The sequence below is a fragment of the Microbacterium schleiferi genome (genome assembly GCF_020781975.1).
Taxonomy (GTDB): Bacteria; Actinomycetota; Actinomycetes; order Actinomycetales; family Microbacteriaceae; genus Microbacterium.
The window spans coordinates 57,672-115,342 of record NZ_JAJGNI010000004.1 but is presented as its reverse complement, the minus strand read 5'-3'; the positions used below and the strand labels follow the sequence as shown (position 1 = coordinate 115,342).

Here is a 57,671-nt window from a genome sequence, read left to right as displayed (position 1 = left end):
AGCCTGCTGATCAACGGCCGGGATGCCGCGGCGCTGAAGCAACGCGGCAGCGACGTCGCCGACCCGTGCAACGATCAGCTGCGGCACCGGGTCGCCGCCGGCAACGGCGACCTGCGCCTCGAGCAGCAGCAGGTCGAACCTCTTCGCCGCTTCGTCGGTGTCGGTTTCGGAGGCCGTCGGTAGTCCCGCGAGGGCGGCGGCGCCATCCACGTCGGCGGGAGTGAAGTGCTGCCACGCCTGGGCGGGGGTGAAACGGTCGACGGCGCGCAGATGCTTGCGAACGAGGAAGTTCTGGCGGTTCATGCCTCCCACCGCGGCGTGAAGGCGCGTCGCGAGCTGGTCACGCAGCGGCGCAGCATCCGTGTCGTCGCGACCCGCGAGCAGTCCCAGCAGTCGCAGGCGTGCGAGGAACGCGCGCTCCGAGACGGATACCGTTCGATGACCGGAAGCCTCGGGAATGTCGGCGTTGAAGTACTCGATGTTGCCGCACACGTCGAAGATGATGAAGTCAGTCTTCGGCTTGCCGGGCCCGTACAGGTCGGGACGCAGTCGGGTGCCGCGTCCGACCATCTGCCAGTACTTCGTCTGCGAATGCACCGGCTTGAAGAACACGAGGTTGACGACATCCGGGATGTCGATGCCGGTGTCGAGCATGTCGACGGAGATGGCGATGTGGGGCTTCGCGCCCGGGGTCGAGAACCTGTCGATGAGGTCCTGAACGTAGGGCCCCGAGGCGTGCGTGATGATCGCCGCCGTCTGGCCGCGTTGCTCGGGGAAGTTCGCGTCGAAGCGTTCCTGGATGAACTCGGCGTGCTTCTGGTTCTTCGCGAAGATGATCGTCTTGCCGAGCACGTCGCCGCCCTGGACGTACTGTCCCTCATCGACGAGGATCTCGAGGACCTTGTCGACGGTGTCTTCGTTGAACAGCCAGCGGTTCAGGACTGCGGCATCCACCTCGTCGGGGATGTCGCCGTCCTGCCATTCGAGGGCGTCCCACTGCTCGCGTTCCTCGTCGCTGAGGTCGGCGTAGCGGATGCCGCGACTCATGAACCCGAGGTCGATGACGCGAGCTCTCGGCGGCACGAGGAAACCTCCCGCGATCGCGTCGTCGAGTTCGAAAGCGTCGGTGGGTACTCCATCGTCGAGCTCGAAGAGTCGATACGTGTTGTGGTCGATGTCGGCTCGGGGTGTTGCGGTGAGACCGACGACGAGCGCGTCGAAGTAGTCGAAGATCTCGCCGTACCGGTTGTAGATCGATCGGTGTGCCTCGTCGACCACGATGAGATCGAAGTAGCCGGGGCCGAAGCGGCGCAGGTTGTCGTCTCCCGCGTCGATGAGGTTCATCACCGTCGCGTACGTGGAGACGAAGACACGGCCCTCGCTGTCGCGGTCGGTGAGCAGGTTCACGGGTGCACTGTCGGGCAGGTGCGTCTTGAAGGCGCCGACCGCCTGGTTCACGAGCGCGGTGCGGTCGGCGAGGAACAGCACCCGCTTGACCCAGTTCGCGCGTTGCAACACGTCGACCAGCGCGATCACGGTGCGGGTCTTGCCGGTACCGGTGGCCATGACCAGCAGCGCTCGGCGCCGCTTGTGCTCGAACGCGTCGCTCACAGCGCGAATGGCGCGCAGCTGGTAGGACCGCTCGACGATTCCCCGATCGACCGCGACGGTCTCGAGGGGTCTGAGCATCGTGCGCCGCTGCACGGCCAGCAACAGTTCGTCTTTCGTGAGGAATCCTGCGACCTTGCGTGGAGGGTAGCGTCGGTCATCCCAGTACCAGGTGTCGTACCCGTTCGTGTAGAAGATGAGCGGGCGCTGGCCGGTGTCGCGTTCGAGGGCATCCGCGTAGATCGCGGCTTGCTCACGGCCCTCTTTCGCGCTCGTCGAGGTGCGCTTCGCTTCGACGACGGCGAGCGGCTTTCCGTCATCACCCCACAGCACGTAGTCGACCTTGCCGGTGCCCGACGGGCTCGGGATGCCGGTCACCGGCCACTCGCGGTCGCGGGCATCATCGAGCGGCCAGCCCGCTTCGTGGAGCAGCAGGTCGATGAGCTGTTCGCGGGTCTGGGCCTCGGTCGCGTCGGTCGGATCCGCGATTTTGTGCGTGGTGCTGCGTTGGGCGTTCTCGGCCTTGAGCCGCGCGATGTCTGCGCGTAACTCCTCAATTTCGGCCTGCGCTTTGGCGCCGAGCGCCGCCGCTTCGCTCAATTGCGCACGGGCGTTGTCGAACTCGGCTTGGATTTTGAGGAGTTCGCTACGTGCTTGTCGTACGACTGACTCGGGTGCCGGTGGCACGCGGTCGAACGCGAATGGTGCCGGCTGCGGTGCTGCCGGGTCGCCATAGCAATGGTGAAGCCAGAGGCACACGCGGTGCAGCTGCTCGAGGGAGCCGCGCGCCCGCGCGAGCGGCATCTCGTCATCCTTGTGGACGGCGTCGTTGCCGACGAGACGGATGATCTTGAGGCTGCCGCAGATCGAGTCGCCGACGGTGTCGCGGAACGCCCTCTGCGCGGTCAGGTTGGCGAAGGTGTCGTCGTAGGGGCGCTCGAGGTTCTCGGCGGAGTAGATCCAGGCGGTGAAGAGTTCGGCAGCGCGTCGAGCGTACGTGGCGGATGCCCGCGGGTCGGCGCGTAGATAGGCTTCGGCGCGCGCAGCGGCGTCACCGACCTGCGGCCACGCCTGCGCGACGAAGTCGAAGTTCCCCACCGAACGGCTCCTCTGTCAGGAGTCGCCGGCCGACCCCTTGAGCCGATGCTACTGGGACCGTCAAGCCGCGTTGGGGTAGAAGGTGGGGAGGTGTCGTTCGGGCTTCACGATGTATCGGCGCCCGTGTGGGGATACCCATTCCAGGGACCCGTCACCCAGGTGGGTGATCTGCCACCCGCCGTGATGCTTCACGGTGTGGTGGCCCTGGCAGAACGGTGCCGTGTTCGTCACCGATGTTTCCCCGCCGTCTGCCCACGCGACCGAATGGTCGATCTGGCACTGCGACGCCGGTTTCCCGCATCCCGGTCCCATGCACCGGTCAGCCCGCCACTTCACCAGTTTCGCGAGCTCCGGTGGTGGCCGGTACTTTGTGCGCCCGACACTGATGACGGCCCCGGTTTCGGGGTGGGTCAGCACCCGCATCCACCCTGACGCGTTACCGGCCAACTCCCGGGCGGTCTCGATCGGGATCGGGCCGACCCCCTCCACCTCCGCCGGGTCGGTCACCCCGTCGACGCCGAGGAGCGCGAGGGCGGGGACGGTGACGACAACGGTCGCGCGGATGCCGCGCGCCTGCTTCGGGTGTTGGGGAACGGTCCCGTCGATGAGGAGGTCGCAGAACACGTCAGCGCGGATCTCATCCAGACTCCGTTCCGACCCATCCCCCCGCTCCCCTCCCCGGGTCGCACCGCGGTCATGGTCACGGATCACCACAGCCTTCTGGGTGACCCGCCCGTAGATCGCGTGGGCTTCCACCGACGGGACCAACGCGTGAACCCACGACATCGAATCCCCCGCCGGCTCCACCAGGATCCGACGCCCCCGCACCGCGACCTGGTGACGTTCCGTCAACGTGGGGGCGGTTTCCCGGTCAATCAGGCGGCGCAACGCACGCCGAAACGACCCCACCGGCAGCGATTCCGCGAGCTCCAGCGCCCGCCCCACCAGGCCCGCGGCGACATCGGGGTGGAGTACATCGAGGTCATCGACGAGGATCTCCGCGTGACGGACCGTCACCCCCGCACGCGAGAGCGACTCCAACACGGCCGGGTAGGAGTGGACGAGTGATTCGGCGCGGGAAAGCATCATCCCCGCCGCGTTCTCCGTGATCCGCAGAGCAGACGCAAGCTCGAGCCGCAGGGAGCGCATCACCAGCTCCCGGGACCCACCCCCATACCGGGACACATCGTCCAGGGCTTCCAGGCGGAGGTCATCGACCCGCGCGAACCGTTGCGCAGCGAACACCGCCTCCAAATCGGCAGCCTCCAACACCAGGGCGACAGCGTCCGGACGCGGCGGAACCCACCCGACCTCACCATCCCACTCCCGCACATCACCCTCATACAGGAACACGTCAGCATCCGGACCCTCGGGCCGCTGACCCGCCTCGCCCATGCCAACCTCATCCATACCCCGACACTACGAGGGGGTTCCGACATTGATCCGGCCGGTGTCGCTGCACGCAATGTCGGAGGGGTGGTGTGTCCTGTTCGACTGGCCAACGGCCGGTGACGTGCGCTGGGGGCGCGCGCCTAACCCGTACCGAAAGGCAATCTCATGTCTGAGACCAGCAACACCCCACCATCGTCCACTCCGGCAGGCTGGTACCCGCATCCGGGCGCCGAGGGCGCGCCCGGCTCCGAAATGTACTGGGATGGAACCACCTGGCGCACCGACCTCGTGCGCCAGCCCGGCGCAACGGACGCCGCCGTCCCCGCGCACGCCACCGTCACCGCTCCCTCGAAGCGGCCGTGGTACACGCGCAAGGCGGTCATCATCCCAGCCGCAGTCGTCGTCGGACTGATCGTCATCGGCGGGATCGGCAGCGCGCTGGGAGGCGGCCGGTCGACTTCGGATGCCGCACCCGCCGCACCGGTGCGCACGACCGAGCAGGCGGCCGCCACCGCCGAGGCCGAGGCCGAGCCAGCGCTGATCATCGTACCGAACGTCGTCGGCATGGATGGCGCATCGGCTCGCGCGGCTCTCGAGGCTCTCGGCATCCGTGTTTCTGCCGACGGCGACGAGTCGATGCCGGTGATCGCGCAGGATGTCGCCGAGGGCGCTCAGATCGAGGAGGGTGCGACCGTCACCCTGACCCTGGAGGAGAAGCCGCAGCTGACGCTCGGTCAGCAGAACGCGATCAGATCTGCGCAGTCGTACCTGGACTTCACCGCCTTCTCACGCGCGGGCCTGTTCGAGCAGCTCACGAGTGAATACGGTGAGGGATTCGAGGCTGCGGATGCCGAGTTCGCCATCGCCCATCTCGAGCAGAACGGACTCGTGGATTGGAACGCCGAGGCTGCCGAGTCCGCGCAGTCATACCTGGACTTCACGTCGTTCTCACGGCAGGGCCTGTACGAGCAGCTGACGAGTGAGTACGGCGAGCAGTTCACTCCCGAGCAGGCCGAGTACGCCCTGACGGCCGTCGGCTACTGAGCAGGAGCTGACCAGGCGACGAACGGGGCTGTGGATGCTTGGTGACGGTATCCACAGCCCCCGAGGTCTGCGACCATGGCGCAATGGCGTTCTGGTTCAAGAGGAAGACCCGCGTCGGTGTGTATGTCGATGCCTTCAACGTGTACTACGGCGCGCGCGACCATTGCGGTCGCGGGAAACCAGGATGGCGGTGGCTAGACCTCGTCGGCCTCGGCGAAAGCATCGCGCGCGACCGGATGGGGCAGCGCACTCGGGTGGTGTCTCTCGACTACTGCACAGCCCTCAGAGTCAAAGAGGGCGACAGTTCGTCTGCGCGCGACCAGACGCTCTACATGAATGCGTTGCAGATCGATCCGAGGGTGAGAGTCGAACTCGGACAGTACAACGTCAAGAACGGCAAGGGTGTCCTCATCGGTCCCCCGGATCGGAAGCGCGCGCCCAAGCGCGTGGTCTCTCCCGGTGTCGATCACATCCCCAGCTGGCTTCCTGCCGATGAAGTCGTTGGGCCCGAGGGAGACATGAACCTTCTGGTGCGCTTCTCATCTTTCGAGGAGAAGGGGTCGGATGTGAATGTCGCGACCCGATTGCTCGTCGACGTTCTCTCTCGGCGTGTCGACTGCGCGCTCGTACTCTCCAATGACGGCGATCTGAGCCTGCCGCTAAGGATTGCTCGACAGCATGTTCCCGTCGGGCTCATCAACCCCACAAAGCGGCCGCTGTCTCAGATGCTCAAGGGCGAGGCGACGGAAGGTGTAGGCAGGCACTGGTGGCAACGGCTCACGGCCGATGACTACCGTCGGCACCAGCTGCCGCCTGTGACAGGTGGCTTCGCAAAACCTGAGGACTGGTGACCCACAGGGGGTGCTCCGTGTGTCATTATTGCTACACACCACCCAGTTCTCTCCCTCCGGGGAGGGGCTGGGTCTTTTCGTGCAGGACACCGTAACCGCTCCGACCTGGGTGTCGGTCAGCTGAGCACCTCGCGCCGAGGAGCGCCGTCACTGCGGGTCCGCGAGGGGCTCAGCGTCACGCTCAGCCGCGAGTTCATGACGCTCCTCATCGGTGTGCCTACCTGATCGACGATCGCATTGAGTGCGCGCAGCCGCTCGATGATGGGTGCTCGCGGCTCGTTCAGTTCGGAATGCAGCATCTCAGTACACCTTCTGCAGGAGAGAGCAGTTTTGCAAGCCTCGCTCACAGGGGTCAAGAGCCCAGGCGACCCTGATCGTCCCGGGGAGCAGATCAGAGCTCACCGCGGAACGCGCGGTGCTGGAGGGATGCGAAGAGTTCGTCGAGTTGAGCAGAGCTACGCTCAGCAGCGCGGATCGAATTGCTCACGCCGTCGACTTCCCGCACGACCTCGTCCTGGATGGCGGGTGGCGCGAGGCGCATTCTCAGCGAGCGGACGCTCGTGGCGTTGAGGGTGTTCAGACCTGACGTCGTGTTGGCGACGCGACGAAAGTACTCGCGGGAATCAGATGAGTTGAGGACCAGTTCCAGAAAACGACCGAGAACTCGCTCTGCGTTTGGCCGCAGGCGGAACAGGTGATTCTGATGCGTGAGATCCGCCGAGGGGAGCTCGGTGACCAACGCGGCTCTGCCGACTTCATCGAGGTTTCCGTGACCTTCAACCACTAACAAGTCACCGAGCCGGATGCGCGTGCGTTCGAGTTCGGCTTGCGTCACGCCGAGATCCTTGATTTCGGTCAGATCGATAGCGCCTCGGAACACGTTTGCAACTCGCAGGTATCCTGCCCTCCGCGGAAGCGTCGCTCGGCGGGCGCTCACTGTCAGACCGCCCTGAAGCGAGGCAACGTCTCCCAGCGAAACCGACTTCCACCCGCGTGAATCGCGTGCGGCGAGGACCTCGCCGGGAACGGCGCGTAGCAGCCGAAGCGACGCATGTCTCGCCGAGCGGAGGGCATCGGCCTCGTCGAGGATTGCGGCGATGCGGCGCTGCTCGGGGAGAGGCGGGAGCGGGATCGGCCACTTAATAAGGTCCGACTTACGCAGTGATGGGACTGACGTTGCGCTCGCAATCGAGCCTAAGTCGATGCTCTGCAAGAAGCGGAACACATAGCGCGGCTCTACCTGCTTGCCGGGGACCGCGGCCATGGCGTTGTTGTCGATGAGAACCGGCACGAGAGTGTAGGCCCGCGCATTCAGCCGTAGCGACTCCCCAATCTTGGCGAACAGCGTACTTCGGGCTGGCAATGGCTTCGCGCGAAGCGCTTGAAGATCAGCATCTTCAACGTAGTTCCGGGCGGCGACCATCTCGCCGCCGGTTCGTGATGCTTCGGCAATGTCTCCGACCTTCGCAAACGGGTACTGACCCGCAATCCGGCCCTGAAGAGCAGGAGGAAATGTGACTCCGGCACGAAGCTCAACAACGTCCCCCAGCGGCACGGTCTGCCACCTCACGCGAGCATCTCCCGCAGGCGCTTGAGGCCGTCCTGAATCTCGACTTCGAGGGCATCCAGTTCATCGAGGATCTCCGCCGGCGACCGGTGCTCGACCTCCTCGATCTCGATCTCCTTGTAGCGGTTGAGGCTCAGGTCGTAGCCGTTGTCGACGATCTCTTGCTTCGGCACGAAGAAGCTCTGGTCGGTGCGCGCCCGCGCAGTCTCGGCATCCAGGTTCTGCCACCTGGCAAGCACGTCGGGAAGGTCGTTCGCCTCGACGGGGGTGCGCTTGTCGTCGAGCGTCATGCCGTCGGCGCGCACGTCGTAGAACCACACGCGGTCGGTGCCGCCCGACGAGGTCTTCGTGAAGAGCAGGATGGCGGTCGAGACCCCGGTGTAGGGCTTGAACGTTCCCGAGGGGAGCTTGATGACGGCATCCAGTTTGTGGTCATCGATCAGCAGCTTGCGCACTGCCTTGTGGGCGTTGCTCGACCCGAACAGCACACCCTCGGGCACGATGACCGCGGCACGCCCGCCGTTGCGCAGCATCCGGATCATGAGCACGAGGAAGAGCAGCTCGGTCTTGCGGGTCTTGACGAGCTTCTGCAGATCCTTCGAGACGGTCTCTTGGTCGAGCGACCCGGCGAACGGCGGATTGGCGAGCACGAGCGTGTAGCGGTCATCGCCCGGATGCCCCTCCGACAGCGAGTCCGCGCGCTCGATCGTCGGGTTCTCAACGCCGTGAAGCAGCATGTTCATGCTGGCGATGCGGGCCATGGCGGCATCGGAGTCGTACCCCGTGAACATCGGGCCGTTGAAGTGGGCGCGGCTGGCGGCATCCGCCCACAGCTCGGGGTGATGCTTGCGCAGGTACTCCTCGGCGGCCACGAGGAACCCCGCGGTTCCGACGGCCGTTATGTGTACGTTCGGTCAGTGTCTCAACGACCCACCCGACTGCACCCCCGGAGCATGATGTATCTGCGTTTCGTCGACCACCAACTCGCCCCCTCAACCGACTTCGACGCGCGCGCCAGCGACATCTACTCGCGCACCCGTTCGCTCCCCGAGGGGATGCCGATCCTTCTTGACGATCGGTGGCGGCCGGTTGAGCCGTGGTTGACGTACTTCCGGATCGTCGCAGCGTCGACAGACCCGGCGACGCTGCGCGCGTACGCATACGACGCCAGGCGGTTTGCGTCGTTCCTCGCCACGCGACAGACCGACGTGATCCATGCGTCGAGCGACGACATCGTCGCGTTCCGCGAATGGCGGCTGAGCGGCTCCGAGCGCCCGGTGTCGCCGGCGACGTGGCGACGCGACGTGGTCGTGATACGCGGGATCTATCAGCTGCTCACTCAGACCGGGCAGATCCAGCGCGAACCGTGGATCACCATCGGAAGGTCGTCGCCGCTCCGGATGCGTTGGAGGAGCGAGCCCGACATTCGGCCGCTGACGCAGGCGCAGTGGCGCACGTTCCTCGACGTCGGTCTCGGCGGACGAACCGCCGCGGGCGATCTGGACGAGAGTTGGCGGGGCACAACGAGCCTGCGTTCAAAGGCGGGCGCGCAGCTGGCCGTGACGACGGGGATGCGCCTCGGTGAGTTCTCCACACTGCTCGACGCTGAAGTCCCGCCGCCGACGGGCACCGGCATCTCCGTCTTGCTCGAGGCGTGCGCGAAGTACCAGAAGCGTCGACGCGTCCACGTCCCCCTCACGACGCTTCGGGCGGTCGATCTCTACCGGCAGACGGAGCGCCGAGCGGTCGTCCGCGCGTCAGCTGCCTCCCTCTGGCGACGCCGCTCCGAGCTGTTCGTCGTCGACGAGATCGACGTGTCGGCAGGCATCCTGCGAGGCCGGGTGAATGGGCGGCGATCGAGATGGCGGCTGCACCAGCTGCCTCCGCACCTGCGACGAATTGCCGTCATCGAGCGGGACCACGGGATGGAGGCGCTGGGGCTGTTCGTCGGTCGAGGCGGTTTGCCGATCAGCCGCAGGCAATGGCACGCGACGTTCGAGGCTGCAAGCGGGCGTGCTCTGAGGCTCGCTCAGGACGAGATGGGCGGTCGCCGTGCACGGATCACTCCGCACGATCTGCGCCACACTTTCGCTGTCGTGCTCCTGAAATCGCTGACCGATGTGGCGCTGGCCCGCGAGGCGGAGCGACGGGCAGGCAACGTGGGACCAGCCACGATCTCCGAGCACATCGCCATCAACCCGCGACTTACAGTGCAGCGGCTGCTGGGGCACTCGAACCCGGCGACGACCATGGTCTACCTGCGCTACATCGAGGACACCGATGCGCTCATCCAGGACGTATTCGAGAGCTGGAGCGACGAGGGCATGACATACGCGGACGCAGTCCTCGCTGATCGGAACGTCGCGTGACGAACATCGACCTCACCCCGCGGCAGATGCTGTTCGTTCTTCCGACCGCGAACGTCGATGGAACACTCGCCCCGCTCGACTTCGCACACCCCGTCCTTGCGGCTGAGCTCGCGGACGCGCTGATCGACATGCGTCGAGCCATGGGTCACACCGACGGCACCGCGTATCAGTACCGCCGGGCGCTGATGAGCCTTCTGCGCGGTCTACCTGACGCTTGCCCGCGAACTGTGAGTCTCGCAACGCCGGGACTCGCCCTCATCGACGCGTTGCACGCGTGGGAATCCGCGTTGGCCGGCAACTACCCGCCAGAGAGCGCGATCCCGTACAAGTACGGCAGACAGATCCGCGCTCTCGTCCGCGTCCACGCAGCGAACGGTCGTGACGTCAGCGACGCCACGCTCCGTTGGGCGCAGGCGCACGTGCTGCACCAGGGCGGCGACTCCACGCCGCTCGATGAGTTCTCGAACGCGGAGCGACTCGCGATTCGCAACGCCTGCCGCGCCCGAATCCGCGAATTGGAGGCTCGTCTGGCAGTCGGACGTCGGCTGCTCGCCAGCGCAGACGATCCCCGAAGCACAGGGTGGGAACGAAGCGCCGATGTCCTGTGGGGCATTCGCCATCTCGGACGACGTCCCGGAGCATCGATCGAGGCTGATGTCCTCCGCGCGTGCGCATCGGGTGTGCTCGACGACCTCCACGACGACTTCGCGCTCGAACAGTCACCGGTCCGCGCCAATGCCGGCCGGATCACGCGACGACTACTGACCCACCTCTATCCGTCCAGCGAGGACCTCGTTGCGTTTCGCACACTCCTGCAGTTGGAGAGTGGTGCGGCGCCGGAAGAGTGGTCGGACGTTCGACTCACAGACATCGAGCACACGACAGACTCGGTCCGCGTACGGCTCCACAAGGCGCGAGCCCACCGAACTCGAACCGTGCGATGCGCGATCACCGGGTCTCGCGATGGCACCGGGTGGAGAGCAGGGGATCTCATACTTCGCCTGATCGCTGTCACCGAGGCAGCTCGGGAGGAGGCAAAGGAGGTGGGCGGCTCCGACGCGGACGCCTTGTTCATCACCGTGCAGCGCACCGCGTCCAGGCATCTCGTCGCGCGCCAGGAGTCATTCTCGCGCCGCCCCTTCACGTCGCTTCTGATGGCGATCTCGCCCGAGATATCAAAGCCATACGATTCCCGCCGGCTACGCAAGACAGTGAAGAGTGTTCGTGCAGCAGTGCTCCGCAGCGCTGACGCCGCGGCGGGAGACGACCACAGCATCGCTGTCTACCAACGCCATTACGCGCAGTCGACAACCGTGCATGTTCTGGCCGGCAACGCAGTCAACGCGGCGCAGAGTCAGGTGTTCGATCGAGTACGAGGGCCGGTCTTCGTTCGTGCTGCGGCCAGCACCGTCGACGACGCAGCAGGCGACCTGGGTGCTGCCGCAGCCGCCGAGTTGGCCTCGAGCGCCACTGACCAGGGAATCAACGTGACTCAGTGCACGTCACCGTACGAATCGCCCTTCACGCCGGCGGGGCGGCTCTGCGAGCATCGGCCATCGATGTGCTTCGCGTGCCCGAACGCGATCGTGTTCGCAGATCACCTGCCGCGAGTCCTCGCGTACCGAGAGATTCTCCGCGGTCACGAGAACGAGATGCCCCCGGCCCAGTTCGCGGCGGTACACGGTCAGCAGTTGGTCAACGTCGAACGCATCCTCCACGAGTTCTCCCCGACGGAGATCGAGAACGCGCGGACGGCGTGCGAGACCGCCTCTGTCCATGTGCCGCTCACCCAGAGAGGAGTCCACCTGTGAGCGTCGATCGCGAGTACTCTGCCGAGCCGGTGTCGCTGTTCGCGAGCGACTACTGGGCGAGCGACACGGCGGTCATCTCAGATCGACACCTCGAACATGACTTCCCCATCCCCTTCTTCGGAGATGAGGATCGCTGGGACCTCAGCGCCCTGGGGTGGAACCCTGCTGCGGGCCGCCATTCCGCGGTGCTGTTGTTCGACTCGTTCATCGGTGAGTGGAACCTTCGTGCTCGCGAACTCGCAATGGCACTTCTCAACCCTGTGCATCCCGTGCTGCGCGGGCAGATGATCTATCTGCGAGCAACGCCCGCCCATGTGAAGACGATCCGTTCCAAGCTCGAGGGCCTGAAGCGGTTCGCCGCGTGGTACGCCGACAACCTCCCTGACACTCCACTCCGTGATCTCCATCAGTCGCACCTCGACGGCTTCCTCACTGAGGTCAAGACGATGGGGATCCCCTCCAGAACGCGACAAGCAGTCGATGCTGTTCGCGAACTGCACACCTACGCGGCAGTCCTCTCTGGCGGAGGCATCCCATTCCGTCCATGGGGAGATCTCCACACGATCGCGCTCAGCGGGCAGAAGTCCAGCGCCGAGCTGAGCACGCCGGTGATTCCACCGCAGGTGTGGTGGCCGCTCCTGCGGGCGTGTTGGCAGTACATCAACGTGTTCTCGCACGACATCTTTGCGGCCGCCGCGGAATGGTCGGCGCTCGACCGCCCCAAAGCCGAGCGCGTGAAGGTACGACACCCCGAGGACACGCTCGCGCGATGGATCGTAACGCCCGGAAATCGGGTGCCCCTGCATCGGATGACGTACGGCAGATTCCGCGAGGGCGAGATCCACTGGACACTTCTTTCCTTGCTCGTCTCCGATGGGCACAGCAAGCAGATGTTCTCCGAGTTGGACCGTCCTGACGTCCTCCGCCGACGTCAGGACATCGTCGACGCGATCGGCTCCGGCACGCTCGCGACCGCGCGCGGTGGGCTCGCCACAAAAGCGACGGCGATCGAACGCGCCGATGGATCCGTCGGTCCGTGGATCGACGGATTCGACCCGGCGACGATCCGAGTCCAACTGAAGCTCCTCCGCAACGCGTGCTACGTCTTCTGCGCGGCTCTCACGATGATGCGCGACTCGGAACTGCTGAGCATCAAGAAGGGAGCGCTCACCACTTCGTACGGGGCGCCCGCCGTCACCTCCCAGCTCCGGAAGGGTCGGCGTGGGACCCAGCGACGCAACTGGTGGATCATCGAACCCGTTGCGCAAGCAATCGCCGTCGCGGAACGACTTGCTCTCGGCGACGACGTCTTCAGCTCTGTTCGACGTGAACATCGAGCGCACGACGGAGCAGGTCGGTTCGATCGTCACAGCGAGCTGAAGCAGTTCATCTCTCAGCTCAATGGTCAATCCGCGGATGCCGGTCTCGAACCGATCCCCGCGTTCCAGCTTGCACCGCACATGTTCCGGCGGACGATGGCCGTGATCACCGCGCAACAGCCAGACGGCGAGATCGCCCTCGGCATCCAGCTCAAGCACGCAGCGCGACGCGCCGTCGCGAACGGCACGACCTCCGGGTACGCGAGCGAGACGCCGGAGTGGGCCGCGGAGTTCGAGCATGAGCTTCAGGAAGCTGTCGCGTCACGGTTGGTCGGCGCCTGGTCTTCTCACCAAGACCACGAGATGAGGCTCGCAGGCGCAGGCGCACAGCGCTTCCGAGACGAGCTCGAGAAGGTCGAGGCCGTCGCAAGCAACGAGGTCAAAGTCGGCGACGAGCGCACACTGCGCGCACTCCTGCGCGATCGCTTCAGCACGCTCCGATGGGGAACCGTCAACCACTGCCTCGGCATCCCTGAGCAGGCGGCGTGCTTGAAGGGGCTGCCCGCCGAAGCGGCCGCAGGAGGCGTCATGCCTAATCGCTGCCAACCCACCGCCTGCGGCAATTCCGTCGTCACCGAGGAGCACGCGCCGATCTGGATCGCGGAGGAACGCGACCTCGTCGCGAAGCTGCGCGACCGAAAGATGGCACCACACAATCGCGAACAACTCGAGACAGAACTTGAAGACGTTCGCCGTATCACGAGGAAGTTCACGGATGCCTGAGATCTCTGCCGCGACCGAACGCCGACTGCGCGACGCGATGGAGCGCCTGCTCACCGGCGCGGCGATCCGCACCGACGGACGCCTCATCAAGGAGAACCTCTATCGCGAAGCTGGCGTCAGCCGCGCCACCATGAACCGTGCGACTGCGGTCATGGATGAGTGGGCACGTCGCGTCGACGGGTCCCAGCCGCGAGATCGTGAGATCGAGTCGTTGCGAAGCTCGCTGGCCGATCGTGCAGCCCAGATCAAACAGCTCCGCGAGCGAGTGAGCAGCCTCGAAGCACAGCTGACGATCGCCGCGACCGCCATCGCCGAGCTGCACGTCGAGAACCAGTTGCTGCGTGGCGATGACCCGAGCCACAACGTCACTCCGATGAAGCGCCCGAACGCGGACTCACGCCGGGGATGACGGGCGCTGCTGCTGCTCGTGTCATCGCCACTTCGGAGGTCGGGTGTACGTGGTCGCGCCGACGGTGAAGCTCTCGGGCAGAAGAGCCTGGCGGATCTTGTCGCGACCGATCTGCGACGACGCGGGCATCAGCTGCTTGAGTTCGCTCGAGAACCGCTTGGGTGGGAAGGCGGCGCCGATGAACATGTGCGGGCGGAATTGTTTGGCCGCCCTGACCGCGGGCGCAAGATCGCTGTCGGCGCTGATGATCAGTGCCGAGTCCATCGCGTTCGCAGCGGCGTCGCCCACAAGAGCAACGGCGATGTTGACGTCGGTCTCCTTCTCCTCGTGCACCGTACGCGTTGCGCGACAGTTGAAGCACGTCACGGTCTTCGCTTGATATCGGCCCTGCGTGACGCTGAAGACGTTGGTGTGACGCGCAGCGACGGCTGCCTGATGGTAGGCCTGACGACTGGCCGCGCCCGCATCGCCCAGCACAGGTGCGGTGAAGTACTTCACCGCGACGATGTGGCTGCGTGGGCGCAGGCTCTGCGCGAGTGCGACGAAGTCGATCCAGAGCGTCGAGCGTCCGAACTTGTCGTGCATGCCGTGATAGAAGTTGAAGCCGTCGATGTAGACGATGAGGCGCTCGTGCGGCGGTCCAGGAACGGGTGAGGCTGACAACAGACGACTCCAAATCGGTGCACGAGGTGATCACCTTCCTACCAGCGATCGTGTGTATAGTGTGGATACACCCCGCCCGGTTGTTCATCCCAACCGTGGCCCGACGCCCTCCCTCGTGGAGGGCGTCTTTGTGTCCGAGCCGGGTTGTCGAGCCATCGAGATTGCCATACAGATTAGGCCTTACTGCAGAGGCCTACTCGTGACGCTTGATGGGTGCCTTCCCCCGCGACCTCGCCTGATGCGTGGGACCACTACGCTCGCGAGCTCGGCCAGAACATCCAGCGGGAACGAGCGCGTGTCGGATACAGCCAGGACCGTGTGGCGTACGAGTCCAACCTGAGCCGCTACACGTACCAGAAGCTCGAGAAGGGTGAGTCGAAGCCCGGAACTCCCGCGAATCCGACCGTCAAGACTCTGCTGGCGGTAGCTCAGGTGCTCGACGTTCAGCTCACCGACCTCTTGCCCAGCGTGACGCCCGACCTCACGATCCGCTGAGGCACTTCGGCGTTGCGGGTGACAGCCCGCGACTACCAGGAGAGGCCTAATCTGTATGGCATTCTGCACTGTATGGGCGCTGCGGAACTCAACCAGGAGTCGTTCGTCATGGCGGTGGAAGATCCCTACCTCACCGCCCTGATCGGAACGATCGAGGAGCCCGCCGGATCCAGCACCGCAGCCCAAGCCGGCAGGCTGACGATCGCATGGTGGGACACACATGGCACTGGGCCGTCGTGCGCCGAACTCTTGAACGCGATGTTCACGAGCATCGCGTGGGACGACGTCATCGAAGACCCGGGACGGACACTCCTCGAACGCCGTGAACAGACCGAGCTCATCCAGCGCTGGCTGATCAGCTACTGGACCCGACTGGGCGCGATCGCCTTCATCCCCGGACACGACGACGTCGTACGGCCGGGACGAATCTATCCCGAGCCGGAGACTGACTGATCCATCACCGCCTGATAGGTTGGCCGGTTCTACGTCGAGGAGGAAGCATGCGCGAGATCTCAATCGCAGGCCGTACGGTCACGGTCTCGCTCGTCGCGACCACGCACGGCGAGGATGGCGATATCCAGCGCTACCTCGTCGAGGTGTCGGGCTCGGACGCCGCGACCCACCTCTCGATTCTCCGCATGACCAGCGCAGTCGATGCACGCGCAATGGCGTCGGCGATCGAGACCGAGCTCCTGCTCGACTATCCGGGCAGTCGTGACGACGGAGTCCTCCGCGATCCGAGCGTTCGCGCCTGGCGCGACGAGCATCGGACCGCAATCGAGGCCGCTCTCGGTCAGCTGCGTGACGAGATCGCTGGGATGCCGCCGGAGCCGGTCAGCGACCTCGAACGAACGCTGCTTCGCGCCTTCGAGATGGATCCCGACGCCCCGGATCCTGGCGATGCGTGAGTACCCCTGGTTCGACTTCGACCAAGTCGACTTCGTGACCTCTGACACCCACTTCAGTCATGCCCGCATCAGCGAGCTCGCCGACCGTCCCTTCTCAACCGTCGCGGAGATGGATGCCGCGCTGATTGGCCGGTGGAACGACGTTGTCGCTCCTGACTCCGTCGTGCTGCACCTGGGAGATCTCGCGCTCGGAGCGATCGCTGAATCCCTTCCGCTCACCGCACACCTGCACGGACGCCGACTCCTCGTCCCCGGCAACCACGATCGTGTCTCGCCCGCGACGCAGTCGAAACGGGCGATCGAGCGATTCCTGCCCATGTACGAAGCGGCGGGCTGGGAGATCCTCCCAGAGGTCGTCGAGGGCACCCGCCGCGGGTACCGGATCATCGCTTCGCACTACCCCTACGCCGGCGACAGCCAGGAACAGGATCGACACACTTCGCATCGCCCGCGCTGGGACGACGGCATCCCGCTCATCCACGGGCACACCCACGCACGGGACCATGGCCCGAATGGGCATCAGTTCCACGTCGGCGTCGACGCCCACGACTTCTCACCAGTCCCGTTCAGCGTGATCGACGGCTGGATCCTGAGCCTGCCGGGAATCGAGACTCGGCTGCAGACAGCGGTCCGCGAGGCTCGAGAGGTCCTCGCCGACCTGGACGATACGCCCCCACTCAACATGGACTTGATGTTCTTCATGCAGGCGTACGACGAAATTCACATGCACCTCGAAGAGCTGCTGGCGGCCGTTGACGAAGTCGGGCACCTTAATGGCGACGAGGGCAAGGGGTCCCGATAGGATCGGCCATACCCGGATAAATCCGGTTCAATCCGCATGGGGGCGTGAATGTCCGAGCCGTGGCTCTCTGCCGACGACATCGCTGAGCACTTGGGCGTGACCAAGGACACGATCTACGCCTGGATCTCCGACAAGGGGATGCCGGCGCACAAGGTCGGGCGTCTGTGGAAGTTCCAGGCGAGCGAGGTCGACGACTGGGTACGCAGAGGGGACGCAGGATCTCCGGACTGACCCAGTCGGCCGCGATGTCGGCGGCACGACGTATCCTGATCGACTTGCCATTTTCCAGGGGAGGAACCACGTGGACGCACCTGCGGTGACGCTGGCATCGCTGCGCGCCGGGCAACGCCTGCGCGGTGTCCTGCCCGGGCAGCCGGTGACACTCGTCGGCGTGACACCGCTGGACGACGCGCTCGTCGAGATCTTCTTCCGCGATGACTCGGGTCGGACCGGCGAACGCACCATCACCGAGCTCGATGCCGGCAAGCTCGAACTAGTCACGGAGCTGGGTAACGCGCCCGCGTTCGACGGCGACCCTGATGAGTTCCGCCTCGCGGCCGAGGCGCTCCGCATCAAGTACGCCGCGCTCTACGACCCGATGGCGGCGGTGAATAGCTCGGACGTCGATCCGTTGCCGCATCAGATCCGCGCAGTGTACGAGGAACTCCTCCCGCGAATCCCGCTGCGGTTCCTCCTCGCTGATGACCCCGGCGCGGGCAAGACGATCATGGCCGGCCTCTACCTCAAGGAGCTCATCCTCCGCGCCGACTGCGAACGAGCGCTCATCGTCGCGCCCGGCGGCCTCGTGGAGCAGTGGCGGGAAGAGCTGTCGCAGAAATTCGACCTCTCGTTCGAGATCTTCAACCGTCAGATGGTCGACGACGCGCAGGGCCGCAATGTGTTCGACGAGCACCCGTTCCTCATCGCACGGATGGACCAACTCTCCCGCAGCGATGACCTGATCGAGCAGCTCTCCGACGTCACCTGGGACGCTGTCGTCGTCGATGAGGCGCATCGCATGTCCGCGCACTACTCGTCATGGGCGGGTCAAGTCGACGAGACGAAGCGGTTCCGGCTGGGGCGGCTGCTCGCCGAGACCGCGCACAACTTCCTCCTCATGACCGCGACCCCGCACGCAGGCAAGGAAGAAGACTTCCAGCTGTTCATGTCCTTGCTGGACCGCGACCGGTTCGAGGGCCAGTTCCGCGCCGGCGTGCACCGCACTGACACGCGCGGCCTGATGCGGCGCATGGTGAAGGAAGAGCTCCTCACCTTCGAGGGCAAGCCTCTGTTCCCCGAGCGTCGCGCGTACACGGTCGAGTACGAGCTGAGCGACCCCGAGCGTGAGCTATATGAGCTGGTGACCGGCTACGTGCGCACCGAGATGGGTCGTGCGGAACGGCTCGCGCAGGCGGGCGACAAGAAGCGCGGCAACAACGTGGGGTTCGCGCTCACCGTGCTGCAGCGACGCCTCGCCTCAAGTCCGGAGGCGATCCTCCGATCGCTCGAGCGACGCCAAGTGCGACTCGAGACCCGTCTGCGGGAATGGCAGCGCGCGACCGACGAGGCCCGCTACAGCACCTCCATGACTGCGTCTATTGACGAGTGGTCAACCGGCCGCGTCGCACTCGACTTCGAGGACGCCTCCGCTTCGGCGCCAAGCTTCAACCCCGACGAGTTCGATGACCTCGATGAAGAAATCTCCGAAGAAGAACGAGCACAGTTCGAGGCCCGTGTCGACCAGGTGGTCGACCTTGCCACTGCGGCCGAGTCGATCGGTGAACTCCGCGCTGAGATCGCGATCCTCGAAGACCTCATCCGCGTCGCGCGCCGCGTCCGGTTGCTGGATGACGACAAGAAGTGGGTGGAGCTGCGCACGATCCTCGACGACCAGCTAGCCGAGGTTCTGCAAACGCACTCGCCTGTGAACATGCGCGTGCGCGCGGTTTCAGTCTACTCCCATCTGTGGACGGTGACCTTGCCGACTGTGCGGCCGTTCTCGACCAACTCGTGCGCCTCGCGGAGTGTGGTCGGTGAGATCGGCGCGAGTGTCGTTGTGGCCGTGGTGCGGATGCGGCCCTGATCTACAAGGTCAGCGACAGTGTTCAGGAGCTGGTGCTGTTCAATCATGTCCGGGGTCTGCCTGAGCGGGCGGGTGAACATCAGTTCCCAGTGCCAAGCGATGCTCTTGCCCTTGAGCGGGAACACGTCGCGCGGACCGTCGTCAATGGCGACAATATGCCCGAACGCTCGAACGATCCGCGCATAGGTTTCGATCTGCCCCGCGGAATGCGCGGTGAACAGCCAGTCCACGCCATCCTGCGCGACGGCGAGCACCTGCTCAGCCAGGTCGTCGCGGTGGTTCACCACATGCTCCGCGCCCAGGTTGCGCACCCAGGCGGAGCGTTCATCGTCGGAGGCGGTGGCGATCACGGTGACGTTCGGCAGGAGCGCGTCGGCCAGTGCCAGCATGATCGATCCGACTCCGCCGGTCGCGCCGATCACCAGCAGGGTGCCGGTCGAGTCCTCGGTAAGGGCGAGCCGCTCGAACAGGGTCTCCCAGGCGGTGATCGCCGTCAGCGGCAGCGCAGCAGCGTCGGCAAACGACAGCACCTGCGGCTTGCGCCCCGTAATCCGCTCATCCACAACATGCAGGCGCTGGTTCGTACCTGGCCGGTCGATGCTGCCCGCGTAGTACACCTCGTCACCCGGAGCGAACAGCGTCACCGCTGAGCCGACCTCGCGCACCGTACCGGCGGCGTCGAAGCCGAGCACCTTGAACCCGTTCGCAGGAGCGCCTTCCCGCAGTTTCACATCGACCGGGTTCACCGAGACCGCCTCGACCTCGACCAACAAGTCATGCGGTCCAAGTTCGGGCACCTCGACCTCGCGGGCGGTCAGCGCCTCGGGGTCGGTGGCGGGGAGGTTCTTCTCGTATCCGATCGCAGTCGTAGCCGTCATGCCAATTATGGTTCCCCAGACCTACTGGTTACCGTCAAGGCAACCTAGTACCCATCGGATACCATGAACGTATGAGTCAGACCGTGGATGAGTGCGACCGGAACGACGTGTACGCGGCCATGTGTCCGTGCCGCGACATGCTCGACCTGCTCGCCAACAAGTGGAGCGCCCTGGCCATCGGTGCGCTCGAAGACGGGCCGCAACGCAACGGGCAACTCAAACGACGCTTGGAAGGCGTCAGCCCCAAGGTGCTGTCCCAGACCCTCAAGCGTCTCGAAGACCACGGCCTGCTCACTCGCACCGTCTACCCCGAGGTTCCCGCTCGCGTGGAGTACGAACTTACTGACCTCGGACACAGCGCAGCCGCCCCGTTGAAGCATCTGCGCGACTGGGTTGAACACAACGTCGGAACCGACCAGTAGCGACCCCCTCGGCGCTACATCGAGCCAGGAGTCCCGGCCTCCGCGTAATACCGCGTCAACACAGACGAGGCGTCGCGGTCGCCGTCACCGGACACGACAGAGTTCAGCAGGTACCGGTACCCGTCACCGGTCGTCATCACCCTAATTGATAACGTCACACCTAGAAGGTGCGAAGTAACCGACGCGCGAGCACAGGAGCGCTTCTGTCATTTCGAAGGCGAGACTTCGCGCGATTGGGATTCGCCGGGCCATCCTTCTTCTCTTTCGTCGAACGTCACCGCAACACCGTGTCGCTGGGGTTCGTGAAATCTTCTTCCGGAAGCGAAACCCAGGTACTGCGCCATGAGGAACTCGCCGCAGCGATGCACAGGCGTTCGACAGTTCGGTCGCACGAACCGATCGTTTGTTAACGGACGGCACTGTACGTCGATCGAAAGTCGCGCCGACACCCCCTGCGAATTCGCGTCGCGGGATAGTTTGCCAGGATCCGGCGATCAGCGTGGTGCGCATCAAGGAGGTGCGCAGCGGCCTCAGCACGAGGAGCCTGCCCGCGAGGCCGACCACCCCGCCCCTAGGAACGGTAGGAGTGCGACGTCGGGGCGAGCTGGGGGCCACCCCCCGAGACCGAAAGTAGCACCGCAGCGACGATAAGCGCCACGCCAACCAGGGTGGTCGTCAGCTCCCCGACCAACGAACCGATCCATCCGCGTTCCTGGAGGTCTCGGAACATCCTTATGCTCAGCCCGAACGTTCCGTTCGAGCTGCGAACCGATCGTCTCGATGCGTCGTGGCAGACGCCTCAGCTGTCCACCGATGACCTGGAGTTGCACGCGGCCGTCGGCGAACATCTCCCTTGAGTCCATCGCCAGACGTATGAAATGAGGAGTTCGAGCAAGGGCCCGATCGACCAAGTCGTAGTCGGCAACGAGCTGGCACAGCGTTCCCTCGAGTGACACGAAGGAAACGACTGGCGTTCTCCTCCGCTGTTGGGGACGTCGGGTCGGCTGAAATAATGGCCGGGACGATACGGTGGCGAGTCAGAGCGCCGTGATCCACCGCGCGATCTCGTCAGCGATCTCGTCGCTATTGTCTTCGACCATCAGCGAGTGGCCGTTCCCAGCGAGAAGAGGCAGTTCGGACGACCAGAAGGTGACGGCGGCGCCCTGATCGGTGAGCCAGGCCACGATGTCCTGATCCAGCTGCGAGGGGTGGTCGGTATCGGCTCCACCCGTGAAGACGAGAATCGGCTTGTTCGTGAACGCGTCGGTCGGCCCGATCCTCATTTGGCTCCCACCGATGTTCTGACGCTGATAAAGCATCCGGGCCGGGATCGGCCGAAGGGTGCGGCGGAACACCTCGATGCACTCGCGGGGGAACCGCCGGCTGGGTCCGATGGCCTTGTCGTTCACGAAGGCGCTTGTGGGTTCCCAGAAACCCATCTTCGGGATGGTCCAGTCGATGGCCGCTCCACGGATGGAGACCTCCTGGTCGGACTCCCTCACGATCTCGGGCACCGCCTGTATATTTCCAGGCGGGCCCGGAGCGACGGCTACGAGCCCGTCGATGAGATCGCCATGCGTCTCTAGGAGGCGGAAGCCAATCGGACCTGCCATCGAGTGCACGACCAGCACGACGTTCCGGCCGAGACCAGAGAGGAACACGCCCATCCCTCGGCACACGCTCTCATAGTCCAGCCGCGCAGACGCCGCACGATCATCGACGTGTTGGGCCGCCTCATAGGACAACCCCAGCCAGTCCACCACCAGCACACCGTAGCCATGCGATACGAATCGTGCCGCCCAGCCCTGTCGGCCGTCGGGCGTCTCGAGATAGTACTCGTTCGAGGCACCACCCCCGTGCACGAGGACGATCCACCGAGCAGGCGCACCCGACGGCGCCAGTTCGGTGTACGAGATCGGCGCGACGTCGTCTGGGCGTGAAATCGAATCCATAGCTTCCCCAGGCCTGTTAGGCAATGACGGCGTCGAGGGCCCGTGCGAGCCTCTCCGGATGCGTGAGCATCACCAAATGGCTTCCGTCGATCTCGATCGTGCGCGGACTATCAAGCCGCCCGGCCGCGGCCTGGTAGATCTCAGCGGGAACGGCCTGGTCCTGAGCGAGGAACACATAACTTGACGGGATGCTGCTCGCCCAGAACCGGTCGAGGCGGATCGGCTCATCGGACCAGCCTGCCGGCGCTGGGACGAGCCTCGGCTCGAGCGCGGCGAGCTGCTGCTGCTCGAACGGGGACATGTCCTGCATAGACGCGGCCCAGAGCTCAGGCGGCATGACGATGGTGTTGTCGTCGGACTGACTCGCAAGCGCCTTCGTCGCTGCGACCAACGGATCGGGGAGCACGTCGTTAATGGTCTCGCCGTCGCGCAGCACCCAGGCGTCGACGAAGACGACCCGGCCGATGCGCTCGGGCATCGCCTCAGCGACGAGTTGGATGAGCGGACCTCCGCCGCTATGACCGACGAGCACGATGTCGAGCTGGGTGAGCTCTCTTACCTGATCGATCAGATCGCGCGCCATCATGCTCATCGTGACGCCGGAGCGGTCCACGTCACCGTCTTCGAGACCGCGCAGCGTCGGCGCGATCACCTCGTGCCCCATTCTGCGCAATTCGTCGGCGACGCCGTCCCACACCCAGCCGCCTACCCATCCGCCGTGCACCAGTACGATCTGCATTGATCATCCTCTTCGCATATTTATCTGCTGAGCAGAACTTGTTCCTAACTAGAAGACACAATAGCTTGCGCGGCGCCAACAGTCCAGCATGGCTCGAGCTCTCTTCAGAACGCGCCGAACGACCCCTGCACCAGGTCGCAGGGGAAAGAGACGACGAGCCTTCAGGAGGTCAGGTCGGCCAGACGTACGGCTGCCTCATCGAGGAGTGCGACGAGGGTCTTCACCTTGCGGGGAGGCAAGCGGAACACCGGGGCAGATGCGTTGATCGCCAACCGCAGCCCGCTCGCCGAGGGAACGGCCACGGCCACCGAGGCCACGCCCTCCTCGCTCTCCTCCCGGTTCGTTGCATAGCCCTGCTTCGCGACAAGATCCAGTTGTGCGAGGAGCTCGGTCTTGGTACGGATCGACTGCGGAGTCACCTGTGAGAGTTGCTCGTCGGGGTAGAGACGGTCCAATTGTTCTCGCGGGAGCTGCGCCAGGAGAACCTTTCCCGTGGAGGTGCAATGGGCCGGCATCTCCTTGCCCAACCGTGAAGCGACTCGCACCGCCGTCGTCGGTTCCGCGACCGGGGTCGTGCCCGACGTGAACCAGATCCAGCTCAGCCCCGACATCGCCCGTACCGTTCCTCGACGCGCGCACGAGGTGCTCGGTATCGTGACCGAGAGCTGGAGCCCGCTCGGCCGCGGGCCCGAGCTGCGGGAGAACCCGACGATCGTGCAGATCGCGGCGGACGTCGGACGAACGGCGGCACAGGTGGTGCTCCGCTGGCACGTGCAGCAGGGCCTCGTGCCGGTGCCGAGATCGTCAGACCCCAAACGCCTGGTCGAGAACCTCTCGGTCTTCGACTTCCGCCTTAGCACCGACCAGATGGCCACGCTTGCGTCCCTCGACAACGGCGAAGCCGCCGCGCGGGACTCTGACCTGCCCGAGAACGGTCATTAGTCCACCAAGAACACCAAAATCGTCACCGATCTGGTAAATTCAGCGCGCTCTGGAGACGCAGCAGAACGCCTCGCGCGGCTCCTGGACATTCGACTACACGCAGGACCGGCTCTCCGCCATCATGCGCTGCACACACGACCGCTGCCTCGAGACCGCCGACGAATACGGCTCGCCAGGCTTGCCCGGTGGACTTCGGCGACTGCGCGAAGCAACTGACCGGCGGCGAAGGTGATGGCTCGAACGTAGGCGCGATCTGCCTTGCTCGCCTCACCTTCGGCTCGCTCGACAGCCGCGTCCAAACCATCGCGAAGTCGCGTGCACTGCAGATGGCGGCGAGGGAGAGAGTAAGTTCTGCAGTGTGCCCGATCGGGAACAGGGGGTGGGCTTTAGTACCCCTGCCCGAATTCGCGAAGTCTGGGCCACAGATCGCCGCCGACGACGCCGAAGACCCCTACGTCCGCCAGCATGCCGCCGAAGCCCTGCTTGAGATCAACGAAGACCGGAAAGTCAACGGCCGCTACCTCGCCGTCAAGACCCGACAGAACCTCGCCCGCCTCACCGACTTCGCCGAACACACCCGTCGGTTTCCCTGCCTCTTCCGCCTCGATCAACGCCACCTGTGCACCCCTATCAGCGGGAGCGAGGGTCTCGGGAAGCTTCTCAAGCCGACGGGCAACTCGCTCGGCAGTGCTTGCGAATCGGCGGTACGGACGACCCAACTGTTCGCTCGTGTTGGGGTCCTGGCCGTGCCCCATGAGACGGCGGAGCTGCTCCTCGCTGACCTCACCACCGGGTTCGACGGCGCCAGAAATGTACGCGAGACCCGATCCGAGCCATGAGCCCGGCGGCGTGCTGTTCAGTCGTTCAGCCGGTGGAGCCAGTAGCCGGGTTCGCGGCGCTCGTGGGCGTAGGCGAGGATCAGGATCGTGTCCGGCTCCACCGTGTAGACGATGCGGTACGGGTATCCGCGAACGGCCTTGCTGCGGATCACGGTGCCATCGTCAGCGGTCGTGAATGGTGGGGCGGCGTTCGGCCATTGGTCGAGGTCTTTCCGGGCTTGCCTTGCTCGGTCGATGAGCGCAAGGCCGATCCCTGGCTCCTGGTCTTCGTACCAGCGCACGGCGGCGTCGAACTCCGCGACGGCCTCGGGGTGCTCTCGCTGGGCCAAGGTCATGCGGTGAGCAAGGCGCGCAAACGCTCGTAGTGCTCGTCGGCATCCACCAGATCGACCGCACCCTCACGCACCTCGGCCAGTCGCCGGGTAGCCTCGGCACGCCAGGCTGCATCGACCTCGCTCTCGTCGTCTGCATCATGGAGGCTTTCGAGCAGGGCGTTAGCGACGACCGCGCGCTGATCGGCGTCGAGCGCGAGGCCGTCTCGGATCAGAGTTGCGGTGTCGGGTGTCATGTATTCAAGTGTACGTCGAACGGCCGACAATCGCGCTGGGCGTCTGTGGCTCGGGTTGCGGGGCTGCTGTGAACGTCACGCCGACGCGACGTGCTGCTGATGCTCATAGGCCGCGTGCTGGCCCGTCATGTCGCGGGTCGTTGCGCCGCGGGTCGCGTTCGGTCGGCTCGCGGAGTTGCCGTTCGCGTTCGGCGAGTGCTTGCTGCCTTGCTTCGTGCTCGGCGCGGGTGGTTTCGATCCGTGCGGCGGCGTCGCGGATCGGTAGCGCGCGGAGGTAGTCGGCCTCGGCTCGGAGCGCGGTGGCTTGCTGGTGCGCCTGTCCTGCTTGCTGTGCTGGGTTCGGCAGTCGCATCCCGACCCGGTGGCGCATCACCGCCTGCGGCCCGTACTCGCTGACCAGCAACGCCCGGCGTTCCTGCTCGTGCCGCTGCCGCAACTCGTCACGGTCGGCTCGCGCGGCCTCGACGTGCTGGGCGGCGTCGATCACGCGGGGATCGGCCTCGGCGCGACGCTCGGCCTGTCGTGCCGCCCACTCGGGCAGGGTGTCGGTGGTGCGGGGTGGTTCGCCCCATGTTTCGCGCACCCGTGCCCGAACCGTCCGGGTGTGCTCGCTCGTCTGGCGGTGCTCCGCGCGGGCCTTGCGCCTGCCGAGCCTGCCGACGGTGGCGAGTCGGCTGCTTGCGGCGGCCTCGCGCTCGACAGCATCGAGATAGGTGGTGCCGTCTGCCTCGGCCTGCACCGTCAACGGTTCCGCGATTTCGGCACGGATGCGCGCCGCCTCGTCCTCGGCGTGGCGGAGCACGTCGGCGTGCTCGTCGTCCTCGGTCTTGTGTGTTGCGCGCTGGGCGTCGAACCTGGCAGCGGTCTGCTCCCAGCGTTCCGCCGCACGTTCGGCTCGTTCGGCTTCGGCGGTGAGGCGGGCGAGTTCTTCGGTGATGAGCTGCACGGGGCCATCGCTGACGAGGCCTTGCACGGCGTCGATGGCTTGGGCGGTGGCGTGGTCGAGGCCACGGTCTGCCGGGTCGCGTTCCATCGCCTCAACGAACCGCGCCCGCGCATCCGCCATATCAGCGGCGACGACGTGGAGTTGGTTCTGTTGGCGGCCTCTCGTCATGCCGACGTAGACGCCTGCCGCGCTCGTCGCCTCCGACAAGGCCGTGTGGGAGGCATCGACGGTTGCGCCTTGGACGCCGTAGGCGGTCGCGGCATACGACAGGTGCGCCCACTCGCTCACGTACTCGGCGGGGAGGGCGACGGTGCGGCTGTGCTTGCCTCCGCCGCTGACTTCGCGGGCGTAGACGCTGCCCTCGTCGGTCACATGCTGCACGATCCATTGCTGCCGGTTTGCCACGCCGAGGTCGCTGCTGTTCTTCCGGGTCTGGATCAGGTCGCCAGCGCCGATGCTCAGCCCGTCGCTGCCGGTCGTCGTCATAGTGTCGTCGACCTCGCCGCGCTCGACCCGCCCGGCGCGGATGTGCTCGTTCAGCTCGGTGGCCTCGTCGTTGGTGGCGACGGTGATCGCTTCGCCGTCGTGGGCGTGGGCGGTGATGTGCTCGCGGGCCGCTTCCTCGTCGGCATGCAAGGTCACGAGGCCCATCGTGGCGAGTCGGTCGAACACGTCGCCGGGGTGCTCCCGGTCACGCATGACCAACGTCAACGCCGCATACTCGGCATCGGTGAACCTGTGGAGTTCGGTCATGTCGTAGGTACGGCCACGAATCTGGGCGGCCATGTCGAGCACCCCGCCGCGCCCGACCGCCGGGAGCTGCGCCCGGTCGCCCACGAACGCGACCGACGCGCCTGCCTCGGCGGTGACGGTCAGCAGAGCGAGGGCGGTGTCCTGGTCGAGCATCCCCGCTTCGTCCACGATCACCCGCTCACCCCGCGACAGCACGGCGTCGTTTGGTGGGCCGGTGTAGATGTTCCCGGTTGCAGGGTCGGTGTCGCCGGGTGCGAGGCGTGTCCATACGCCGTCCTCGTTCCACCGCCACCCATGCGCATACACGAGCGCCGCGACGGAGGTTGCGGGCACGCCGAGTTCTTCGTGGGCGACCTGCGCCGCACGCAACGTCGGCGCAACCACCCGCGAGGATCGCCCGTGCTCGGCTGCAACCTCGATGGCGACGCCGAGCATGGTGGTCTTGCCTGCGCCCGCCGCGCCCTCGACAATCACGAGCGGGTTGGTCGAGGCGACGGCAGCGGCGGCCACGGTCTGCCCGGTGTCGAGTCCGGCGGCTTGCGCAGCGTCGGTCACGTCGGGGTGCTTCGGCTCCCGTTCCGGCGTCGCGGCGGTGAGTTGGTCGCGGAGTGCGGTCTCGGCGGCGACGACGCCAAGGCTGGTGAGGTGGGCGACGTGCTCGGGTTGCACCATGCCCGGCGGCAGCACCGAGAAACAATCCGAGGCGGCGAGTCCGGTGGCGAGGTCGATGAACTCGCGCAACTCCGCCGGGGTCGCTTGCACGCCTGCCTCGGTGGTGATGCGGGTGACGTGCTCTCGCACGGTGTGCGGTGTCCAGGTCGATGCAGCCGCCGCGCAGCGATCCAGCGCACGACTGGCGACCTGTTGCACGCTGAGGTCATCCAGCGATGCCGGCGCAACGGTGTCGGGGTGCTGCAAGCTCTCGGGGTGGTAGCCGGCGTCTCGGAGTTCCTGCTGCCACCACTGCTCGTTCTTCAAGTCCGCCGGTTTCTTGCCGGGCCGCTGGAACGCCCACGCCGCGTCCTGCATCCGAGCGGTCAACACCGGGCCGGGCGTCTCGCCGGGATGCTTCGCTTGCCACTCGGCCTCCATGCGTTCCAGGTTGCGTCTGATCTGCGCCGACCGCTTCGACATGACGGCGTTGAACGGCTCCAACTCCACAACCTCACCGCTTACGGGGTCGAGGGTCAGGCCATGCTCGGAGAGCGTGGCGGCGAGCTGGGGGTGCGCGGCGATCACCGCCGTACCGAGAGCACGGATCGCGCCCTGCTGCTGGAACAACGCCGCCGTGGTCAGCGCCCGCCACTTCCCGCCCGCCCACACCCTCGTGCCAATCTGGAAATGGATATGCCGGTGCGGATCACCCGCACGACTCGTCTTGTGCGTGATCGCGACGGTCTGCATGTGCTCGACCGGCAGCACCTCCTGCGCGCCGCGCGGCCCCGCCAACGTGACCGAATGCTGACCAAGGAAGTGCTGAATCTCCCGCGCCGCATCCCGCTGCGTCGCGTCCAACGCCTCGGACACGTCCGGGTGGAGTGCGGCGGCGACCGACAGGCTCTTCGGCGCGTTGATCGTCATCTCCGCGAACAACGGCGACCCCCGACGCACCTTGCCCGGCTTGCGCGGGGTACCCATCGACTCCCCGGTGTCCGGGTTCACCCAATCGACCCAGGCTTCGTACTCATCCGCCGACAGCGACCGAGCAGCGGTGACCTCGCCGGTCGCGTCGATCACGGCGTACTCGGCCACGGCCTGGTCTGCGCCGAGGTAGTACTCGTCAGCGCGGGAGCGGTCGGCCTCGACATAGGCGCGCGCGGCAGCACCGCTGCCGTGGAACAGCTTCACTCCACCCTTCACTCTGGCCTCCCTCACGAGTCGTCTCGTGAGAGAGGTGCGCACTACGGCCCCGCCGTAAAATACGTGCCTCACTGAGATAGGGGGCAGATGACTGATGGAGCCGAGCGTCAGCGCGAGAGCGTCGCACAGAGTGTCGCTGGCAAGAGTTGGCGTCACAAAGTTCGAGGGAACTTTCGGAGTTCGGTTCGATGAAGTGACTAGTCTTCTCGGCGAACTTCGTGACCTGATTACTGCCCGATGAGTCTTCGGGCAGCGGTGACGACGGAGGCACGGCGGCGTGCGTGTTCGGCGTCGCTCTCGGCTCCGGTGATCATGCGGGCGACCTGCGGTACCGCTGACCACCATCCGGCGAGTGAGAGCACGAGGAACATCAGGTGGTCGGCGTCGAGGTCGCTCGTTACTGTGCCCTTGGCCTGTCCGTCGGTCATGGCGGCGACTTTGTATCCGTAGTATTCGCGCCGCTCGGCCTCGTCGGGTACTTCGGTGTCGAAGACGAGCCCTTCCCAGCGCATGAGCCTGCCGAGTTCGGGGTGCTCGCGGTGGTAGTCGTAGACGCGCCCGGCGTAGTCGCCCACGTCCTCGGTTGCGAATGATTCGACGGGCACGTCGCGGGCTACCTTCGCCAGTTCCTCGCGCAGTACGGTGGCGAAAAGTCTGTCCTTGCCCCCGAAGTGCGTGTAGACGCGCTCCTTGTTCACCCCGGCGGCCTTGGCGATGCGCTCGATGGTCGTGCCGTGCGGCCCGTGCGCGGCGAACTCGGCCACCGCCGCGTCGAGGATGCGGCGCTTCCTGCCCTCAACATCCCAGCCCATCGTTCCCACCTCCCGTCTCGTGCGGTAAACCCAACGCTCACGTTGCGTCTTCGCGGTTAGCCTACTACAGTCAAATCCAACGGAAACGTTGGATTTGGAGTGGTGGTGTCTGCGAACTCGACGGAACAGATAGCGGGAGCAGGCGAGGCGCGCGAGCACCCGGCAGGGAACGGCGTGGTCGTGCTGCTCGTGGTCACGGCGCTGCTGGTGCTCACGCAGTTGTACGCGGCAATCCCGCTGATCGCCCCGATCGGTGCGGAACTCGGCTCTGATGTGACGTTCGCGCTCTCGACGGTGTTCAGCGTGTGCTATGCGGTCGGGTTCCTGATCTGGGGGCCGTTGGCCGATCAGTACGGGCGGAAGCGGATCATGCTCATCGGCCTGGTGTATCTCACCGTCGCGACCATCGCCTGCGGCTTCGCCTCCACGGTGCCGATGCTTGCTGCGCTGCGCGGGGTGCAGGGGGTGATGGCGTCGAGTTTCGCGCCGGTTGCGCTCGCGTATCTGGCCGAAGCGACCCCGCTGAAGCGTCGGGCAACGGCGATCGGGGCCATGTCGACGGCATTCCTCGTTGCCGGGATCGCAGGCCAAGTACTCGCCTCCGCGCTCAGCCTGACGTTGGGCTGGCAGTGGGTGTTCATCCTCTCCGGCATCATGCTCGGCCTCGGCATGATCGGCGTCGCCGTGCTCGTCACCGAGCCGCACAGTCGCAGAGACGATGCGAGCCTGGTGCGTCGCTTCGCCGTAGTCGGGAGGGTCGCCACACGCCCCTCGGTGCTGCTACTGAGCCTCGCGCACCTAACGCTGCTGTTGTCGTTCGTCGGCATGTACACCGGCCTCGGCCCGCACCTGACCGACCTCTGCCTGGACTCATCGCAGGTGATCTGGCTCCGCCTCGTCGGGCTGCCGGGCATGTTCGCCTCCCTCTTCGCGGGCGCTATTGCGAAGCGTCTCGGCGGCGCGGGGGTTGCACGTGCCGGGTTCGCCCTCGCCGCGATTGGGCTGCTGATCGAAGCCGCACTCTCGGCATCCCTCGCGGGCACGGCGCTGGCGAGTCTCGTGTGAGTCACTGGGGTCGCGCTCGCGGTGCCCGCGATGATCACCCTGTTCGGCGAGACCGCCGCCCCGAACCGGGCCGGTGGGATGGCGCTCAACGGATTCGTGCTGTTCCTCGGTGCCAGCGTCGGCCCACTCACTGCCTACCTGGGCTTGGACTTCCCGATCCTGCTCGTCAGTCTCGCCGCGCTCATGGTGCTCGCCGTCGCCAGCCTCACCGGGTTCGCCCGACTCACCCGCACGCCCGCTTCGGAGGTACCTGTATGACTCGCATCCTGATTCTCGGCGCGACCGGGCGCACCGGAGCCGCCATCCTCGCTCATCTCCCCGCAGGCATCGAGGCGACCGCTGCGCTGCGCGATCCGGCAGACACCACGCGGCTCGCCAAGACTGCTGCATCGCTGACCTCCACGGTCGTGAACATCGCTGAGAACGCCAGTCTCACGCAAGCAATGCACGGCATCGACGTCGTCATGAACGCGATCCGACTGCGTGAGGACATCGCCCCGACCGAACTCGTGGCCGTACATGATCGACTCATCGAGGCAAGCACCAAGGCCAACGGCGCTCCGGCCCGGATCGTCACGGTCGGCGGAGCAGGAGCACTCCGACTCCCTGGAGACAGACGGTTCTGGCAAGACCCCCGGTTCCCAGAACCCACACTGCCGCGCGGGAGAGCACACGCCATGCTGCGCGACCACCTCGAAGCGGGCAACGCAGGATCAGAATGGGCGTATCTGATCCCGCCGCCCGTCTACGAACCGGAGGGGCCGACGACAGCACGCTGGGAACGAGTCTCCCCTTCCACAGACGAGACTGCGTTCACCCGACAAGCGATCAGTTATGCCGACTTCGGAGCGGCAGTCGCGGAGACTTCCACCAAGGACGACACTCGCACGCAACTCATCGCATGGCCCAGTGAACTGACAGAAAAGCACCCGATGAGTGGATAGGCGCATCTCCCCGCCGTTGTCGGCTCGGACACGGACGACGCATCGACCTGTGGGCCTGGCGGCGTACAACGTTGTCCGGCTCGTTGTGATCCGTGACGGCACGGCCATCGTGTTCAGCGAGTTCGGACAGCAACCCGTCAGCTTTGGCGACGCGGTGCTGCTGGGGCCGAGCGTGCTGTTCGGCGTCGAACCCGAGGGGCGGGTCACCTATACGACGGTCTACATCGACACCGACATGGCGCTGGATCAGTTCTTCTGGCAACACTCCGCGATCTTGCACGACCGCCTCGACGCCCACGACTTCGCGGGAAAGGTGTACACCGAACCTGCCCAGGTACTGCACCTGGGCCGGGATCGAGCCGGGCGGTTGTTGCCGTGGCTGGACGAGCTGGTAGCCCTCACCGTCGAGGGCAAGTACCTGGAACGGTTCCATCGGATGCAGGCGCTCTGGTTCCTCATCACCGATGTGATCGCGCCGTGCATCCGCGTCTCGACGGTGCGGCTGACCCGGCTGCAACGTGCCCGCGCTCGCCCGTTCTCCGCTCGAAGTCGGGTGCCTGAACCGTTGCGTCGTGAGGCGATGCTGGTGCGCGACGCGCTGCACAGCCGGATCACGCACCCGTGGACGCTCGCGGAACTGGCAGCCCTGGTGCGGCTCTCTCCGAAGCACCTGGTGCGCGTGTTCACGGACACGTTCGGGAAGACCCCGACCGCCTACCTGGTGATGCTCCGCGTGCAAGAGATGGCGCGGCTCCTACGCGAGACGAACATCACCGTCACCGCCACCGGGCAGCGGGTGGGGTGGCGGAGCCGGTCGCGCGCGGTAGAAGCATCCACAGCGCACACCGGAGTGACACCGAGCCGCTACCGAGACATGCGCCCGCTCATGACCGACCTCCCATGACCGAGCCGGTCGCGCTGCCCGGCAAAGTGCCGGAGTGACCGGGAAACGCCCGGCCTGCTCGTCTCCTGCTTCGCCGCGACCGCCGGTGCTTGGTAGGCCGGTTCTTCCCCCTGGTTGCTCGGGGGTGGTCAGAGAAGGGAGGTCGTCATGTCGCTGCTACTCGAACGCCCGGCGACCACGCCGACCGGTCATGAGCCTACAAGGACGCCGCAGTCGCCGCACCCCGCGATAGTGCAGCCGGTCGAGCCGTGGAGTTGCGTCTATGTCACCAGCATCCGTCACCGTCGCATATTGGCGGCGACCGCCTATGACTGTGTGCGCTTCGTGGTCGTGCGCGACGGCTCGATCATCCTCACCGATGCCGATGCCGATGCCGATGCGGGCGGGTCGGCGTCGGTGGGTGATGTGGTGCTGGTCGCCCCGAACGTCGAGTTCGGGTACGAACCCGAGGGCACCGTCACGGTGAGGACAGTGGCAGTGGATACCGATTACTGGTCGAGCAGTTGTTCTGGCAGCACCTCGACGTGCTCGCGGACGGCGAAGCCGCACGCGACCTCGCAACTCACCTGTATCCCGATCCGGTGCAGGTGCTGCGCGTCGGAGAATCGCAGGCCGAACGGCTCGGGCCGATCCTCGATGAACTCGCCACACTCACCGGCGAAGACCAATCGCCGCGCGGCTACTTCCGTGCGTATGCGCTGCTGTTCACGGTGCTCGCCGCCATCGCGCCGCTGGTTCGTCACGCGCCGGTGGAGGTGCCGCCGCTGACCTCTCGGCAGCGGGCCGTGCGGGTCGCGCCTCCCCGGTGGCGGGAGTTCAAGCCGGTGCGCCGCGAGATTATGCGCACGGCGGCGCTCATGCAGAGCAACATCGCCAGGCAGTGGCCGCTCACCGAACTGGACGCGCACGCCTGCCTGTCGCCGAGTCAGCTCAATCGGGTGTTCAAGGACTCGTTCGGGGTGACGCCGCCGGTGTACCTGTCGATCCTGCGCGTACAGGAGATGGCGCGCCTGATCCGCGAAACCGATCTGCTCATCGGCACGATCACCGAACGGGTCGGCTGGTGCCACCACTGCGGGCAAGCCTCGCGCATCTTCCGCCGCTACATGGGCGTGACCCCCATCGAGTACCGGCGCTACGGCCCACCGTCCGCGAGCCGGGCGGGGCCGGGCGTCGGCATCGCCACCGCACGCGCCGACGACTCCCGTGGGAACGGGTGCGCACCTACCTACTGACACCTGCCCACACGACCGGAGGAACCCGACGATGAGCACCGCCACCACGCGACCGCGATACGCTCCGGCGCGCCTGCATGTCGGGGTGGGGGTGACGGTTCCGGCAAATTGCCGGAACCGTGCGACCAGGGCTTTTACTCCCGGCCGGGGTGGTTCCGTCGAATCGGCGGCACCACACTCGCGGGGCGACGGTCGGGGAAAATTTCCCACACCGTCCAGCCTGCGACCTCGGCCCGCTGTGCTGCTCGTTGTGGTTCTCGTGACGGTGGTGGCAAATTGGCACCACCGTCCGACCAGGAGTTTCGCCGTTGCCCCCGCGAACCAAGCCGCATCCGCTGCGACCTCACCGCGACCGTTCACGGTGGTGTCGAATCGCCACCACCGTCGGACCTGCGCTTTCGCTCCGCTCGGCTGGCCGTCACGGGCGCGAACGGTGCCGCAAAATTTGCGGCACCGTTGAGCCGGTTCACGAGGGTACCGAATCGGCACCCCCGTGACATACCCCGTTTGGGGTCGGTCGCAGGTAGCTCCCTGTGGATAAGTCTGCATATAGTACCTCAACTCGATGCCAGGTACTAGATGTACCCGGCCATGAGGTTGGTGGCGTTTCCGGTCTTGTGAAAGGGGAGAACCTCCGGGCTTAGTGGAGATGTCTGACGTCTTCACGAACTCGGAGGTTCTCGTGTCCCACCGTAATGCCCGCTTGACCGTGCACGGCAGGCTGCTCATCGTCCATCGTGCCGGTGCCGGGTGGAAGCAGGCGCATATCGCCGCGGCAATGGGCGTGTCCCGACGCTGCGTGAAGCGGTGGCTGGACCGCTACCGCGCCGAGGGTGAAGCCGGTCTCTACGATCGCTCCTCGCGGCCTCACCACGTCGCCAACCGCACCCCCGATGCCAGGGCCGCGGCGGTGGTCGCGATCCGGAAGAAGGAACGAGTCGGCCGTGACGAGGTCGCGGCCCGCACCGGGGTGCCGGCGCGGACGGTGTCGCGCATCATCGCCCGGTCCGGGCTGCCTCGTCTGGTCGATCTGGACCCGATGACCGGGGAGCGGATCCGCGCGTCGAAGACCACAGCGGTCCGCTATGAACGCGAGCAGCCCGGCGAGCTGGTGCACATGGACGTGAAGAAGCTCGGTCGCATCCCCGACGGCGGCGGGTGGAAGGCGCACGGCAGAGCGATGGGCTCCACAGCCGCCCGGAAACAGACCGTCGTCGGCTACGACTACGTGCACTCCGTCGTCGACGACCACTCCCGGCTCGCATACTCCGAGGTCCTCCCCGACGAGAAGGGCCCGACCTGCGCCGCGTTCCTCGAACGCGCCATCGGCTACTTCGCCGCGCACGGCATCCCCCGCATCGAGCGGCTGATCACCGACAACGCCTGGGCCTACCGATGGTCGCTGCGCGGCGTCTGCGGCGCGCACGGCATCCGGCAGAAGTTCATCAAACCGCACTGCCCGTGGCAGAACGGCAAGGTGGAGAGGTTCAACCGGACCCTGCAAACCGAATGGGCCTACCGGCAACCGTTCACCTCGAACGACGACCGCACCGCAGCACTTGACCCCTGGCTCGAGCACTACAACACTGGACGACGCCACTCAGCCCTCGGAGGCAACCCCCCGATCAGCCGACTGCAACCAACGTCCTGACCCCGTACAACTAGATGTTGTGGTTTGCCTGTCGTACCTGTCTACATGGATACCTCGACGCAGACCACCACAACCACGCCCGAACCAGCCTCGACCGATGCCCCCGAACCACTCGGCGCACGCCTCGCGCGGGAGAGCCGCGCAGCGCAGGGCCTGCCTCCGGTCATCGCTGACCCACGGGTGCGTGAGCAACTGCAAGCCCTCTGCGGCCTGCCGAAGGCGCGGGGGCGTTAGGCGCGCCAGACGAACTCGACCCGATGTGCGAGAATCCCCGCCCGGTACACCTCACGGCGGGCATGAAACGCTTCGACGGTCTCATTGCGCCGCCTCGCCGGTGTCGCGCCGTTCATCCCCCTGGGCAGGGCGTGAACGAGGACGGCTTCAAGGACGAGACTGGCGGCCTGGTGCTGCCACATCGGGGTACGGTCGGCCCACTCCTGTGCGACGGTCGTCATATCAATCGACGGGCCAGTGTGCTCCGGCACCGTGGCGGCGTACTCGCGGCGGGTGCGTTCGATGCGTTCGGCGATCCGTGAGCGTTGCCGCACCCACATCGACTTGTCGATCAACCCGTCGTAGTAGTCATCATCGAGCCGGGCGAGGCGTTCCCGGTCGGCATCGAGCGTCGCGGCAAGCCCCACTCGTGCGGCCTGATCCGCGCCCGGAGACTGGCGCTTGGCGGGGTTGAGGGTGACCTGCTCGAACGTCGCGAGCACGGCTTCCTCCACGAGTTTGGTGAGGTCGCCGGAACGGATCGAGCGGTTGCACCCGCCCGGCACCTGTTGCACACACTGATACACCTGGCCGCGATGCAGCATGGCGCGTCCGCAGGTCGAGCAGCGGATCAGACCCGAGAACGGATACAGCCGTTTCGCCGCCCCACTGCCGGGCTGATGGAAGTTTCGGGCCTGCTTGCGGGCATCGAGCACATCGGAGACCTGCTGCCAGGTGTCCTCGTCCAAGATCGCGGGCCACGCGGCGGTCGTCTGCATCAGGGAGGTTTTCGACCGGGTGCCGTCCGGCAACAACGGTCGATACTCCCGTACCCCCTTGATCGAGGGGTTGCGCAGCACCAGTTTGAGTGTCCGATCCGACCACCGGCACCCGTGCGTCGTACGGATACCCCGCCGGTTCCAGTCGGTGAGAATCCGGTACAACGTCTCTCCGGCCAGCACCCGCCGCGCGGCTTCCCGCACCAACTCGGCAGCCTCGGGGTCGATCACGAGCGTGTGGTTCTCGGCGCGGTAGCCGAACGGCACCTGCCCACCATGCCAAGTGCCCTCGATGGCCTGCTGCTTCGCCGCCCGAGCGACACGGCGGGCGGTGTCGGCTGAGGACTTGTTCGCCATCGCGACCAGCACCCGCGCCATCGCCACATCAGAATCCGTATCCAACCTCAGCGAGCCGGTCACGGAGCGGACGCTGAAGCCGTTGAGTACCTTGGCGTCGATCAGGTCTTCCAAGTCTCTCGGGTCGCGCACCGCCCGATCCAGGTCGTAGGCGATCATCACCCCGGCGCGCTGCTCGCTGAGGTGCTTCAACATCGCGCGGAACTCCGGGCGCACCACGCGCCGCACCCGCTCACCCGTCGGGAGTGTGATCGTGCGCTGCTTGAACGCCGACGTGTCGTTCTCCCGGTACACCTGGGCGACTTCCCACCCGTGCGCTGCCGCATACGCCCGGCAGTCAGCTTCCTGCCGGTCAACACCGCGCTCGGTGCCCTCGGGATCATCACTGATCCGCACATACACCACCGCCCGCAACGACGGCGACGCCTGCGCCGTCGCCTGGTCGTTCGGCTCATTGCCTGCGGTTCGTTCCTGCTGATCGTGGCTCATCTCAGCCACCGCCTTCCTAGCTCTCATCGAGAGGTAGGTGCGTTTACAGAACCTCGGCTACTCGTGCACGACGACTCGGGCGAACCGCGCAAGATCATCATCTTCACCGAGCACAAGGACACCCTTGACTACCTGCGGCAGAAGATCACGACGCAGCTGGGTCGCCCGGAGTCGGTCATCACGATTCACGGCGGCACGCGCCGCGAAGACCGCAAGGCGGCGCGCGAGCAGTTCACCTACGACCGCAACACCGTCGTGCTCCTGGCGACGGATGCCGCGGGCGAAGGCCTCAACCTGCAGCGGGCGCACCTCATGGTCAATTACGACCTGCCGTGGAACCCGAACCGGATCGAGCAGCGTTTCGGCCGCATCCACCGCATCGGCCAGCGGGAAGTGTGCCACTTGTGGAACATGGTCGCGAAGGACACACGCGAGGGGGACGTGTTCACGCGGTTGCTGTCGAAGATCGACCAGATGTCGATCGCGTACAACGGCAACCTGTTCAACGTTCTCGGCGACGCGGATGCTTTCCAGGAGAAGTCGCTCCGTGAACTGCTGATCGAGGCGATCCGGTACGGCGACGAGCCGGAACGCAAGGCCGAGCTCGACCGAGTCATCGACGCGAGCGTCGCCCACGGGCTCGACACCATGGTCGCTGAACGAGCCTTGCACCCCGAGATGTACTCCTCGCTCAATCTCGAAGAGATCCGTGAGCGGATGGAGAAGGCCCGCGAGCGACGCCTGCAGCCCGGATACATCGCGGCGTTCTTCCTCCCCGCCTTCGAACGCCTCGGTGGCCGTATCCGTCGGCGCGAGAAGGGCCGATACGAGATCACGCGGATACCACAGCGCGTCATCGACACGGCACGCCGACTCAACCGGTGGGCACCTGTGCCGGAGCGGTACGAACGAGCCACGTTCGAGACTGCACACGTTCGCCCCGAGAATCAGACACAGGCGGCACTTCTCGCCCCCGGCCACCCGCTCCTCCAAGCGGTCATCGAACTCACGATCGAAGACCTCGGGCCCGTGCTCAAACGAGGAACCGTGTTCGTCGATCGCCGTGAACAGCAATCCGAGCACACTGCACTGCTGTATGCCGTCGAGCAGCGCATCCAGAACGCCACCACCGATGCCGACACCGTGTCGCACCACTTCGACTACCCCGTCCTCGACACCACGGGGGCTGTCACGCTCGCTGCTGCGCCGCCCTACCTCGACTACGACGCACCACACGCGGGTGAGGCTGCGGCAATCGCCGAGGTCCTCGCGGACGAGTGGGCAAACAGCGACCATGAACGCTCTATCCGGACGTGGGCGTATCGAGACGGACTCGCACCTCGCATGGACGAACTCGCCGCGCGGATAGCCGTGGATGTCGACCGCACCCGCGTGCAGGTCAAGGAACGCCTCCTGGCCGAGATCAACCATTGGGACCGCGAGCACAATCGCCTCGAAGCGCTCGAACGCTCCGGCACCATAGGCCGCCTCCGCGCCGACGCCGCGCTCCAGCGAGCCCGCCAGCTCGACGAACGACTCGACAAGCGGCTCCGCGCCCTCGACGAGAGCACGCAACTCGTCGCACTTCCCGCCGTTGTCCGCGGGTCAGCACTCGTCGTGCCGAGCAAACGACTGTCGCCTGGCGACGAGGATGCCGCGCCTCAGACCTTCGCGCGCAACACCGAGCTCGTCGAACGCCGAGCCGTCGAAGCCGTTCTCGCTACCGAACGCGCACTCGGCCGCACGCCCCACGAGATGCCCAGGAACAATCCCGGATACGACATCCAGTCCTTCGATCCCGACGGGCGCATTCACTACATCGAGGTGAAGGGGCGGATCGAGGGGTCCGACACCTTCACCATCACGACGAACGAGGTCACGTTCGCGCAGACGCAGGGCGACCGTCACCGACTCGCCCTCGTCCTCGTGTCGCCGGACGGCGAGAAGCGGGACCGACTTCGCTATGTCATGGACGCGTTTACCCACATTGAGCCGTCCGCGACAACACGGTCGTACAACGAGGAATGGCACGACTACTGGGATCGCGGAGGCCCACCGCGATGACAGATTCAGGCGACACGACTAACGGACCCACGAGAGATGCATCAGTGAACGCAGCACCCAAGAAGAAGCTCATCGAGACGTCTCTGCCGCTCGAAGCCATCAACTTCGCCGCCGCTCGTGAGAAAAAGTCGATCCGCAAAGGGCTACCTCTGATGGTGCACCTTTACTGGGCGCGCCGCCCTATTTCGGTCGCACGCGCCGTTCTCTTCGCCCAGCTGGTCGACGACCCTGCGTCTCGTCCGGAAGAGTTCCCCACAGTCGATGCGCAGGACGCGGAGCGTGCACGACTGCATCGACTGCTCGAGCGGCTGATCATCTGGGAGAACAGCAATGATGATGCGCTTCTTGCCCAGGCGAGAGCGGAAATCCGCAAGAGCAACGATGGCAAGCTACCCTCCGTCCTGGACCCGTTCGCCGGCGGTGGGGCCATTCCACTCGAAGCGCAGCGGCTGGGGCTCGAAGCGCACGCGAGCGACCTAAACCCCGTCGCGGTCCTCATCAACAAGGCGCTCATCGAGATTCCGCCGACCTTCGCCGGCCGACCACCTGTCCATCCAGGCGCTGCTGGGACCCGCAATGCGTGGGGCCGCTCCGAGGGATTGGCGGAGGATGTTCGCGCGTACGGCAACTGGATGCGAGACCAAGCCGAGCGGACCATCGGGCATCTTTACCCCAAGGTCACCGGACCAGACGGTACGCAGCACACTGTCATTGCCTGGATCTGGGCCCGCACCGTCAATAGCCCGAATCCGGCAAACCCAATCGAGGTTCCGTTGGTTCGCTCCTGGTGGCTGAACAAGAAGAAGGGTAGCGAGGCGTGGATCGAAGCCCGGGTTGTCGGCAGAAAGATCCACTACGAGGTGCACAATGACGCCAACGGCCCGAAGGGTGATGACGACGGCACCATCAAGCACGGGAAAGGCGCCCGCTCGGTTGCTGATGGCACACCCTTCACGTATGACTACGTCCGCGAAGCGGGGAAGCGGGGCGAGCTTGGAGCACACCTCATAGCCGTAGTGGCGGAGGGCGCGCGCGGCCGACTCTACCTATCGCCCACTGCAGAGCAGGCCGCGGCCGCGGCGGTCGATCGTCCGGATTCATCTATCGATGCCGACGTACCAACGAACCCCCGTTGGTTTTCGCCACCGGCCTATGGATTGACGAAGTTCTCCGACCTCTTCACCAATAGGCAGCTCGTTGCGCTGACCACGCTGAGTGATCTCGTCGCGGACGCCCGCGAGAAGGTCCGCGACGACGCGCTTGCCGCGGGTCTCCCGAAGGGCGACCGACTCGAGAATGGAGGGACTGGCGCGGAGGCTTATGCAGATGCCGTCGCAACGTATCTCGCGCTGGCGGTCAGCCGAGAAACCAACGCCTCGTCATCAAGTTGCGGCTGGGACAGCAGTCTCCAGAAGATCCGAAACGTGTTCTCTCGTCAGGCCATTCCCATGGCGTGGGACTACGCAGAGGCGAATGTGTTTTCGACATGGTCTGGAGGGTTCATAACCCAGATCGATGGAATGGCCGACGCCATCGACCGTCTCCCGGCGGGACGTCGAAGCACCGCACGTCAGGCGGATGCCTCGACACGTGACTACTCGGGCGCCGTCATCTCCACCGACCCGCCCTACTACGACAACATCGGTTACTCGGACCTATCGGACTTCTTTTACGTCTGGCTGCGACGATCTCTTTCAACGATCCACTCGAAGACGGTTGGGACTATGCTCACTCCGAAGTTCGAGGAGCTTGTCGCTAATCCGTACCGACATGATGGCAAAGCAGGAGCGGAGAAGTTCTTCATCGAGGGCTTCAACTCGGTCTTTGCCCGAGTCCGCGAGGGCGCAGACCCGAATGTCCCGCTGACTGTCTATTACGCGTACAAGCAACAGGAGGCCAACGCCGAGGGGACCTCCTCTACCGGCTGGCACACGCTACTGGACGGTCTCATTGACTCTGGGTGGGAGATAACCGCGACGTGGCCCATGCGAACCGAGATGAGCGGAAGGCTAATCGGTTCAAATGCCAACGCCCTGGCCTCTTCGATTGTCCTGGCTTGTCGCCCCCGCCCGAGCGATGCGCCTACGACGACCCGACGAGCGTTCGTGGCCGCACTGAAGGCGGAGCTCCCAGAGGCGCTACGCACGTTGATGCAGGGCGCGATTGCACCCGTCGATCTCGCGCAGGCGGCAATTGGACCCGGCATATCCGTGTTCTCCCGGTACTCGCGGGTGCGGGAGGCGGATGGCTCCGACATGAGTGTGAAGGACGCACTCCTGCTCGTAAACGCCACGCTGGACGAAGTAATCGGCGAGCAAGAGTCGGACTTCGATCCCGACACTCGGTTCGCAGTCAAGTGGTATCGCCAATACGGCTGGACCCAGGAGAACTCCGGCATTGCTGACCAGCTTGCGCGCTCTTCCGATACGTCGATCGGAGCGCTTGAGCGCGGGGGCATCTTCGAGGCAAAGGGCGGGAAGGCGCGACTTCTCTCGCCGACCCAGCTTGAAGGCGCATGGGACGTGAGCGCCGACGAGCGCGTCAGCGTGTGGGAGGCGACGGTTCGCCTTGCGGCGGTGATGGCAAAGCACGGAGCCGATCAGGTCGCTTCCCTGCTTCCTTCAGTTCAGACGCGGGTGAATCTCGACGCGGTGAAGGAGTTGGGATTCCTGCTATTCCACGAGGCCGAGAAGAAGCGCGACACCAAAGACGCGATTCTCTTCAACGGGCTGGTGAGTGCGTGGGGTGACGTGAACGAGCAGGCGCGAAAGCACGCCGGTACGCCGCGGGCCGTTCAGCAGGCGTTCGACTTCGATGAGGATGGGGACTGAGCTCGATGGCGATGAACAACCGTGATCGCGTGGGAAAGGCCTTCGACCTGTTGTCGGAGGGTCTGCTCGATTCCGTCGATGAAGTGATGACCGCAGCCTACGGTACGTCGGATTGGCCTGCCGCGTGGGCACAAGAAGACGCGCAGCGCCGGGGTGGACTAGCCCGAACGCTGACTAAGCATGATGTGCAGGTGCAGCTTCGCGCGATCACCGAGCAGGGCTACCGGTTCAAGGACGTGCTGTCGCGTGCGCAGCAGGGTTTCGGCTCAGAGCTCCGCGAGACGCGAAATCTGTGGGCGCACAACGAGCCGTTCAGTTCTGATGACGCGGCGCGCGCGCTCGACACGATCGAGCGACTGCTTCATGCCGTTGGAGCGGTGGACTCGGCCGAGGACGTCCGTAAGCTCCGGGTCGACCTACAGCGCACGGTCTTCGAGGATCAGACGCGTAAGCAGGTCAAGCGGACGGCAGTGACGCTCGACCCGGGTTCGGGGTTGCGGCCGTGGCGCGAGGTTATCCGCCCGCACGATGATGTGGCACGCGGCGAGTTCACGGCATCCGAGTTCGCTGCCGACCTGCATCTCGTGCGAACCGGTCAGGCGACGAGCCCCGAGTATGGCGACCCGGTCGAGTTCTTTACCCGCACCTACCTCACAGAGGGTCTGCGGGATCTGCTGTCGCGCGCGCTCCGACGCGTGGGCGGCGGGGACGGCAACGCGAGTCCGGTCGTCAACCTGCAGACCAACTTCGGTGGTGGCAAGACGCACTCGATGCTCGCTCTCTACCACCTCTTCAGCGGCACCCCCGCAAAGGACTTCCCGCAGGAGCTGCAGGAGCTCATCGCCGAGACCGGAAACCCGGATCTTGCGGCGCTGGGCGTGAAGCGCGTCGCGCTCGTCGGCACGTACTTGAAGGCGGGATCACCTCTCATTAAGGACGACGGGACCGAGGTGCGCACGCTCTGGGGCGAGCTCGCGTGGCAGCTCGGCGGCCGCGCGGCGTACGACCTCATCGCAGACGATGACCGTGCTGGGACGAACCCCGGTGAAGCGCTGCGGACGCTGATCGCGAAGTACTCGCCGGCGCTGATCCTGATCGACGAGTGGGTCGCGTACGCCCGGCAGCTCGTCACGGACAAGGAGCTTCCGTCAGGCTCGTTCGAGACACAGTTCACGTTCGCGCAGTCGTTGACGGAGGTCGTGCGGTCAGTGCCCGGCGCGATGCTCGTCGTCTCGATCCCGGCATCTGATACCGGTGATGCGGGTAGCGGTAGCGACATCGAGATCGGTGGCGCCAACGGCCAGCTTGCGCTGGAGCGCCTGCAGAACGTGATCCGCCGGGTCGCCGACCAGTGGCGACCGTCGAGCAAGGACGAGTCGTTCGAGATCGTCCGCCGCCGGATCTTCCAGGCGCCGAACGCTGAGGGCTTGACCACGATCTCCGCCGTAGCTCGCAGCTTCGTCACTCTTTATCGGAGCAACACCGCCTTATTCCCCCGGGATGCCGCGGCACCGAGTGACGACTACGAGCAGCGCATTCGCGCGTCGTACCCGCTGCACCCCGAGCTGCTGGATCGCCTCTACGAGGACTGGTCAACGTTGGAACGGTTCCAGCGCACCCGCGGCGTGCTCAAGCTCGTGTCGTCCATCGTGCACGAGCTGTGGGCTTCGAACGACACGTCCCCGCTGATCCTCCCCGGCAACGTGCCGCTGGAAGCGACGACGGTCAACACCGACCTCACTCAGTATCTCGAGGACCAGTGGAAGCCGATCATCGACTCGGACATCGACGGTCCGGGGTCGATGGCGCAACAGATCGACCTCGACCGCCCCAATCTGGGCCAGCGGTTCGTGACGCAGCGGATCGCGCGAACGATCTTCATGGGAGCTGCCCCGAGGATCAAGGCGTCGCGGAAAGGCTTGGATAAGCAGTACGTCTGGCTCGGAACCGCGGCGCCCGGTGACACGCTCGGCAACTTCGGCAGTGCGATCGAGCTGCTCGCGCAGCGGTCGACGTACTTCTACGAGGAACAGGGCCACTATTGGTTCGACACTCAGCCGTCGGTGACGAAGACTGCGAACGACTATGCCGAGCGACTCCGCGAAGACGTCGAGACCGTGTGGAACGAGATCACCGAGCGACTTCGCAGCGAGGAACGTGCGCGCGGTGTCTTCGATCGAGTTCACGTCGCGCCGGCATCCAGCGCCGACATCCCCGACCTCGAAGACGCGCGCCTGGTGATCGTCCACCCGCGCCACTCGCGGCGGAAGTCCGACGGTGCCAACTCCTCAGCCCACCAGTGGGTGCGCGAGGCGATCGAGACCAAGGGCGCCAGCCAGCGCGTGCACCGCAACACTCTCGTGTTCCTGGTGGCCGATAAGAGCGAGCTGGAGAGCCTGGAGGCCGCTGCTCGCAGCTATCTCGCGTGGAAGCGCGTGCAGGCGACCAGCGAGAGCCTCAACCTGTCGGTACAGCAGCGCAAGCAGACCGACGACTGGGTCACGCGCCTGGATCGGACCGTCTCGGATCGAATCCGCGACACCTTCGTGTGGGCGGTCTACCCCGAGCAGTTCGACGCCACCAAGCCGTTCGAGCTGATCACCGACAAGGTGCCGGACTCGAGCGGCCGCTCGCTTGCCGAGCGCGTCGCCGCAAAGCTGTCCCGCGACGATCAGCTTGTGACCGAGCTGGGTGCGCCGATCCTCGGAGCGACCCTCCATCAGGAGCTTGGGCAGCTGTGGCGCGACAAGGGCGAGATCAGCGTTGGCGAGTTGTGGGGCTACTTCACGCGCTACGTCTACCTGCCGCGCCTCGTCAAGAGGGAGACGCTCGACTCCGCGATCGAACGCTCGCTCAACTCGGTCCTCGTCGACGGCGAGAAGTTCGCGATCGCGTCAGCGAAGGACACTGAGGCCAGTCGCTACCGCGGACTGATCGTGCCGCCTGCGCAGAACGCCGCGCTCCAGGTGACCGACAGCACGCTCCTCGTGGACTGGAACAAGGCCGACGAACAGGCCTCTGCAGATCGTGCCGCCGCCGCTCGAGAAGCCGCCCGGCGCGCAGCAGAGGACGGCGCCGCCGAGGTCGGCCCGGTGGACGTCGTCTTGATCGATGACGAAGCAGACGAGGAGGGATCGAACGAAGAGAGCTCCGCGCCGCGACGCCCGAGCCGCTACTTCGGCTCCGTGAAGGTCGACCCCGACCGGTACTCGCGCGACATCGGAAACGTGACTCGCGAAATCATCGACCGCCTCGCCGGCGCCGGCGCCAAGCTCGAGATCACCATCGACATCCAGGCCAGCAAGAGCGACGGATTCGACGAAGGCGAAGTGCGCACGATCTCCGAGAACGCGCGCGTTCTCAAGTTCGACCCGAGCTCCGGTTTCGAGAACTGACCAGAGTCTGGACACGATCAATGACCCGATTCCTCGTGTCGGCGGTAGCGCCGAATGGTGGCAGTATCGACCGTCAGCAGGTTGACGCGGGCAGTGAGCGGGAAGCTGCAGATCAGTTCCTCGCCATCCACACCTGGGACCCTCCGCTCAAGGTGACGTCCATCAGTCGAATGCCGACTGATGGTGACAAGTTCCCCGACTCGGTCACCATCAGACGAGCTGGCGTCTTTGGGATCGACTCGGTTGGCTCTGAGCACGAATTCATCGAGATCTCGGACTGGTCGCACCCAGTCCAGTACTTCGTCGGGCGAAATGGCAGCGGAAAGTCAAAGGCCGCTCGCGCGATCGCCTTGGCCACAGGCGAGCGGATCCTGACAACCGATCGCCTGGTCGGGTTGATGAACGTTGTTAACCACGGCTGGGGTTCAACACCCACCGAGTACCGCGGCGTCCCAATCGGCGAGGAAGAACGCCGACAGATCCTCGAGATGGCAAGGCTCGCTGGTCTCGCGACCACTGAGCTCTATGCGCTTCGTGAGGAGCCAGAGGTCCTGCTACGCGTTGCAGCTTTCACCCGTCGCGCTCTCGGGCGATCCATCGAACTGCGCGAAACAGCCGGATTCCTAGACCCGTACGTGCGCATGGGATCAGTCGAGTACTCGTTGCTTCGAGACGAGGGTCACGGTCTTCGCGAGCTGGTGGTCCTCCTCGCCGCGGTCTATCGAGATGACTGGCGGTTGCTTGTTGTCGATGAGGCGGAACTCCACCTGCACCCCTCCATGGCCAGGCTGTGGCTCGCCGAGCTGAACAGAGAATGCGAGCAGTCGGGACGATCCGCGATCGTAGTCACACACGAGCCGAGCTTCTTGCGGCCACGACTCGCCAGCGACTTGGCGTCGATTTGGGTCTTCGGCGCCGGATCGCCGCCGCGCCGGATGAGCGAGAGCGTCTTGGATGTGCAAGCGGACCGCGTGGAGGCTTCGCTCGCACAGAATCCACAACTGGTAAGCGACATCGTGTTCTCGCCCCGACCTGTTCTGCTCGAGGGTGTGACGGATGTCGCCGCGATGTCTACAACTCTTACACGCGTCGCGTCGGCGGAAGTGGTCGCGCAGACAGATCTCGTCGACTGCGGCGGGAGCGGCGGTGTGGCGTTATGGCTGGAGATCTGCACGAAGCTGGGCTTGGACGTACGCGCGGTGTGTGATCTTGACGCGCTGTTCGACCCCGAGATGCAGCGCACCCTCGACTCACTGCCGGGGCTCTCAAGTGCAATCACGGAGACGTTCGCCGAGAGCCCCGGTCGGATCTCAACGGTGCTGCGTCCCCTAATCCGCAAAGCGGATGAGGCTAAGGTTCCGAGCGATCCCGCATCGAGGGGAGCTTGGTTGGCCGGTCTCGATGACGAGTCGACTGCGGAGGGCATCCGAAAGGCGCGGCTCCTCACTTTGCTTGCGGACCACGGGGTGTGGGCGCATCCGCAAGGCACGTTGGAGCAGGTTCTAGCTATCGATCGCAAGGGCGTCGCTGAGGCACGTGCCGCAGCCTCGGTGACCTGTGACCTCGACCCCGCCGCGGTGTGGTCCGCCTACGAGCTTGACCTCCATGGCGACGTTGAAACGCTTCTCGCAGTGGCCGTGGAAAGAGTCGCGCACTCGATCATGGAAGCCCTCAGAGAGGACCCATCGGCCCAGTTTGGTTCGCCGGTCGGAACATCCGCGCAGGCTGACGCGCGCCTCGTCAAGGTCCTTCCGGTTGGCGAAGGCGTGCACAGGCTGGAAGTGATTGCGCCGGCTGCCTTCGCAGGGTGGTGGCTCGAGTTCTCACGGGAGAGCAGAGCGACCGACTTGAACCTCCAAGCACCAGCCTGACCGGCGCTTGGATGTCTCTTGAGACATCCGACTTGCGCATAAACGCCGGATCGATGATGAGGTCGTCGGGGCGCGGAGCCGTCAGGTCGACCATGAGCTTGATGATGTGCCGGGCCGTGCGGAACTGTCCGTTCGTGCCACTGGTCGCAAGCTTCGAGAGCATGTACTCGTAGATGTCGCCCTTGGTGTCGCGATCTTCCATCGGGATCTCGTGCAGCAGGTCGACGACCTTCGTCAACAGCGCCGGGGTCGGGATCGTGAACCGGGCATCGCGCATGTTCCGCGCGTAGCTCGACCCCTCGGCACCCAGTCGGCGCAACCACGGGAACACATGCTCGGAGACGACCTCGAACATCTCGGCGGGCGCGAAGTTCGTGAACACGCTCCACCGCAGATCGCGGTACGGCCGGCGGCTCGGCAGATCACTGTCGTACCCCTCGGGAAAGACCGGGTTCTCGACCTCCTCGCCGAAGCGGGCTGCCTTCTTCTCAGCGAGCAACTGCAGATCGTCAAGCCGCCGGATGAACAGCAGATACGTGATCTGCTCGATCACCTCGACGGGATTGGCGATGCCGCCCGACCAGAAGGCATCCCAGACCTTGTCGACCTGGCGCTTCAGCTCACCCGTGACCACGCTGTGTCCCCTCGATCCGTGCAACCCCTCCACGTTAACGGAGGGCGGCCAGCAGACCCGACGACAACAGACGGCTTCGTCGCGCGCCCGTGGAATCCCACGACAACTCGCCGTATCCGGATTTCGTAATGAACTTTCCCCATACGGATTTCGTAATAGGCTTGCTCTATCCGGATTTCGTAGTAGGGACGGCCATGACATCGTACGAAGCAAAGCTGCGCTCCCCAGCCGACATCGGGCTTGCGATCCAACAGGCGAGGCTCGCAAGAGGACTGACACAGGTGGAGTTGGCCGACCAGCTCGGCATCTCGCAGCGGTCTGTCAGTGAGCTCGAATCCGGAAAGCCCACGATCTGGGCTCGTCGAATGTTCGACCTCATGCGGGCGACCGGGGTCGAGCTATCGGCGATGTGGGATGGTGAAGCCCGGTCATGAGACTCGCCGTCGAGCTCTATGGCACGGTCATCGGACACATCCACGGCCCTGATGCACGCTCGTTCGACGTCGAGATCACCGATGAGGCACGGGAGACATTCGGGGTAAACAGCCGGGTGATGTCGGTTGCGATTCCATTGCTGGCTTCGATGCCAAGGCAACATGGGGGGCGTCGCCGAAATTGGTTCGCGGAGCTCCTGCCCGAAGGCGACCAACTCGACTACATGCTCACGCAGGGTGGCGTGCGGCGCGGCGACATACCCGCGTTTCTGGCGCGGTACGGCCGTGACGTCGCAGGTGCGTTGCAGATCTGGGATGTCGACGACCCTTCGGAACCACGGACTCCCGGGGTGATCCCGATCGACGCTGAGGGGATCCGACGCCTCCTGGAGGATCCGATCGGCGCTCCGCTCGGGAACGCGACGGACTATGGGCGGACCTCACTGGGCGGCGTCCAGCCGAAGATCGTCTTGGCGCGAACCGGAGCCAGGTGGAACCAAGCACTCGGCGGCTTCCCGTCCACGCACATCCTGAAGCCTCAACTGCCCACACGACCAACTGTCATCTTCGATGAGGAGTACGGCGCGCGCCTCTCACGTCGCCTCGGACTCGCGGCTTTCGATACCCGGGTCGAGGAGTTCGACGGACTGCCGACGCTCGTGATCGAACGTTTTGATCGAGCCGGTGGCGCGCGCATCCACCAGGAGGATTTCAACCAGGTGCTGGGCGCGAGCGCCAATCAGAAGTACCAGGAGCTCGGAGGCGTGGTCTCGCTCGCCCGCGTCGCCGGTGCACTGTCGCAGTATGCCGGGTCCGAAGATGTGCTCCGCCTCGCGCAGACGACCATTCTCGCCGTCGGTATCGGCAATCTCGACATGCACACGAAGAACCTCGGGTTGCTGCATCCCGCCCACGACGTGCCGGCACTCGCTCCGGCATATGACCAGGTGCCCCTCGCCCACGCTTCCGGAGGAGATGGTCGACTGGCGCTCGCCGTGAACCGGAAGTACCGGCATGCCGAGATCACGCGCGATGACCTCGTCAGCGAGTTCGAGTCGTGGCAGCTTCGTCGAGCAGCAGCGGCGGTCTCGGATGCGCTCGATGAGTTGTCCGCTGCTGTAGCCGAAGAGGTTCCGCTTGACTCGGCTCATCCCGAACTGCACGATTCGATGAGCAGCTTCGTCCGCAATCTGCGAGAGGGGCGGGCCGTCGGAGACGGTCGAGCACCCTCCGCAGGCTAGCGAAGCGTCTGCGACTGCATCCACTCCCCCAGCACGCGGTAGGCCTTCTCCCGCACGGCTGCGCGGGAGAGGAACACGTCGTGGAGCGCGCCGTCTATTCGTGCGATCGTGACGAGCCGGCCCAGGCGGGTCGCCGCCTTCGCTATGTCATCGACGACGAGAACGGAATCGGTCTCGAGCATGTCGGGGCGCCACACCAGCGGCGAGCTCGACCGCTGCGACAGCAGCACGAGCGCGGGGCATGCCACGTCGATCCCTCGCGCAACGGTGTCGTGGCCGTCGAGCACCGCCTTGAGCCAGCCCGGAGTGGTCGGAAACCCACGCTCAGGCCGCCATCCTTCCGGCGCCTCCGGCAGAGTCCCGACCTCCTGCTGCGCTCGGGTGTAAAAGCCGAGATCGACGACCGGATGCATCCCCAACGGGTCCCACCGAGCTCGGGCCGCGACGAGGGGCGTGAGCGCTTCTCGGCCCCAGGCCCCCGTCTGGAACTCCAGCCACGGACTGTTGAGCACAAGCGCTGACGCAACCCCCGGATGCCGCGCCGCCCACAGCGAGAGCGTGAGCCCGCCCGTGGAGTGGCCCAACAGCACGAGGCGCCGCCCCGGCTTATCCTCCCGCCCCATCGCCGAGAGTGCCGCCGCGATGTCTGCGTCGTACTCGGCCAGCGATGATACGTAACCCGGCGTCTGGCCAGCCCGCAGGCTCCGACCGTACTTGCGCAGGTCGAGCGCATAGAATCGGGCGCCCCGGTCTGTCCACCACTGCGCGAGGCCCGTCTGGAAGAAGTAGTCCGACCACCCATGGACGTAGAGAACGTCGACGTCGCGAAGACGGCCCGTCCACGAGGCAGGCCACGACGGCAGGAGCCGCACGAGCGTGGCGACGATCTCGCCCTCGGCGTCGCTGCCCAGACTCAGCGTGCGCTGCCGAAAGCGACCGCCGAGCAGGTCAGGAAGCCACACCTCTTCCACGAGTTGAGACTATCGCCGCCCGTTCTCGTGCGGGACGCGAAGAGACCGAAGCTACCTGATCGGGGGAGCGTCGCCGAGCCCAGCAGCGAAGAAATCAGCTGGCTCCAGGTACACAACGACGTGGGATGCCGCGGGGTGATTAGTGGTGGTCCAGCGCCAGCCGCGTTCGGCGAAGGCCATGCGGAGTTGCGACATATATGCCGACTCCGGGAATGTGCGCTGAGTCCCGTCCGGAAGGACGACGGCCCATACACGCCGCGCCTCCGTCTGCTGTTCCATGACGACCGAGTAATAGAGGATTCTCCCGGGACCCCACGAGTAGCCCTCTGGAAGCGGCTGCCATTCATCGCTGGTGACTTTCAGGCCCGACCCTTTGAGCCAAACCTCGTTCGGACCGCGGGGATCCTCAGCCGCGGCCGCCGCCGGCGCCGCGGAACCCGCGAGTGCACCGACAGTTCCCGCAGCCAGTGCTGACGCGAGAAGTCCTCGGCGACTCATGGGGGTCTTGTCGCTCGGGTTGTTGATGCTCACGCATCGATCCTGACACGGCCGCCGGTGAGGGCCAACCGTGTCAGGACCGACACGAACGGGATCAGTTGCCCCAGATCTGCAGGTTCAGATCGCCCAGCAGCATCTCGGCGTCCACGTTCGTCACCGACGAGTAGATCCAGATGTCCTCGCGGCTCGTGATCGTCTCGACAGTGTCGACCGGGAACTCGGCGTTCGGGGTGACCATCTGACACACCGGGTTTCCGGCATCCCCCGTGACGCAGGTGTACCCCTCACCGGGAAGGGTTGCGACATATGCCTCGGCGGCCGCGGGGTCGACCTCGCTGATCAGCAGCAGCACGCCCTGGCTGTCGCCAGCGAACCAGTCGCAGCCGAGCAGCAGCGTGGAGCCCTCGGGAACCGGGCGAACGAAGTCGGCGCCGTCACCCTGAAGGTTCAGCTGATCGACGCTGTCGGCGCGGCTCTCGGCCGTGCCGACCGCTGCGCAGTCCGTGGGAACGTTCGCGACGAACGACTGCGGCTCCTGCGTCGGCTCGGTGCTGGGCGTGTCGTTCTGCGTTGCCTCAGAGGTTGGCGTGGACGAAGGCTCGGGGGTCGGTGCACAACCAGCGAGCAGCAGGATACCGACGACGGCGACGGCAGGGACAAAGCGGGACCGGGACATAGTGACTCCTCGATACGGTGCGCGGGCGACCACCTCACCCACGCACTCTGGACACCTCAATGTAAGGCACAAGAGCCGCGCGCCGCGCCAGCCGGCTCAGCGGCGGCCGCGGCGGGTCGTCCGCAGGGCCAGGATGCCGAGCAGCAGCGAGAGCGCCATCATCGCCGCGATCACGACTGCCATCGGCACAGCCGTATCCTCTCCCGCCAACCCCACGAGCGGTGACGCCACAGCACCGATGACGAACTGCGATGTTCCCATGATTGCTGAGCCCGCACCGCGAGCGTGATCGGCGCGGGCAAGGCCCAAAGCGCTGGCATTGGACATCGTGAATCCGAGTCCGAGAGTGAGCAGAAACGCACAGGCCACGAACCCCGGGATCGTAAGGGTACCGGTCAGCGTGAGTGCCAGCAGAAGCGCAGCGGCGCCGGTCGTGGCGCCCAGGCCAACGCCCAGCATCCGTCTCGGCCCGAACCGCACCGCGACCCGGGCGTTCACGATGTTCGAGAGGATGACGCCGCTGGCTGCAACCGCGAACGAGATCGAGTACACCGTCGGCGACATCCCGAGCACAACCTGGCCCACGAACGGCGACGCCGACACGTACGCCATGATCGCGCCGAACGTGAGCGCGTAGGCACCCGTATAGAGGGGAAAAGCGCGGTCGGCGAGCAATCCGCGGAAGGCGCCGAGCGTCTGCGACATCCCGGCAGTATGGCGATGCTCGATGGAGAGGGATTCCGGAACGACGGCCAGCGACACGACCAGCATCACCACCGCGACGACCGCGAGCGCCGCCATCACGCCGCGCCAGCCAACGACCTCGCTCAGCAGACCGCCGATCGGTGGTGCGACCAGCGGCGCAACCCCGACAACGACCACGATGAGGCTGAGAGCGCGCACCGCAGTCTCTTTGGGGCTGAGATCGACAGCGACGGTGCGCCCCAACACCATCCCCGCAGACCCCGAGAAACCCTGCACGAATCGCAGGATGACGAACACGGCGATCGTCGGGGCAAACACCAGCGCGATGCTGGACAGAGCGAAGATCACTCCGCCGACGACGAGGACGGGGCGTCGCCCGACGCGATCGGACCAGGGACCGAGTACGAGTTGACCCACCGCGACACCCACGAGGAATGAGGTGAGCGTCAGTTGCACGGCCGCGGCGTCAACGCCGAGGTCGCCCGCGATGTCGGTGAAGGATGCGAGGTACATGTCGGTCGCGAACGGACCGACAGCGGAGACGAAGCCGAGAGCTGCGATCAGCCCCGGCGACAGCCTCCGCGAGGAACTCACTCGCCTCGAGAGATGGCAACCATCTCGTCGCGAGGCACCACCTTGATACGGGCACGCCCCTCAGGCTCACCCAGACCGATCTCGTGCTGATCGAGACGGTGCCAGCCTTCCAGGTCGGTCCAGGCGACACCGCGCTCGGCCAGGAGTGCGGGGATCGCCGCCTCCGACGGGTCCTCAGGCTGCCACCACGAACCCTGATCGTTGATGAGGTGGCGCACGGTCTCCATCGCGTCGGACTTGGTGTGACCGATCAGGCCGACCGGGCCACGCTTGATCCATCCGGTCGCATACAGCCCAGGTGCGCGCTCATTGGAATCGGCGCGCAGAACCTGGCCCTCGTGGTTGGGGATCACACCGTGCCTTTCATCGAACGGCACCTCGGGAAGCGGTGATCCGAAGTAGCCGACGGCACGGTAGACGGCCTGGACGGGAACCTCGCGGAACTCACCGGTTCCGGCGACACCACCCTGCCCGTCGGGGCGCGTGCGCTCGTACACGAAGCCCGACACGTGGCCGCGGTCATCGACCTTCACCTCGACGGGCCGAGCCCAGAAGTGCAGGTGCAGGCGACGGGATGCCGTCCCGCCCGCGTTGTTCACACCGGGCCGGGTCCGCCATTCCTGCAGCACGCGGTCGATGACCTTGACCTGCTTGTTGCTCTCGATCGCCGTCCGGGATGCCTCGTCGTAGTCGAAGTCCTCGTCGTAGACGACCATGTCGACATCCCGCAGTTCGCCGAGCTCGCGCAGCTCGAGCGGCGTGAACTTGACCTGCGCGGGCCCGCGACGGCCGAAGACGTGGACGTCGGTCACGGGCGAGGCCTTGAGCCCCTCATAGACGTTCGCGGGAATCTCGGTGGGCAGCAGATCATCGGCGTGCTTGGCGAGGATGCGGGTGATGTCGAGCGCGACGTTGCCGTTGCCGACGACGGCTACCGACTGCGCGGTCAGCGGCCAGGTGCGGGGCACGTCGGGGTGCCCGTCGAACCAGCTCACGAAGTCGGCAGCACCGTAGGACCCCTCGGCGTCGATTCCCGGGATGTCGAGGGTCGCGTCGCGGACGGCGCCGGTGGCGAAGATGACGGCGTTGTAGTGGCGCTTGAGGTCGTCGAGGGTGATGTCGCGACCGAACTCGACGTTGCCGAAGATGCGGATGTCGCCCCTGTCGAGCACTTCGCGCAGGGCCGTGATGACGCCCTTGATGCGAGGGTGGTCGGGAGCTACACCGTATCGGACGAGGCCGTACGGCGCAGGCAGCTGCTCGAACAGGTCGATCGACACGTCGAACGCGCGCTCCGCCTTCAGCAGGATGTCGGCGGCGTAGATGCCCGCCGGGCCTGCGCCGACGATGGCCAACCTCAGAGTGGTCATGTGTTCCTTTCGGGACGCGAGAGCACGGTGATTCGGCGCGAGAGCGCCGGGACGGCCTCAGCTCGAGCGGTCGGCGACGGCCTGCGCAAACCTCGTGAGGGCTTCGCGGACCGGGCCGTCGGGGATGGGATCGAGTGCCGCGATCGCATCACGCGACCAAGCGTTGGCGAGTTCCACAGTCTCGCGCGTTGACCTGTCAGACCGAAGCATCGCAAGAGGCTCGTCCAGCAACGCGGGGTCCTCGCCGTCAGCGATCCGGGCAACGCCCTCGTCGATCCGGTCGCGAAGAGCGCGAGCCTCGGGGTCGTCACGGCGCGCGAGAAGCAGATAGGGCATCGTCGGGACGCCAGCGCGGAGGTCCGTCCCCGGCACCTTGCCGGTCTCATCGGGATCTGCCGAGAGATCGATGACGTCATCCAGCAGCTGGAAAGCAACGCCGGCTGCCTCACCGAAGGTGCGTACCGGCTCTTCGTACTCGGTGGGAGCGTTGCTGAAGATGATGCCCGACTGCGCTGCCGCGGCAATCAGCGATCCGGTCTTGTCTGCGAGAACCTGCAGGTAGAACGCGACGCGGTCATCGGCATCCGTCGGCCCGACAGTCTCGTGCATCTGACCGAGGACGAGCCGCTCGAAGGTGTTCGCCTGCAGTCGGATCGCTCCCTCTCCCAGCCGCGCCATGATCTGGCTCGCACGAGCGAAGAGGAGGTCGCCGGTCAGGATGGCGATGTTGTTGCCCCACACCGAGTGAGCGCTCGGCACCCCGCGACGCTTGTCGGCATCATCCATCACGTCGTCGTGGTAAAGCGAACCGAGGTGGGTGAGCTCGAGCGCCGTGGCAGCTTCGACCACATCCTCGGTGACGCCGTCACCGAGGTGTGCGGTCAGCAGAGCAAGCATCGGACGCACGCGCTTGCCGCCGGCATCGAACAGGTACCGGCTTGTCGCATCAGCCAGCGCGTCCGAGACGTGAAGCTCCCGCTCGAGATTTGCATCGACCCGATCCAGCCCGGCTTCGACACCGTCGATGAGACGGCGCGCACGAGGGCCCGCGAAGATCCGTTCCGCGAGACCCAGCTGGCTCGCGATTCGGGAACTTGACGCGGAGGGGGTCACACCACAAGCCTACCGGGGCTGGGAGCCACCATCCCCGACGGGCTTGCGCGCACGGTGCAGCGCCACGACGCCGAGCGTCAGATTTCGCCACGCCACATCCGTCCATCCCGCAGCCCGAATGCGCCCCGCAAGGGCCGGTTGATCCGACCACGCGCGGATTGATTCGTTGAGGTAGTCGTACGCGTCGCCGTTCGAACTGACCAGCCGCGCGACCGGGGGGAGGATGCGGTCGTTGTAGAACCGATACAGAGCGGAGATAGCCGGAGAGGTCGGGTGCGAGAACTCGCAGATCACCAGTCGCCCACCCGGTTTGGTCACCCGCAGCATTTCGCGCAGGCCGGCGTCGGCATCCTGGACGTTCCGAAGTCCGAACGAGATCGTGACGGCGTCGAACTCTTCGTCCTCGAACGGCAGTGCCGTTGCGTCTGCTTCCACGAAGCTCACGCCAGAGACGCCGGCGTGGCGACGGCGCCCCTCGGCGATCATGCCCGGGGAGAAGTCAGCGGCGACGACGTCGGCGCCCGTGCGCGCGATCGCGACGCTCGAGGTGCCGGTCCCTGCCGCGAGATCGAGGATGCGCTGCCCCGGGCGCGGTGACAGCGCACGGGTCGTCGCACGTCGCCACAGACGGTCGTTACCGACGCTCAGGATGGTGTTCGTCCGGTCGTAGCCTGCCGCGACCTCGTCGAACATTCCGCTGACGCGGGCCGGGTCCTTCTGGAGATCTGCGCGATGGGACTGGGTCACGCGTCGAGTCTAGGACGCCACGTGAGGGGCGAGTCCGGGGCGTTTCGACTCGCTGCGCTCGCTCAACGATCAAGACCCTGGGGGGCCAGTCCACGGGCGGCGAGGCGCTCAAGCCAGGCATCCGCCGTGGCGTCGTTGAAGGGAGCCTCCGCGGCGCGCACCCGCCGTTCCAGGTCGACAGCCAACGTTTCGAGCCGCTCGACCACCTCGCGCGGGTAGCCGTAGTGGACGCGGTGCTCGTCCCACTCGTCGCGGTCGTCGATCCAGATCCCGCGCTCGTCGAGGGCTCGCACGACATCCAGATCCATGTCGATGCCCTCCGCGACGCCGGGAGCGCTCTGCGACCAGCCGATGTCCCAGCCGAGGTCGATATAGATGCGGGTCCGCGACGGTGCTGCGTTCACCGTCATCGCGTACTCGCCGCTCGGGGGCATGAGGGTGACGTTGGGGCCGGCGGTCACGACGTTCCGGCCGGGACGGATGCTGCGCCATCCCGCCGGCTGCCCGAACCACTCGCCCCAGCTGTCGTGGCCGAGATAGACGCAGTCGTGCACCCAATGGACGCCGTCGTCCCACTTGCGCCACCGGAACTGGGTAACCGTGCCGGGCACCGGGCGCCCGAGTCGATCCGCATCCACGCCGGAAGTCTAGGCTGGTGAGGTGACCCGTACTCCCCGTCTCCCACCGCTGGTGGTCGAGACCCGGGACATCGAACCGGTCGACGACCTGCTGTCGCTGGCCGATCCGCATAATCCGCTGGCGTGGTTGCGTCGGGGTGAGGGCATCGTCGGCTCCGGCGCGGCGGTCGTAACGATCGGCGGGCCGGGTTCGCCCCCGCTGTCCCGGCCGATTGCCGCAATCTGGCGCGACCTGGCGGCAAACGCTCGAGTGTCCGATCCCGTGCAACTGCCCGGCACCGGGCTGGTCGCGTTCGGCGCGCTCGGGTTCGACCCGGCCTCGACGGCGCCGCCGTTCCT

The 57,671-nt window shown here is 65.8% G+C and carries 53 protein-coding genes and 2 pseudogenes (2 of these 55 cut by a window edge); 28 read left to right on the top strand and 27 right to left on the bottom strand.

The window, feature by feature from the left end:
• A protein-coding gene (locus LL236_RS14995; protein WP_228177901.1) for a DEAD/DEAH box helicase family protein crosses the window boundary here: on the bottom strand, positions 1-2,706 show its 5' portion. It extends 684 nt beyond the left edge of the window; 2,706 of the gene's 3,390 nt are visible here — the first part of the coding sequence; the start codon lies at positions 2,704-2,706; its stop codon lies beyond the left edge, outside the window.
• A gap of 60 nt (positions 2,707-2,766) precedes the next feature.
• Positions 2,767-4,116: an HNH endonuclease signature motif containing protein gene (locus LL236_RS06185; RefSeq protein WP_228177900.1), complete on the bottom strand. Its 1,350-nt coding sequence runs from the start codon at positions 4,114-4,116 to the stop codon at positions 2,767-2,769.
• Positions 4,117-4,263: 147 nt separating this feature from the next.
• Between LL236_RS06185 and LL236_RS06180 the strand changes: the two genes are divergently transcribed.
• Positions 4,264-5,142: an Ltp family lipoprotein gene (locus LL236_RS06180; protein WP_228177899.1), complete on the top strand. Its 879-nt coding sequence runs from the start codon at positions 4,264-4,266 to the stop codon at positions 5,140-5,142.
• A 41-nt stretch (positions 5,143-5,183) separates the two neighbouring features.
• The gene (locus tag LL236_RS06175; RefSeq protein WP_228177898.1) at positions 5,184-5,993 is read left to right on the top strand and encodes an NYN domain-containing protein; all 810 of its coding nucleotides are present in this window, start codon (positions 5,184-5,186) and stop codon (positions 5,991-5,993) included.
• A gap of 116 nt (positions 5,994-6,109) precedes the next feature.
• Here the strand turns inward: LL236_RS06175 and LL236_RS06170 are convergent, their stop codons facing one another.
• From LL236_RS06170 to LL236_RS06160, 3 genes are all read right to left on the bottom strand, one after another.
• Positions 6,110-6,292 carry a hypothetical protein gene (locus LL236_RS06170; RefSeq protein ID WP_228177897.1) on the bottom strand — a complete coding sequence of 61 codons (183 nt, stop codon included), beginning with the start codon at positions 6,290-6,292 and terminating at the stop codon, positions 6,110-6,112.
• Positions 6,293-6,384: 92 nt separating this feature from the next.
• Positions 6,385-7,563 carry a restriction endonuclease subunit S gene (locus LL236_RS06165; RefSeq protein ID WP_228177896.1) on the bottom strand — a complete coding sequence of 393 codons (1,179 nt, stop codon included), beginning with the start codon at positions 7,561-7,563 and terminating at the stop codon, positions 6,385-6,387.
• On the bottom strand, positions 7,560-8,462 hold the full coding sequence (locus LL236_RS06160) for an HsdM family class I SAM-dependent methyltransferase (protein WP_228178031.1): 903 nt from the start codon (positions 8,460-8,462) through the stop codon (positions 7,560-7,562). The genes LL236_RS06165 and LL236_RS06160 overlap by 4 nt, the downstream gene beginning before the upstream one ends.
• Before the next feature lie 51 nt (positions 8,463-8,513).
• Here LL236_RS06160 and LL236_RS06155 point away from each other — a divergent pair, with 51 nt between their 5' ends.
• From LL236_RS06155 to LL236_RS06140, 4 genes are read left to right on the top strand one after another with little or no spacing between them, the layout of a single operon-like run.
• Positions 8,514-9,929: a tyrosine-type recombinase/integrase gene (locus LL236_RS06155; RefSeq protein WP_195692253.1), complete on the top strand. Its 1,416-nt coding sequence runs from the start codon at positions 8,514-8,516 to the stop codon at positions 9,927-9,929.
• Entirely contained in the window at positions 9,926-11,740 is a 1,815-nt protein-coding gene (locus LL236_RS06150) for a hypothetical protein (RefSeq protein ID WP_195692254.1), read from the top strand. Before LL236_RS06155 ends, LL236_RS06150 begins: the two co-directional genes overlap by 4 nt.
• Positions 11,737-13,842, top strand: a complete 2,106-nt coding sequence (locus LL236_RS06145; protein WP_195692255.1) for a hypothetical protein — start codon at positions 11,737-11,739, stop codon at positions 13,840-13,842. The genes LL236_RS06150 and LL236_RS06145 overlap by 4 nt, the downstream gene beginning before the upstream one ends.
• Positions 13,835-14,251, top strand: coding sequence for a hypothetical protein (locus LL236_RS06140; RefSeq protein ID WP_195692256.1), 417 nt, complete (start codon positions 13,835-13,837; stop codon positions 14,249-14,251). The genes LL236_RS06145 and LL236_RS06140 overlap by 8 nt, the downstream gene beginning before the upstream one ends.
• Positions 14,252-14,272: 21 nt before the next feature.
• Here the strand turns inward: LL236_RS06140 and LL236_RS06135 are convergent, their stop codons facing one another.
• The gene (locus LL236_RS06135) at positions 14,273-14,914 is read right to left on the bottom strand and encodes an NYN domain-containing protein (RefSeq protein ID WP_036295197.1); all 642 of its coding nucleotides are present in this window, start codon (positions 14,912-14,914) and stop codon (positions 14,273-14,275) included.
• Between the two features lie 213 nt (positions 14,915-15,127).
• Between LL236_RS06135 and LL236_RS06130 the strand changes: the two genes are divergently transcribed.
• The 6 genes and pseudogenes from LL236_RS06130 to LL236_RS06105 all read left to right on the top strand — a co-directional run.
• On the top strand, positions 15,128-15,409 hold the full coding sequence (locus LL236_RS06130; RefSeq protein ID WP_036295200.1) for a helix-turn-helix domain-containing protein: 282 nt from the start codon (positions 15,128-15,130) through the stop codon (positions 15,407-15,409).
• A gap of 72 nt (positions 15,410-15,481) precedes the next feature.
• The gene (locus LL236_RS06125; protein ID WP_195692257.1) at positions 15,482-15,862 is read left to right on the top strand and encodes a hypothetical protein; all 381 of its coding nucleotides are present in this window, start codon (positions 15,482-15,484) and stop codon (positions 15,860-15,862) included.
• A gap of 47 nt (positions 15,863-15,909) precedes the next feature.
• Positions 15,910-16,317: a hypothetical protein gene (locus tag LL236_RS06120; RefSeq protein WP_195692258.1), complete on the top strand. Its 408-nt coding sequence runs from the start codon at positions 15,910-15,912 to the stop codon at positions 16,315-16,317.
• Positions 16,310-17,119, top strand: a complete 810-nt coding sequence (locus LL236_RS06115) for a hypothetical protein (RefSeq protein WP_195692259.1) — start codon at positions 16,310-16,312, stop codon at positions 17,117-17,119. Before LL236_RS06120 ends, LL236_RS06115 begins: the two co-directional genes overlap by 8 nt.
• Positions 17,120-17,167: 48 nt before the next feature.
• On the top strand, positions 17,168-17,350 hold the full coding sequence (locus LL236_RS06110) for a helix-turn-helix domain-containing protein (RefSeq protein ID WP_036294314.1): 183 nt from the start codon (positions 17,168-17,170) through the stop codon (positions 17,348-17,350).
• 367 nt (positions 17,351-17,717) lie between these two features.
• Positions 17,718-18,305, top strand: a pseudogene (locus tag LL236_RS06105) (DEAD/DEAH box helicase); the annotation flags it as partial.
• 767 nt (positions 18,306-19,072) lie between these two features.
• Here the strand turns inward: LL236_RS06105 and LL236_RS06100 are convergent.
• The gene (locus LL236_RS06100) at positions 19,073-20,080 is read right to left on the bottom strand and encodes a zinc-binding alcohol dehydrogenase family protein (RefSeq protein ID WP_024476678.1); all 1,008 of its coding nucleotides are present in this window, start codon (positions 20,078-20,080) and stop codon (positions 19,073-19,075) included.
• A 71-nt stretch (positions 20,081-20,151) separates the two neighbouring features.
• On the opposite strand from LL236_RS06100, the gene LL236_RS06095 reads away from it, so the two are divergent.
• A complete protein-coding gene (locus LL236_RS06095) occupies positions 20,152-20,502 on the top strand; it encodes a winged helix-turn-helix transcriptional regulator (protein ID WP_024476679.1) in 351 nt (116 codons plus the stop codon).
• 14 nt (positions 20,503-20,516) lie between these two features.
• On the opposite strand, the gene LL236_RS14830 is transcribed toward LL236_RS06095, so the two are convergent.
• From LL236_RS14830 to LL236_RS06080, 4 genes are all read right to left on the bottom strand, one after another.
• Positions 20,517-20,639 (bottom strand): hypothetical protein, encoded by a 123-nt coding sequence (locus tag LL236_RS14830; RefSeq protein ID WP_267189609.1) that lies wholly within the window; start codon positions 20,637-20,639, stop codon positions 20,517-20,519.
• A 900-nt stretch (positions 20,640-21,539) separates the two neighbouring features.
• Entirely contained in the window at positions 21,540-22,454 is a 915-nt protein-coding gene (locus LL236_RS06090; protein ID WP_005054941.1) for an alpha/beta fold hydrolase, read from the bottom strand.
• 16 nt (positions 22,455-22,470) lie between these two features.
• Positions 22,471-23,193: an alpha/beta fold hydrolase gene (locus tag LL236_RS06085; protein ID WP_005054944.1), complete on the bottom strand. Its 723-nt coding sequence runs from the start codon at positions 23,191-23,193 to the stop codon at positions 22,471-22,473.
• A gap of 161 nt (positions 23,194-23,354) precedes the next feature.
• Positions 23,355-23,708 (bottom strand): IclR family transcriptional regulator, encoded by a 354-nt coding sequence (locus tag LL236_RS06080; protein ID WP_229382131.1) that lies wholly within the window; start codon positions 23,706-23,708, stop codon positions 23,355-23,357.
• On the opposite strand from LL236_RS06080, the gene LL236_RS06075 reads away from it, so the two are divergent.
• Complete coding sequence (locus LL236_RS06075; RefSeq protein WP_024476682.1) at positions 23,686-24,135, top strand: aldo/keto reductase; 450 nt, start codon at positions 23,686-23,688, stop codon at positions 24,133-24,135. The genes LL236_RS06080 and LL236_RS06075 overlap by 23 nt on opposite strands.
• A 37-nt stretch (positions 24,136-24,172) precedes the next feature.
• Positions 24,173-24,367, top strand: coding sequence for a hypothetical protein (locus LL236_RS14990; protein WP_120298671.1), 195 nt, complete (start codon positions 24,173-24,175; stop codon positions 24,365-24,367).
• Between the two features lie 154 nt (positions 24,368-24,521).
• Here LL236_RS14990 and LL236_RS06070 read toward each other — a convergent pair whose 3' ends face one another.
• The 5 genes from LL236_RS06070 to LL236_RS06050 form a co-directional block, all read right to left on the bottom strand.
• Complete coding sequence (locus LL236_RS06070) at positions 24,522-24,947, bottom strand: hypothetical protein (protein ID WP_231734932.1); 426 nt, start codon at positions 24,945-24,947, stop codon at positions 24,522-24,524.
• A gap of 44 nt (positions 24,948-24,991) precedes the next feature.
• On the bottom strand, positions 24,992-25,309 hold the full coding sequence (locus LL236_RS06065; protein ID WP_024476684.1) for a type II toxin-antitoxin system RelE/ParE family toxin: 318 nt from the start codon (positions 25,307-25,309) through the stop codon (positions 24,992-24,994).
• Entirely contained in the window at positions 25,306-25,542 is a 237-nt protein-coding gene (locus LL236_RS06060; protein WP_024476685.1) for an addiction module protein, read from the bottom strand. Before LL236_RS06060 ends, LL236_RS06065 begins: the two co-directional genes overlap by 4 nt.
• Positions 25,543-25,645: 103 nt before the next feature.
• Entirely contained in the window at positions 25,646-29,101 is a 3,456-nt protein-coding gene (mobF, locus tag LL236_RS06055; RefSeq protein WP_024476686.1) for a MobF family relaxase, read from the bottom strand.
• Between the two features lie 227 nt (positions 29,102-29,328).
• Positions 29,329-29,913 (bottom strand): TetR family transcriptional regulator, encoded by a 585-nt coding sequence (locus LL236_RS06050; RefSeq protein WP_024476687.1) that lies wholly within the window; start codon positions 29,911-29,913, stop codon positions 29,329-29,331.
• Positions 29,914-30,018: 105 nt separating this feature from the next.
• On the opposite strand from LL236_RS06050, the gene LL236_RS06045 reads away from it, so the two are divergent.
• The 4 genes from LL236_RS06045 to LL236_RS06030 are packed head-to-tail and all read left to right on the top strand — an operon-like array spanning position 30,019 to position 32,826.
• Positions 30,019-30,978 carry an MFS transporter gene (locus LL236_RS06045; protein WP_199732620.1) on the top strand — a complete coding sequence of 320 codons (960 nt, stop codon included), beginning with the start codon at positions 30,019-30,021 and terminating at the stop codon, positions 30,976-30,978.
• Positions 30,979-31,008: 30 nt separating this feature from the next.
• Positions 31,009-31,236: a hypothetical protein gene (locus LL236_RS06040; protein WP_197425747.1), complete on the top strand. Its 228-nt coding sequence runs from the start codon at positions 31,009-31,011 to the stop codon at positions 31,234-31,236.
• Positions 31,233-31,922: an NAD(P)-dependent oxidoreductase gene (locus tag LL236_RS06035; protein ID WP_024476688.1), complete on the top strand. Its 690-nt coding sequence runs from the start codon at positions 31,233-31,235 to the stop codon at positions 31,920-31,922. Before LL236_RS06040 ends, LL236_RS06035 begins: the two co-directional genes overlap by 4 nt.
• Positions 31,923-31,971: 49 nt before the next feature.
• Positions 31,972-32,826 (top strand): helix-turn-helix transcriptional regulator, encoded by an 855-nt coding sequence (locus LL236_RS06030; protein WP_024476689.1) that lies wholly within the window; start codon positions 31,972-31,974, stop codon positions 32,824-32,826.
• A gap of 305 nt (positions 32,827-33,131) precedes the next feature.
• Here LL236_RS06030 and LL236_RS06025 read toward each other — a convergent pair whose 3' ends face one another.
• Positions 33,132-33,287, bottom strand: coding sequence for a hypothetical protein (locus tag LL236_RS06025; protein ID WP_228177895.1), 156 nt, complete (start codon positions 33,285-33,287; stop codon positions 33,132-33,134).
• 120 nt (positions 33,288-33,407) lie between these two features.
• On the opposite strand from LL236_RS06025, the gene LL236_RS06020 reads away from it, so the two are divergent.
• Both LL236_RS06020 and LL236_RS06015 read left to right on the top strand, forming a co-directional pair.
• Positions 33,408-34,061: a helix-turn-helix transcriptional regulator gene (locus LL236_RS06020; RefSeq protein WP_175987534.1), complete on the top strand. Its 654-nt coding sequence runs from the start codon at positions 33,408-33,410 to the stop codon at positions 34,059-34,061.
• 682 nt (positions 34,062-34,743) lie between these two features.
• Positions 34,744-35,712, top strand: a complete 969-nt coding sequence (locus tag LL236_RS06015) for an IS481 family transposase (RefSeq protein WP_101852925.1) — start codon at positions 34,744-34,746, stop codon at positions 35,710-35,712.
• A gap of 230 nt (positions 35,713-35,942) precedes the next feature.
• On the opposite strand, the gene LL236_RS06010 is transcribed toward LL236_RS06015, so the two are convergent.
• Complete coding sequence (locus tag LL236_RS06010) at positions 35,943-37,550, bottom strand: recombinase family protein (protein WP_228177894.1); 1,608 nt, start codon at positions 37,548-37,550, stop codon at positions 35,943-35,945.
• 63 nt (positions 37,551-37,613) lie between these two features.
• On the opposite strand from LL236_RS06010, the gene LL236_RS06005 reads away from it, so the two are divergent.
• The 4 genes from LL236_RS06005 to LL236_RS15125 are packed head-to-tail and all read left to right on the top strand — an operon-like array spanning position 37,614 to position 47,711.
• Positions 37,614-39,614: a helicase-related protein gene (locus LL236_RS06005; RefSeq protein ID WP_195694482.1), complete on the top strand. Its 2,001-nt coding sequence runs from the start codon at positions 37,614-37,616 to the stop codon at positions 39,612-39,614.
• 44 nt (positions 39,615-39,658) lie between these two features.
• Positions 39,659-42,445, top strand: coding sequence for a DUF1156 domain-containing protein (locus tag LL236_RS06000; RefSeq protein WP_228177893.1), 2,787 nt, complete (start codon positions 39,659-39,661; stop codon positions 42,443-42,445).
• A gap of 5 nt (positions 42,446-42,450) precedes the next feature.
• Positions 42,451-45,840 carry a DUF499 domain-containing protein gene (locus tag LL236_RS05995; protein WP_195692263.1) on the top strand — a complete coding sequence of 1,130 codons (3,390 nt, stop codon included), beginning with the start codon at positions 42,451-42,453 and terminating at the stop codon, positions 45,838-45,840.
• 20 nt (positions 45,841-45,860) lie between these two features.
• Entirely contained in the window at positions 45,861-47,711 is a 1,851-nt protein-coding gene (locus LL236_RS15125) for an ATP-dependent nuclease (RefSeq protein ID WP_267189608.1), read from the top strand.
• Between the two features lie 52 nt (positions 47,712-47,763).
• On the opposite strand, the pseudogene LL236_RS05990 reads toward LL236_RS15125, so the two are convergent.
• Positions 47,764-48,546 (bottom strand): annotated as a pseudogene (locus LL236_RS05990) (type I restriction-modification system subunit M N-terminal domain-containing protein); the annotation flags it as partial.
• Between LL236_RS05990 and LL236_RS05985 the strand changes: the two are divergent.
• Together LL236_RS05985 and LL236_RS05980 are read left to right on the top strand one after the other, a co-directional pair.
• Positions 48,540-48,779, top strand: coding sequence for a helix-turn-helix domain-containing protein (locus tag LL236_RS05985; RefSeq protein ID WP_228177891.1), 240 nt, complete (start codon positions 48,540-48,542; stop codon positions 48,777-48,779). The pseudogene LL236_RS05990 and the gene LL236_RS05985 sit on opposite strands and share 7 nt — an antisense overlap.
• Entirely contained in the window at positions 48,776-50,020 is a 1,245-nt protein-coding gene (locus LL236_RS05980) for a type II toxin-antitoxin system HipA family toxin (protein WP_228177890.1), read from the top strand. The genes LL236_RS05985 and LL236_RS05980 overlap by 4 nt, the downstream gene beginning before the upstream one ends.
• Here LL236_RS05980 and LL236_RS05975 read toward each other — a convergent pair.
• The 8 genes from LL236_RS05975 to LL236_RS05940 all read right to left on the bottom strand — a co-directional run bounded on the left by LL236_RS05975 (position 50,017) and on the right by LL236_RS05940 (position 57,332).
• Entirely contained in the window at positions 50,017-50,991 is a 975-nt protein-coding gene (locus LL236_RS05975; RefSeq protein ID WP_228177889.1) for an alpha/beta hydrolase, read from the bottom strand. The two genes, LL236_RS05980 and LL236_RS05975, sit on opposite strands and share 4 nt — an antisense overlap.
• 51 nt (positions 50,992-51,042) lie before the next feature.
• Complete coding sequence (locus LL236_RS05970; protein WP_228177888.1) at positions 51,043-51,522, bottom strand: hypothetical protein; 480 nt, start codon at positions 51,520-51,522, stop codon at positions 51,043-51,045.
• Positions 51,523-51,583: 61 nt separating this feature from the next.
• Positions 51,584-52,165 (bottom strand): hypothetical protein, encoded by a 582-nt coding sequence (locus tag LL236_RS05965; protein WP_228177887.1) that lies wholly within the window; start codon positions 52,163-52,165, stop codon positions 51,584-51,586.
• A 96-nt stretch (positions 52,166-52,261) separates the two neighbouring features.
• A complete protein-coding gene (locus tag LL236_RS05960; RefSeq protein ID WP_228177886.1) occupies positions 52,262-53,464 on the bottom strand; it encodes a multidrug effflux MFS transporter in 1,203 nt (400 codons plus the stop codon).
• Positions 53,461-54,834: an FAD-dependent oxidoreductase gene (locus LL236_RS05955; protein ID WP_228177885.1), complete on the bottom strand. Its 1,374-nt coding sequence runs from the start codon at positions 54,832-54,834 to the stop codon at positions 53,461-53,463. Before LL236_RS05955 ends, LL236_RS05960 begins: the two co-directional genes overlap by 4 nt.
• A gap of 57 nt (positions 54,835-54,891) precedes the next feature.
• Complete coding sequence (locus LL236_RS05950; protein ID WP_228177884.1) at positions 54,892-55,947, bottom strand: polyprenyl synthetase family protein; 1,056 nt, start codon at positions 55,945-55,947, stop codon at positions 54,892-54,894.
• Positions 55,948-55,956: 9 nt separating this feature from the next.
• Positions 55,957-56,694: a demethylmenaquinone methyltransferase gene (locus tag LL236_RS05945; protein ID WP_228177883.1), complete on the bottom strand. Its 738-nt coding sequence runs from the start codon at positions 56,692-56,694 to the stop codon at positions 55,957-55,959.
• A gap of 62 nt (positions 56,695-56,756) precedes the next feature.
• Positions 56,757-57,332 (bottom strand): DUF402 domain-containing protein, encoded by a 576-nt coding sequence (locus LL236_RS05940; protein WP_228177882.1) that lies wholly within the window; start codon positions 57,330-57,332, stop codon positions 56,757-56,759.
• 22 nt (positions 57,333-57,354) lie between these two features.
• Here LL236_RS05940 and LL236_RS05935 point away from each other — a divergent pair, with 22 nt between their 5' ends.
• A protein-coding gene (locus tag LL236_RS05935) for an isochorismate synthase (protein ID WP_228177881.1) crosses the window boundary here: on the top strand, positions 57,355-57,671 show its 5' portion. The gene runs 964 nt beyond the window's last position; 317 of the gene's 1,281 nt are visible here — the first part of the coding sequence; its start codon is at positions 57,355-57,357; its stop codon lies off the right edge, out of view.

Excerpts from the sequence above, each read along its gene's own strand:
- LL236_RS06065 (WP_024476684.1), bottom strand. The coding sequence starts at position 25,309 with ATGACCTTGGCCCAGCGAGAGCACCCCGAGGCCGTCGCGGAGTTCGAC.
- LL236_RS14830 (WP_267189609.1), bottom strand. The coding sequence starts at position 20,639 with ATGACGACCGGTGACGGGTACCGGTACCTGCTGAACTCTGTCGTGTCC.
- LL236_RS06185 (WP_228177900.1), bottom strand. The coding sequence starts at position 4,116 with ATGGATGAGGTTGGCATGGGCGAGGCGGGTCAGCGGCCCGAGGGTCCG.
- LL236_RS06050 (WP_024476687.1), bottom strand. The coding sequence starts at position 29,913 with ATGGGCTGGGATGTTGAGGGCAGGAAGCGCCGCATCCTCGACGCGGCG.
- LL236_RS15125 (WP_267189608.1), top strand. The coding sequence starts at position 45,861 with ATGACCCGATTCCTCGTGTCGGCGGTAGCGCCGAATGGTGGCAGTATC.
- LL236_RS06180 (WP_228177899.1), top strand. The coding sequence starts at position 4,264 with ATGTCTGAGACCAGCAACACCCCACCATCGTCCACTCCGGCAGGCTGG.
- LL236_RS05955 (WP_228177885.1), bottom strand. The coding sequence starts at position 54,834 with ATGACCACTCTGAGGTTGGCCATCGTCGGCGCAGGCCCGGCGGGCATC.
- LL236_RS05965 (WP_228177887.1), bottom strand. The coding sequence starts at position 52,165 with ATGTCCCGGTCCCGCTTTGTCCCTGCCGTCGCCGTCGTCGGTATCCTG.
- LL236_RS06085 (WP_005054944.1), bottom strand. The coding sequence starts at position 23,193 with ATGCAGATCGTACTGGTGCACGGCGGATGGGTAGGCGGCTGGGTGTGG.
- LL236_RS06035 (WP_024476688.1), top strand. The coding sequence starts at position 31,233 with ATGACTCGCATCCTGATTCTCGGCGCGACCGGGCGCACCGGAGCCGCC.
- LL236_RS06095 (WP_024476679.1), top strand. The coding sequence starts at position 20,152 with ATGAGTCAGACCGTGGATGAGTGCGACCGGAACGACGTGTACGCGGCC.
- LL236_RS06060 (WP_024476685.1), bottom strand. The coding sequence starts at position 25,542 with ATGACACCCGACACCGCAACTCTGATCCGAGACGGCCTCGCGCTCGAC.
- LL236_RS06115 (WP_195692259.1), top strand. The coding sequence starts at position 16,310 with ATGCGTGAGTACCCCTGGTTCGACTTCGACCAAGTCGACTTCGTGACC.
- LL236_RS05985 (WP_228177891.1), top strand. The coding sequence starts at position 48,540 with ATGACATCGTACGAAGCAAAGCTGCGCTCCCCAGCCGACATCGGGCTT.
- LL236_RS06170 (WP_228177897.1), bottom strand. The coding sequence starts at position 6,292 with ATGCTGCATTCCGAACTGAACGAGCCGCGAGCACCCATCATCGAGCGG.
- LL236_RS06080 (WP_229382131.1), bottom strand. The coding sequence starts at position 23,708 with ATGCCGGCCCATTGCACCTCCACGGGAAAGGTTCTCCTGGCGCAGCTC.
- LL236_RS06100 (WP_024476678.1), bottom strand. The coding sequence starts at position 20,080 with ATGACGGCTACGACTGCGATCGGATACGAGAAGAACCTCCCCGCCACC.
- LL236_RS06120 (WP_195692258.1), top strand. The coding sequence starts at position 15,910 with ATGCGCGAGATCTCAATCGCAGGCCGTACGGTCACGGTCTCGCTCGTC.
- LL236_RS05995 (WP_195692263.1), top strand. The coding sequence starts at position 42,451 with ATGGCGATGAACAACCGTGATCGCGTGGGAAAGGCCTTCGACCTGTTG.
- LL236_RS06040 (WP_197425747.1), top strand. The coding sequence starts at position 31,009 with ATGATCACCCTGTTCGGCGAGACCGCCGCCCCGAACCGGGCCGGTGGG.
- LL236_RS06010 (WP_228177894.1), bottom strand. The coding sequence starts at position 37,550 with ATGAGCCACGATCAGCAGGAACGAACCGCAGGCAATGAGCCGAACGAC.
- LL236_RS05980 (WP_228177890.1), top strand. The coding sequence starts at position 48,776 with ATGAGACTCGCCGTCGAGCTCTATGGCACGGTCATCGGACACATCCAC.
- LL236_RS06125 (WP_195692257.1), top strand. The coding sequence starts at position 15,482 with ATGGGCGCTGCGGAACTCAACCAGGAGTCGTTCGTCATGGCGGTGGAA.
- LL236_RS06110 (WP_036294314.1), top strand. The coding sequence starts at position 17,168 with ATGTCCGAGCCGTGGCTCTCTGCCGACGACATCGCTGAGCACTTGGGC.
- LL236_RS06140 (WP_195692256.1), top strand. The coding sequence starts at position 13,835 with ATGCCTGAGATCTCTGCCGCGACCGAACGCCGACTGCGCGACGCGATG.
- LL236_RS06155 (WP_195692253.1), top strand. The coding sequence starts at position 8,514 with ATGATGTATCTGCGTTTCGTCGACCACCAACTCGCCCCCTCAACCGAC.
- LL236_RS06090 (WP_005054941.1), bottom strand. The coding sequence starts at position 22,454 with ATGGATTCGATTTCACGCCCAGACGACGTCGCGCCGATCTCGTACACC.